The organism is Thermoflexibacter ruber, assembly GCF_900113045.1.
In the GTDB taxonomy this organism is placed as follows: domain Bacteria; phylum Bacteroidota; class Bacteroidia; order Cytophagales; family Thermoflexibacteraceae; genus Thermoflexibacter; species Thermoflexibacter ruber.
Map to the genome: position 1 here is coordinate 1 of NZ_FONY01000039.1, position 52,340 is coordinate 52,340.

Here is a 52,340-nt window from a genome sequence, read left to right on the forward strand (position 1 = left end):
TCGGCTTGCTGTGCCACACTCAACTTGCCTGTATAACCTTGATAATTATCTTGTAAATAGGCTTCCAAACCTACTTGCTCATATCGCTGCCGATAGTTCCTCACTGTTCCTTCACTGATGCCTAAACTGGCACTAATCACCTCCATACTTTGACCCAAATGAAGCATTAAAAGCACAGTTATCTTCTTGTACGCTCTGGCATAGCGTTCATTGTGTTGTAACTCCCTTAGTAAATCATAGTCTGCTTGTGATAACATTTTTACTAATTTGATTACCAAATATTGTACTTTTTTCGTAATTTTCCTAATCCAAATTTCAAAACCTTTTACTTTTTAGTATAAAAACAAATATAATAAAAAAGCAGGTAATATTTATTACCTGCTAAGAAAATTCCTTTTAAATTGTTAAAAATTGCTATTGGTAAATAATTTTTTTAATAAACTGCTCTCCGCCTGCCATTATCTTAAATAAGTAAACTCCTTTATCCCTGTTTTTAAGACTTAGGTTATATACTTCATCTTTGACCATATTGGTTTCTATACTTTCCAGTTTCTGTCCCAGCATATTGTAAATTTCTACATGTACTAAGGTAAGTGTTGGCATGTTTACTTCTAACTTCACATCACCTTCGCTTGGATTGGGGTATAGATATACTTTGACATCGGGCGGAATCATAGATTTTGGCTTAATAACGACTGCCTGTCTGCCCTCTGCTGCGCAACCTATTTCATTCCTGACAGATAAAAATACAGAGTAGGTGCCTGCGTTTTTGTAAATATATTTGAGGGTTTGCTGGTTACTGGAATAGCCGTCGCCTAAGTACCATTGATAGTACAATCCGTCTTTGGTTTCGGGCGTAAAAACAAGCGTGTCGCCTACATAAAGCACATTTTTGTCATTCAGAGAGTTTACTTCAAAGCGAGAAGTTACATTATCTACCTTGACCTCTACTTTGGTGGCTTCGCTTTCGTGCAAAGAGTCTATACAAGTAACAAAATAACTTTTTGTTGCACTTGGTTTGCCTAAGTCCCAGTCTGCTCCCTCATGAGCAAAAATAGAGGAAGGATAGATTTCATAAAACCTAAACTTTGTTCCTCCTGTGGGAGTTAGCTTTACCTGTGTGCCACTACATACTCTTATGTTGGCAATGAGGGGTGGTTTGGCTCTGTTGATGACTTTAATTTTCTTACTTGCAGAAGCCTTACAGCCATATCTGTCTATGATGGTAAGCGTGATGGTATATTCTCCTTGCTTCTTGTACAAATAAGTAGGGTTCTGCGATGTAAGCGGAGCAGAACCGTCCCCCATATTCCATGACCAGCTTATAGCCTCAGTGCTTCTATCTTGCAAAGCCACTATATTGTTGGCTCTGTAAAGCAGGATTTCCTCTGGAGCATAAAAGTCTGCTTTAGGTTTATTAACCGTAATTTGCACTACTTTGTAATCACTTTCTACAATGGAGTCTGTATTAGTAATATACAATGTTTTATTTTCCAATACATTACTTAAACTTAGGCTATTCCCTTGATGAATAGGAGTAGTAAGAGGCAAAGAAGCATAGAAGTTAAATTTTGTGCCATTGCTTGGGGCTATAACGATAGAACCTCCTTCACAAATTACCTGATTATCAACCGTAGGTATTTGCCCTTTTCTGCCTACGCGGAATATTTTAGCAATCGAGTCTGTACAGCCAGAAAAGTCTGTAACTTTTAACATTACTTTGTATATACCCTGTGCTTTGTAGCGATGTACCGGGTTGTTTTCTTTACTTTTAGAGCCATCACCAAAATCCCATTCCCAGTTGGTCAAACCTAAAGAGCCTTTGGATAGATTGGTAAAGGAAATTCGCTCATTGGTAATAGTATCTGCTTTGGGAGAGTAATCAAAATCTGCCGTCAAATCTCCTCTCTTAATACTAACTTCTATGGGAAAACTCTCAAATGCAGAGTCTATATTGCTAATATACAACTTTTTGATATTCAAATCTTTGATAGTAATATCTCGCCCTATATGAATTGCTTGAGCAAGTGGAAGGGAAAGATAAAACTTGAAATTTTGTCCGTTATTAGGTCTAATCTTTACTTGGTCTGTACGACAAGCATAGATTTCTGAAACAGGTAGCGTAGGCATAGGGCTACGTACCAGGCGAACTACTTTGATAATTTTGGAATAGGAAGCCTGACAACCAAGGCTGTCTGTTATAGTCAAAGTAACTTTATATTTGCCTGCTTTTGTAAATCGATGAATAGGATTAGGCAAGGTATCCACAGTAGTATCATCGCCAAAGTCCCATTGCCATTGAACTGCACTGGTGCTTTTATCTTTGAAATAAATGATTGTAGAGTCTGCAATATTGAGAGAATCAATAGCATAAAAATTGGCTTTTGCCTTATGTACTTTAAACTGATAGGCGAGTACTTCGCTTTCTATCAAAGAGTCTGCATTAGTGATATAAAATACCTTTGCCGTATCTGCCAAGCTGACTTTTAATTCCTTAGTAGTTAGATAAGGTTTTTTAAAATTATCTTTGTCATAGAAGTTTAGCTTTTCTGCATTGAGGGCTTTGATATATAAAGAATCTGCCCAGCAAAGTGTCGTAGGGATAACTGGCTTTTTACCTACGCTACTTTGAGGATTCAGTATCATTTCTGCCTTTCTCAGAGCCTGCCTCATTTCCTCTATACTACTGCCTGATAAGAATACAAAAGTAACTTTTTGAGCTTCTCCTTTTTTAAGATTCTTAAGTTTCAATCCGACTACGTGAGCGACATCTGCCCCTGTGATGTTATACCCTGCTTGCAATCTTTTTAAACCATTGCTGAGTGTAATGAATTTCTCGGCTTCGGAAAATCCATCAAATAAGTTTACTTGCCCATCGCTGTATCTTTTTTCTAAGGGATAGTACTGAGGCTCTCCACCTATAGCTTTTATACCCGCATAGGTTCTGCTATTGTCTTGGAATACGTAGCCAAATTCGTCTTGTCTATCCCAGTCTGCTAAGTTGTAGAAACCTCCACCCATGTCCCAGTCAGCGTACAATCCTACATACAAACTATCAATATCCTGATTACTTTGGTTGGTAAGAAGATAATCTACTAAAATATATTTATCGTGTGGACTGTTTGCTTTTCCTTTGATTGTTTGTTCTATTAGTAATCCTATTTTGTTTTTGTCAGAGAAAATAGCAGAAGTCTGCACATTATGAAAGTCTTTTTTTGTAAATCTAATATGTTGAATTGGCTCAAAGTCATTAGCTTTTGTGTTTTCATTGATTCTAATACTGTTGGCGACTTTACTTTCACTGATGCCAACGAGCAGTCCCGCTTCTTTCAAAATCTGCCTTTGCTGAAATTCAATACCTATGCCTTCTGTATTTGTCTGATTGACCATTCCTATCCGACCGTTCGCTGCGGAGGTAAGGCTAAAGTCATTGACGTATATATTCAGATAATAGTCAGAAACTTCTACAAAAAAGTATTGGTAGTCATTGTAATTGACATCCTCAAAACCTACCCTAAACTTGATTTTTTCTCCTCTTGGGATATCAGGGTGCAGGTAAACCAAGAAAGGAGCAGAGGCATTAGTAACAGAGTCTAAGGTATTTAACGCTCCGATGCGACAAGTATTTTTGACGATAGTTACGTAAGGCGAAGAGGTACTGAGTGTAGCCTTCAGCGCAGATGTACTTGGTTTGAGATAATTCACAAAGTTTGCAACCAAACTTACTGTATCGTTTTGGAAAGCATATTCTCCAAACTTATTCACCAATTTGGGATTAAGCAATCTTACCGACTGAGCAATATTGGCTTGTAATGCCTTCCATGCGTTTACTCTACCCTTGCCTAACTTTTCTGCTAAGGCAGGATTTCCCTGCAAGTGGTAAACATCATCAGCCGTAACTCTTATCTGCTCTGCGACTTGCTGGGCTGTCATCTGCGGAAATCTTGCCATAACCAAACCCGCCAGACCTGATACAAAAGGAGCCGCAAAAGACGAGCCTTCGTGCATATTGTATAACTCTGTCATGGTAATCATGGTAGTCCAAATATTTTTACCCGGTGCCATGACATCTACAAAATGATTATAAGAACCGTAAATCCTATCGTTCTCATCAGAGGCGGCTACAGAAAGTACATTTTCATAGGAAGCAGGGAACAGTTCTATTTCTTGTTGTCTATTGCCCGCAGCCGCAACTACAAGGGCATTTTTAACCAAAGTAGCATAGTTAATGGTTTCTTGGAGCAGTTGTGATTTCCAGTCCGTACTCCCCAGAGAAATATTGATAATGCGACAACCGTTATCTACGGCATATTTAATTGCTTTGGCAATGTCTGCACTTGTAGGGTCGGGCAGTTTGGGGAGCATATTTTGTGGCACAACTTTGATAGGCATAATGCGTGTGTTAAAACCGACCCCTGCTAAACCTATTCCATTATTGACCTTGGCAGCAGCCACGCCAGCTACTGCCGAGCCGTGCCAGCCCGCCAAGGCAAAGTTGTTTTGAGCAAAATCATAGCCTAAGGAATCATCTATAAAACCATTACCATCATCATCAACGCCTCTAAGTCCATACCTTTCCTTATGGTTGTACTTCAACTGTCCTTGAAACTCAGGGTGACCAGCCCAAATATAGTCATCTATCACAGCAATCACAATATTAGAATCTCCTTTGCTAATTTCCCATGCTTCAGGGACTTGGGCTTTTTCTAATCCCCATAAGCGACCTTCCACAAAGAATCTATCATTAGGACGAAACGGAGGTGAGAGTGTTTCAAAGTAGGTCAATGGCTCTACATGCTCTACCCAGCTTTGAGCTTTTAAGCGTGCTATAGCTTGAGCAAGGGATTCCTCTTGGCTTACCTCTACCTCATAGTAATTTTTTAATAAGTTGTTCTCAAAGGTATGGCTTTGAAATGGTGAACTTGACTCTTGAAATACACATTTGACTTGCTTCAGATTCATTTGGCTTCTTAGGGTACTTTCTGCGGCTTCTATTCTGCCATTAGTAGTAGCAGACTGCTTTATTTTTACAATGAGCTTATTAGGCACATACCTTTGCGGAAGCAGAGGTGATTGTGCTAAAACGAAGGAAGGGAAAAGGAAGCATAGAATTAGAAAAAATCTATCAAAATAAAATTTTAACTGCATGTCAAGATTTGGTTGTCCTATATAGCTCTGATTAAGTCAAGCAAAGCTAACAAAATTTTTCTAATCAACGCAAAGTTCACTTAGATTAACGTATAAAAACTAAAAAATGTTATTCTAATGTTTAATTAAGTTTCAATAAGTATTCGTTCCCTCGTAGTTCTGACTGACTTTCTAAGCAGCAGTAGAACTGTCAGATGCTATCCGAAAATTCCATTGTGGTTTTGAAAATTGCCCCCACAGTCAAAGAACATTTTTTCTTGAATGTCAATTAGGGAAAGATAAAGATGTAAATAAAAGCAAAAAGAATATTTTAACTTGTTATCCAAAAAACGGAAGTATGATAAATATCAAAATCCAAAAAAATTAACTACCTTCGCACCCACATTTTAGCCTTGCAGTTGTAGGCAAGGCGTTCACTTAAATTTTTTATAAGCCAATGATTAACATTACTTTACCTGACGGCTCTGTCAGGCAGTATGAGCAAGGCGTAACAGGTATGCAAATCGCCTTGAGCATCAGCGAAGGTTTAGCGCGCAATGTCCTTGCCGCTAAGGTCAATGGAGAAGTTTGGGACGCTTCTCGCCCTATCCAACAAGACGCTACCGTTCAGCTACTCACTTGGAACGACACCGATGGTAAAAAAACATTTTGGCACTCCTCCGCTCACCTCATGGCTGAGGCTTTGGAGGCACTTTATCCTAACACCAAATTTGGGATAGGACCTGCCATAGACAATGGTTTTTACTACGATGTGGACTTCAACGGGCAGGCTTTTTCTTCTGATGACTTGCCAAAAGTAGAGGAGAAAATGCAAGAACTTGCTAAGCAAAAAAGTGAGTATATCCGAAAAGAAGTTTCTAAAAAAGAAGCAATTAGCTACTTTACCGAAAAAGGCGACCCCTATAAGTTGGAACTTTTAGAGGGTTTGGAAGATGGCAACATTACTTTTTACACACAAGGCAACTTTGTTGACTTGTGTAGGGGACCCCATATCCCTAATACGGGCTTCATCAAGGCAATCAAACTCCTGAATGTAGCGGGAGCGTATTGGCGAGGTGATGAGAAAAACAAGCAACTTACGCGTATTTATGGGATTACTTTCCCCAAAGCAAAGGAGTTAGAAGAATACTTACATTTCTTAGAGGAAGCCAAAAAGAGAGACCACCGCAAGTTGGGTAAGGAATTAGAACTGTTTACGTTCTCTGAAAAAGTGGGCATGGGTTTGCCTCTTTGGTTGCCCAAAGGGGCAGTATTGAGAGAACGCTTGGAAAATTTCCTAAAAAAGGCGCAAGTAAAAGCAGGCTATCAGCAAGTGGTAACTCCTCATATCGGAGGAAAACAACTTTATATAACTTCAGGACACTATGAAAAGTACGGCAAGGATTCTTTCCAGCCCATCAAAACTCCTGATGTGGACGAGGAGTTTTTACTAAAGCCGATGAACTGTCCCCATCACTGCGAGATTTATAAGTCTAAACCTCGCTCTTACAGAGATTTGCCTATTCGCTATGCAGAATTTGGAACGGTGTATCGCTATGAGCAAAGTGGAGAATTACACGGCTTGACGAGGGTAAGAGGTTTTACACAAGATGATGCACATATTTTCTGCCGCCCTGACCAAGTAAAAGAGGAGTTTAAAAAAGTAATAGATTTGGTCTTGTATGTATTCAATGCACTTAGTTTTGAGGACTATGTAGCCCAGATTTCCCTTCGTCATCAGACAGATAGAAGCAAGTACATAGGAGATGAAGCACTTTGGGAACTTGCTGAGCGGCAAATTACCGAAGCGGCAACAGAGAAAAATTTGAAAACAGTGGTAGAATATGGGGAAGCGGCATTTTATGGTCCCAAGTTGGACTTCATGGTGAAAGATGCTTTGGGTAGAAGATGGCAATTAGGGACTATCCAAGTCGATTATCAGTTACCTAATCGTTTTGAGCTGGAATATACAGGAGCGGACAATCAGAAACATAGACCTGTGATGATTCACCGCGCTCCTTTTGGCTCTATGGAACGCTTTACCGCAGTGCTTTTAGAACACTGTGCTGGGAATTTCCCACTTTGGCTCGCTCCTGAGCAGATAGCTGTATTGCCTATCTCTGAAAAATACCATGACTATGCCCAAGAGGTGTTTTTAACCCTCCAGCAAAAAGATATTCGAGGCTTTTTGGACGAGAGAGATGAAAAAATAGGTAGAAAAATTCGCGATGCAGAAGTGAAAAAAGTACCTTATATGCTCATCGTTGGTGAAAAAGAACAAGCAGAAGAAGCAGTTTCTGTGCGTAAAAAAGGAGAAGGGGACTTGGGTATGATGAAAATTGCTGACTTCTCTGCTCACTTCGAGAGTGAGGTAGAGAAAATGCTTAGTGGAGTAAAGGTAGGAGAGAATTAATTGTATTATACTTTACAAGGTTTTACAAACCTTGTAAAGTATAATTTTTTTGAACGGAAAAGCATTTGTGCGTGGTTTGTTCTTTTTTCGCTAAAACGCTACCAATATTTTTTCAACTTCTTCCTTTGCTTGTTTACGAAGTTCAAAAGAGTAACGGACTTTTTCGCTGATTTCTTGCAAAACTTTTTCTTCGGGCAAATACACCAAAATTCTGCCTAAATCGTAGTCGGAAATGTTCGGAATGGCTGCCCCTGTACGATACATAAAAACCTGTTTCAAAAACATTTCTGTTCGCAAATAATAAAGCAAATAGTACAATAAACAATACTTTTAGCATTTCGTCTAATGCTTGCCGTGCCGAAAGTCCGTCATTAGCATAAATGCTATTGTGGATTTCAGAAAACTTTTTGAGCAAGGAAGTTTCTTTTTGAAGGTCAAGTAAATTTTCCATAACTACACAAATTGAACATTTAAACTTTCTAATTTTTTCTTATTTGCTTCGTTGATTTGTTGTAAGCAAGCAATATACAAAGCCATTTTTGCTCTGCTAAATGCCACAAAACCTAATCTATAATGGTCTTCAAAAGCCTTTTTTTTATTTTTTTGATTATATTGAACAGCCACTCTATTAGTATGATTATTTTCTAACCATTTTTCAAGTTCGTTATTGTCTCTTGCAACTACTAAAACACACGTAGCTTCTAAACCTTTGGACTTGTGTATGGTAGTTGTGTAATCTGTGTGCTGTTGATTTTTTGGAATTATTTTTAAATTCTGTAGTTCGCTAAAAAACTTTTCGGCATCAAAATGCTTTTCTGTGGATATTTGAAAGGCTAAATCTCGTTCAAAATAGGTCTTAAACTCATCAAAGTTTGCAAATTCTTTTTTCCACAATTTTATGGCAAGTGTTCTGAGTTGAATTATATTGATATTGTATTTTTCGCAAATTTGTTTTGAATTAAATCCTACTATTTTGGTTATGATAAGTATTACCTCCGAAAGTAAATGATATGATTTTTTACTTTCATTTGAGATTTTAATTAAACCTGAAACGCTATCAAAAGCCTTGTTTTCAAATGCCAAATAAAACCTTTTGAAATCAGGTTCATCTCTCCAAATTTCTGTTTTATCTTTAAATGTATTTGAGATTTGCAGTAAATCTGTTTGAGAAATAAAAAATACACCATTTTTTTCAACTGTTGAAAAACGGGCTTCTTGTTGTAATTGCGTATTGAAATTATTGATAAAAGTCGTAATTTGAGAACTACAACGGTTATTATCTCTTTTTTCTTCTACTTCATATTTTTGCTTATGCTGCAATATTGGAATTTTAGAGAAATCCTTGAAACCTGCTGAATAGTTAGATATGAACTGTTCTGCATCACCCACTTTATAGATTTTAGTCTTTTTTGATTTTCTGATTTCATCAAAAACTTTAAATTGTTGGTTATCAGTATCTTGAAACTCATCAACAAATAAAAACTGCAATCTACTACCTACTTTCTCTCTAACAATTTGATAATCGCATATCAAGTAAGACGCAATACTTGCTATTTTATCAAATGGTATTTTCCCCTGCCTAACTAATTGGTTAGTAAAGGCATACTCTAAGACTTGTTTCTGTTGAGCATTTTTCCTATTCCAATCTGGATGTCTGCCTGTGAGTATTTCTAATACTTTTTTATCATCTAACTCAAAAAATATTTTATCTGTCGCTATAAAATATTCTTTGATTGTGTTTTCCTTTTTATCTTTTTTATCTTCAGTTACTTTTGGTAATAAACTTCCATAAGGCAAAACCAAAAATTTATTAAAAAAGGCATAAGTTGTACCCACAAAAACATTTGCAGGGATTTTGGTGTATTGGCTTAATCTTTCTCTGATAGAATTGGTAGCCGCATTGGTATAGGTAATTGCCGCTAAAAACCTATGTGGCTCTAATTCGGGCAAGTATTTTAGTATTTCCTTTACCATATTGGTAGTTTTGCCACTACCCGCCCCCGCAATTACTAAGGTTGGTTTTTCTGTTTTCATTTGATAAGGAAGTCTAGACCGTCTTTGATGTAAGTAGGAACATTGATACTATTCAAATCTTCGTTCATCTTATCTAAAAGATTAGAGGCAAATTCAGATTTGTAGTTTTCAATTTCGTTAAAAAATGTATTTACATCTATATCATTTGCCCCTAATGAAGCCCTAAAAGTTGCAACCTTTTTACGACTACTTAATTTTTTCTTTGTCTTTTCAAGCACGTCGAGTAAGGCACTTTTCCCTATGCCTGATTTATTACTTTCTATCAAGTCCTTTTCAAAAGTTTCTTTTGTAGTAATTTGAATATCAATTAAATTACTCATAGTTGCATAAGCACGTTTAAGAGCAACTGCACGATTTTTAGTTTGCTTATCAGTATCACTATCTGTAAATACCACACATTTTACAAAAAAGCCATTTTTAATTACTTTTAAAAAATGCTCAAAAGCAACACCATTAACATTTACCACAATACAATTTTCTTTTTCAAGCGTTTTGCCTGTAACCTTCTCAAAAAATTTGGGCATTAGTAGTTGCTCTGCAATGCCTTCTACTAAGATGATTTTTCTTGAAAAAAACATTGTGGATTTGGTAGCATCTAAATACTTTACCAAGTAGTTAATGCTTTCTTTATCTTTTTCAGTATCCAAACCATTAAGAATGTAATGCGATTTTATATTGTTTTCTTCTTTGAACAAAACCAACGTATTGGTTAAACTTAACTTTGAGGTGATGTGCGATGAGTGAGACGTAAGAATGAGTTGAAGATGTTTTTTATCTTTTCCAATACTTTCAATATTTTCAGCCAAATGGTTTTGCAAATTTGGGTGCAAATGGGCTTCGGGTTCTTCTATGGCAATAAAACGAAATGCCGTAAAATCTCTAATTTTTTGCTCTGCCTTTATTTTCTCATCCTCAATGATTTGTGAAAGCAATAATGAAATATAGAGCAAATTATTCCTGCCCAATCCATTTCTTTCTACACTAATCGGATTTGAGCCGTAGGTAAGGCTTAACTTTTTAAGAATTTCAGAAGTTTCAGGTGAGGTAAAATCAAAATCTATTTTATTTATCGTATTAGCATCTGCCAATGAAACTTTATCAAGTAATGTATTAACATCTTCTCTTATATCTTTCAGATTTTGGTTATCTTCTTTCAGTTCCTTTGTTAAACTACCCAAAATTTCTTTGATTTTATCGTAGTTTGAAAGTTCTTTTCTGTTCAAAATTTTGTAAAGCAACCGACTATCGCTATTAGCAACCAATTCCTTTTTGGCATCACGTAAAGCATCTAAAAATTCCATTTTGAGCATACGCAAAAAGTACATATCACAGCGGTTTGACGTATCATCACCACCGTAAATAGTATATTCGTAAGCATCTATTGGAAAATCAATTGTTTGCCAATCTAATTTCGTTTTCTCTCTTTGCTTTTTTATCCATTCATCTTTCTTGAAACTCACTTGTGGTGAAAATTCATAAACAACTTTTGCCTCTGTTAATTCACGATTTATACACCAATCTGCTACTATTGCGGCTTGTTCATCTGTGAAATCCTTTAAAAATGCCTCAATCTTGACAATAGGTAGTTCTATTTCATTTAAGTTAGAAATAGATGTATTAGCAACTTTCTCTTTTAATGATTTCACAACATCATAGTTGAAATCATCAATTTCCAAGAGACGCTTCTTGAAAATGGTTATTTCTTGGCTAAAAATCAACCCAATCGCATTTAGCAAATTAGTTTTTCCTACATTATTTTCGCCAATGATAAGCGTAAAAGGTTGTAAATCAAGTTCTAAACTTGAAAAATTGCGGTAATTTTGGATTTTGAGTTTGCTGATATACATACTTTTTTGCTCTAAACTTATATGTAAATATACTACACATTTGTGTAAAGTAAAAATCATTCTTATATTTCGTCAAAATCTTCCCTTGTGTCTAATTGGCTTTCGTCAATTTCTCGTGGTGTGGGGTTTGTGTCTCGTATCAGTTTTTCAAGGTCGTTGTACTAAAGTGGTGTAAAAATCGGGGTTCTGTTTTTCGTCTTTTACCAAAACATCAATCGTATAATTTTGGTACAGATGTTCAGGTGAAGTAGGCAAATGGCTAATTTTTTCGCCTTTTTTGCGAATGTAAAAGTCGCCTCTTGCCTCACTGTTTTTGGCGTTGTTGACTCCTGCGGGTTTTTCTTTGATACGCAAGACTTCGTAACCCAAGCTTTCCAAATACTGTTTCAAAAGCAGTTCGCTAACTGCTCCCATAATGTAGCCGTTGGCACTTGGGCTACTTCGTAAGGTTTGCAAAAATACGTTTGTGGTTACGCCAATCTTTTTTTATAAATTCTTGAATTTCGTCTTGCATTCTGATTGTTAAAGTTTTGGCAAATTTAGCGGTTTTCTTTCAAATCACGCACAACGGAACAGTAGGTTACTTGTAGTTTTTGGCTACTTGCCTTGATGTTCCCAAACCTTCTATGCCTAACTCAACTATATCGCCTGCTTTGAGGTAAGTAGGGGGATTCATTCCCAAACCTACCCCCTCGGGGGTGCCTGTAGAAATAATGTCGCCCGGTAACAAGGTCATGAATTGGCTTATATAGCTGACTAAGAAAGGTACATAGAAAATCATATCCGAAGTATTACTATTTTGTACCATTTTACCATTTACTTTGAGCCAAAGAGGCAAGTTGTTGGGATTAGGAATCTCATCTTTGGTAGCAATGAAAGGTCCCAAAGGAGCAAAAGTATCACAGCTTTTTCCTTTTACCCACTGCCCGCCACGCTCTATTTGGAAGGCTCTCTCGCTGTAATCGTTGTGCAGAGCATAACCAAGCACATAATCCATTGCTTCACTTTCGCTTACATAGGAGGCTTTTTTCCCGATGACTACCGCCAACTCAACCTCCCAGTCTGTTTTTTCACTATTCTTAGGAATAATCAAATCATCATTAGCTCCACAAAGAGCCGTAGTAGATTTGAAAAAAATAATCGGCTCAGTAGGAATCTTTGCATTAGTTTCTAAGGCGTGTTTGCGATAGTTTAGCCCGATACAAATGATTTTACTTGGCTTGTACAAGGGTACGCCAAAGCGAGCCTCAACTGGTACAATAGGACATTTTGCAAAGTTAGCTTGTAGCCAATCTTTGAGGCGATTGATGCCATGATTTGTAAAAAACTCTTCGGAGTAATCCTCTCCAAACCCGCTTACATCTATTTTTAATCCGTCGGGCATGAGTACACCCGGTTTTTCCTTACCTACTTCTCCAAAACGAAATAATTTCATAGTCAATGAGTTAGTTTTAATGATAGATTTCTCTTGAAAGCAAAAATAAGTTATTTTTATTCTATAAATAGATAAATATTGACAAATTAAAAATCTTTCAGAGAGTCATACTTTGCCATCTATCATTTACTTCCTTTTTCTACTTTTCCAATCCAAGAAATAATACAAAGTAGGAATAATAAAAGGAACGAAAATAAGCGTAGTAGTTAGCCCACCAATAATAACCGTCGCCAGAGGTCTTTGCACGTCTGAGCCTATACCTGTGGAACGTGCTGCGGGAATTAAACCTATGATAGCTACGAAAAGCATCATTAGAATAGGACGAAGCTCGTGGACAGAGGCTTGCAAGACCAATTTTTTAAAGTCGTAAAAACCAGCCTTTTTCTTGCGTTCATACGCCGAAACGAGTAGTACACCTGCCATAACTGATACTCCAAAAAGAGAAACAAAACCTACCCCTGCCGAAACATTGAAGTTGTAGCCTCGCATCAATAAAGCTATGACACCTCCCAAAGCAGCTAAAGGCACGCAAAGAATAGTGATTAAAGTATCTTGCAAGTTGCGGTAGAGGGTAAAAAGTAAAACCCCCACTAAGACAAAAGTCAAAGGAATCACTAACATCAATCTCTTTCCTGCGCGTTCTAAGTTTTCAAACTGACCTCCATACTCGATGCTGTATCCTTTGGGCAGGTGAATTTGTGCGTCTATTTTTTTCTGACATTCTGCCACAAAGCCGCCCTGGTCGCGCCCTCTGACATTAGTGCGAACAGCTATCAATCTTTTTCCATTTAAGCGAGTGATATTAGTTTGCCCATCTATGAGTTTGATTTCTGCCAGTTGGTAAAGCGGAATCCTTGCCCCAGAGGGAGAGTTGATAAGTAAATTTTTAATGACATCTATGTTATCTCTGTACTCGGGTAAAAAACGAATTTTGATGTCAAAACGCCTTGCCCCTTCATAAACAGTTCCGATGATTTTCCCTCCAATAGCTGCCTCTATCATCAACTGTATATCACTGACATTGATGCCATAGCGAGCTGCACTTTCTCTGTCTATTTCTATACTCAACTGCGTTTGTATGCCTTCTTGCTCTATGCCTGTTTCACTTGCTCCTTGTATTTCTCTAACAATACTTACAATGCTATCTGCGGTTTTTCGCATCAAAGTCAGGTCATCACCTATAATAGAAATTGCTAAATCTGCGGCACTGCCCGTTACTACTTCCGAAACTTGGTCTATGATAGGTTGCCCGAAGGAAAAATAAGCACCGGGGAGAGCAGTTTGTAACTCATAGCGAATTTGGCTAATGAGTTCCTGCTTGGTGGTGTCCGCAGCCCAAAGCGAATAATCTTTGAGGCTTATCATAATTTCAGTACGGTTTGGAGCGAAGGGGTCAGTGCCATCGTCATTGCGTCCTGTTTGGGTAAATACATTTTTGACTTGGGTGTGTTTAGAAATCACCTTGCGAATAATTGGGGCAATTTTGGCATTTTCTTGGATAGAAACCCCCGATGGCAAGAAGCAGCGAGCAAAAATAGAGCCTTCATCTAACTCAGGTAAAAACTCCGTTCCCACTTGTGGCAAAACGGTCAAGTAAATAAAAATTACTCCTCCAAAAGTAGCTATTAGAAATGGCTTACAGTAAGTTAGCAAAAGAGGCAGTAATTTTTCATATCCTTTTTCTAACCAAACAAGCAGGTAGTTTTTAATATTGAGCCTACGTTTTTTCTTCAGATAATTTTTATATGCCAAAGAAATCAGCACAGGAATAATGGTCAAAGCACAAATCAGCCCTCCGATGACACCAAAAGAAAGCGTGTAAGCCATAGGCGAAAATAGCTTACCCTCTACCCTTTGCAAGGTAAAAAGAGGAAGATAAGCCAAGATAATAATGAGTACAGTAAAGAAAATTTCCTGCCCAATTTCTTTAGCAGAAATCTCGCATAAGTCCCTGACTACCAAGTCTTGTGCATCTCTTTTTTCCTCAGCTTCCTTTACTTTTCTTACCAAAGCTGCCGCCATGACACAAGCCCCATCTACGATTATCCCAAAGTCAATCGCCCCCAAAGAAAGCAAGTTGGCAGGAATCCCTACCAACTGCATCATGAGAAAGGCAAAAAGCAAGGAAATGGGAATAGTAATCGCCACAATCAAAGCACTGCGAAGGCTACTGAGAAAAAATATCAGCACCACTACTACAATGATAAGCCCTTCTATCAAGGTATGTGAAACGGTTTTGAGTGTATAACCCACCAATTCTGCACGACTGTAAATAATCCGAAGGCGAATCCCATTAGGCAGTTCATTGGTTTGGAGTTCTTGAATCTTAGCTTGCAATTTCTTGAGCAGTTCCGAAGGATTTTCTCCCCTGATAGCCAATACGATACCTTCTGTTCCTGTATTGGAGTCAATATCTTCCTCTGTTACAGTATATCCAAAAATTCCTGAAGGATTAGGTGGAGCGATTTCTATTTTGGCAACATCTCTCATAAAAATAGGCACGCCGTCCACCGCTTTGACTACAATATTCTCAATGTCTTTTTCATTCCGCAATGTGCCAATGCCTCTAACTGCAAAGCCCTGTCCACCCCTTTGGATAACATTTCCACCTGTATTTTTGTTATTTTTTTCTACGGCATCTATCAAGTCATTTAAGTTCAAATCGTAGTGTTTCAACTGCTCAGGGCTGGTCAGGATATGAAACTCTTTGATAGGTCCGCCAAAAGTAGTAACGTCTGCCACACCTTGCACTTGCAAAAGAGCGGGTTTAATCACCCAATCTTGTAAAGTACGAATCTCCATTGGTGTAAAATCCCCCTTGTTTTCCACAATATAGCGGAAAATTTCTCCCACAGGGGTAGTCAAAGGCGCAAGTTCTGGCTGTACCTCATCGGGAATCTCTGCTGCTTGTAGTTTTTCCAAGACTACCTGCCGAGCATAAAAATCGTCAGTGCCGTCGGTAAAAGTAAGCTGTACTACCGACAAGCCAAAAATAGTCCGAGAACGGCGAGAAAGCACTCGTGGCACACTGTTCAACGCTCTTTCTATGGGAATAGTAACCTGCTGTTCTACCTCCTCGGCGGCTCGCCCCTCATAGGTCGTAATGATAGTTACGTTGGTATCGGAAATATCGGGGTATGCCTCAATTTTTAGCTCTGTGAAAGCATAATAGCCAACCAGCATCAATGCCAAAGCCCCAATAATCACTGTGGCGGGGTTGCGAAAAGAAAATATTAGTATCTTGTTTATCACTTTTTTTAATGACTAATTGCAAAATTTTAATTACTAATTAAGAATGACTAATTTATATTTTAATCATTCCAGATTCCTCATTTCTAAATCAATACCCAAAACTGAACCCTTTGAGCAGTATTACGTTGGAAATAACCACACTATCTCCTTCGCTTACCCCACTTTTTAAAATTGTATATTCACCGATTTGCTTTTCTGTTAGTACCTCGCTACGCTGGAAAACATTGCCTTTTCTTTTAAAAATATAGGTTTTGCCCTCTACAGTAACTAAGGAAGTATTAGGCACGGCTATTTTATCGCTTTCCATGATGCCAAAGCGAGCTTCTGCAAACATTCCGGGTTTGAACTTCTCATCTCTATTTGGGAGCGCAATTCTTACGTTTACCGTTCGAGTATTGGGGTTCAGCACTTCGCCAATAGCTACAATTCTACCTTCAAAAAATTCATTGCTATAAGATTTGAACTCTATTTGGCTGGTATTTCCTACTCTGATGTAGCGCAGGTCTGGCTCTGCGACACTTGCTACTATCCAAGCTGTATTAGGCGGGGCAGATTTGAGTTCGGAGGGTTTGTAGCCAAAAACTCGCAAGCGAGTTTCCCCTTCGAGCATCTCATTTTGTGCTTCAATCATACCTGTTTTCGCTTCTAAGAGTTCCCTACCCGTTGCTGCACCATTTTTATACATATCTTGTACCCTTGTATAAAACTCAGTATCTCTATTAAAGTGTGCAACGCTCTGCAAATAAGCACTATACAGTTGGGTAATTTCAGGATTCTCGAAAAGAATAATTTTGTTCTCCTCGCCTCCTGCCCCTGCATAAATGGTAGCGGCAACTTTGGCGGGTGCTTCTACCTTGCCTTCTAAAGAACGTTTGGAAGCATACCAAGTATCGAAATAAGGAGGTAAAGACGCAAAAATGATTTGCGTGCCATTCTCTTTGATTTGTGGTTTTTCTGCTTTTTGCACTTGGAAAGCTGGTTTGTCCTTACTTTCACAAGCAAAAAGTAAAAAACTCAAAATGAATATTTTATACGATTTCATTGCCATTCTATTATTCTTAATTTAAAATAATTTTCAAACCATTCCATTTATTCCACTAACTGTTGAATCCAGCCACTTACATAAAGCAGATGAATGTATTTTTTCTGCAAATCTTGTAAGGCTTCGTTGTAAAATTGCTGAGTATCAAAGAAGGTGCGTTGGGCTTCTAAGTAGTCAATGATGGTGGTATTTCCTTTCAGGTAAGCATAACGAACAGTATTGACTACCAGCCTTGACTTATCGACAATGTTACTAAATCTGGTTAGATTTTGCTTAGCTGTTTGATATAAATTATAGGCATTGAGGATTTCTATTTGGGCTTGTTGTTGGCTTGTGCTAAGTTGGAGTTCGGCTTGTTGTTTGATTACTTTTGATTTTTGGATTTCACCTTGGTTGCGGTCAAAAAGTGGGATAGGTAAGGTGGCAAAAATGCCTGCATACATAATGCTGTTTTGCGGATTGATGATGATGCCCAGTTCAGGTTGGGGATATTTGAGTGCCTCTTGCAGTTTGATATTACTTTCTGCGGTGATAATAGCTTGCTGATTTACTTGAATATCTGTACGTTGTCTAAAACCTAAGGCTAAGAGGCTATCTAAGGTCTGTGGCAAATTTTGGAAATCGAGGTCGACCTCTGTAACATTTACGCTGTCATTTCTGCCAAGCAAAAAAGCCAAAGACTTGCTTTGGGTGGAAAACAAACGTTCTGTACTAAGAATCTCGAGTTGGTACTGCTCTGAAAGAATCTGAGTACGAGTGAGTTCCGAAGGTAAAATGACTTCGTTCTTCAAGCGATTTTCATTGATTCGCACCAACGTATCCACATTATTTTTTGTTTCTGTTAGTAAGATAAGTTTTTGTTGTAAAATCCATGTATCTAACCACAAATTAGCTACTTCATACACCAAGTTTCTTTTTAAATCTTCATTGCTTTTCGTTATCAAATTTACATTTTCCTTTGCAAAATCTATTTTTCGTTGTCTTTGTTGTTTTACATAAAAAGTTTGCGTGAATTGCCACCAGTCTTGTCTATTCCTCCCACTAATCAAAAAGGAGGAGTTATCAGCAAATTGCCCTTTATCAAAAAGCAATAAAGTCTGATTATTAAGCTGAGGATTATATTTTAGCCCTGCGGTAATTATATCACTTTGGGAAATGGGTATATTATATTGAGCAATTTTCAAATAGGGGTGATTCAGTGCGGCTTGTTTAATCGCTTGGCGAAGGGAAAAAGAGGACTGCGCATAAGATGCTATACTGAATAGTATATACACACCTATAAATTTAATCATGAAAATATATTTCATTGGTTAAGCAATTAACTGTAAAAATAGCTTTGATTAGTGAATGGTACGATGCAAAAGTAAAATTTTATATTTAAAAATAAATTTATACTCTTTTAGAGGTATTTCCTATTTATTTTTCTACAATTTAAAGCCCATTACCAAAATGTCATCGGTCTGCCTGCCTCCATTTTTCCAATAAATTAGTTCTTTCTCGAGCATTTCTTTTTGCTCTTCCATGCTCATGCCGTACATTTCGGTAAGAAAATGTCGGAAGCGTTTGGTGGTATATTTGCTTTTTTTATCTCCTCCAAACTGGTCTTGGAAGCCGTCAGAAAATAAGTATATGGTATCTCCTTTTTGGTAGGAAATGCTATGCTTATCAAAAACTTTATCATTTTTGTATTGCTTACTGCCTACTGGGAAAATATTGCCTTTGATTTGGTCTAACACTCCATTACGGACTCTATACAGAGGAAGTTTTGCTCCTGCAAAATGAATGAGTTGCTTTTCTCTTTCTATGACAGCTACGGCTACGTCCATGCCATCATTGCGCTTTTCTAAGGAAGAGTCTAAGTTTTTAGTAACTTTTTTATCCAGCTCAGCAATGATATAATCTGGGCTGGTAATTTCATTTTCTATGACAATCTGGTTGAGCAAGTCATTGCCCATCATGGTCATAAACGCCCCCGGTACGCCGTGTCCTGTGCAATCTACTACGGCAAGTATGACCCCAGCTGTTTGGGAACTGCCGTTGGCGGAAGGTAACTCAGCAAACCAGTAAAAATCTCCACTGACGATGTCTTTGGGGTGATAAATGATAAAATATTCCTCAAAATTCTTTTTAATTAGTTCGGTATCTGGCAAAATAGCATCTTGGATGCGCTTTGCATAGCGGATACTTTGTGTAATTTTTATGTTAGAGTTTTCTATTTCATGGTAAGCAGAGGCATTGTCTAAGGCGATAGAGGTATAAGATGCCAAAGTACGCATAATTTCCAAGTGCTGATGCGTATAGGCATTTTTTTCAAAACTCTGAACAGTAGTTACGCCCAGTACCTTATCCCCTACGACTAAGGGAATGTAAATCACCGAAGCAGGTTCAACATCAGCCACTGGAGGTGGCTGATAATCAGGTATGTAGTTGATATACTCTTTGGCAAAGTCATTCATAAATACTTCCTTTCTGTTTTTTACTACCCATACAGAAAGGTTAGTTGTATCAGTCATCGGAATCACCTCTGAAGGCAGCCGCTGGTTGCGTTCTATATTGAGTTTGTACTCAATAACCTGTTTTTCAGAGTTGTAAATATCTACTCCAAAGACTGATGCGTCCATCATGTCATTGACATAACGGTACAATTTGCTAAAAATATCTTCAATACTAAGCGTAGAGGTGATTTCTTGCCCTATTTGACTGAGTAAAGCCATGTTCCTATATGCCGCCTCGAGTTCGTGTGCTTTTTCTTGTATTTCTTGGGTTCTTTCTGCTACTTTCTCTTCCAACTGCTCATTAATCTGTTTCTGTAATTGTAATGCTTCTTCTTTTACTTTGGCATTCCTACGCTTAAATTCTTTGAGTTTAGAACCTAAGGCAAAAGAAAGTAAGATGACCTGTGCCGCCGCTCCTATTTGAATACTGTTGTCTGTCCATAGATTGAGCGGGATAAGCCCTAAATGTTTTACAGAATAAACCAATAGTCCTAAGCCGTAGCATGAAAACCCCAATAAAAAGTAGCGAGCAGGGTGGCTACCTCTGTAAACAGCAAGTAGGCTGGCAATAAATAAAGTAACTCCCTCTAACAATCCTATCAAAGAAGTTACCACAGACATAATAAAGGAAGGGAGAATAATGGAAGGTATCATTAAACCTACAGTAACAAGAGCAAAGCTCATTAAAATTTTGTCCAATACAGGAGAATATTCCTTCATTTCTAAAAAATCTCTGCAAAATACTGCTGTCCAAAAGCCCAAAGAAAGAGTAATGACGGGCAGGATATGATTTTGCATCCATACATTCTCGGGCCAGAGGTACTCGAAAGCATGACCATTGAGAATAGTAATGAGAAAAAAGGAACTCAGCATAGCAAAGACGTAATACAGATAGCTGGTGTCCCTGATAGAGAAGAAGATATATATATTTTCTAAAATAATTAGCAAAATGATGCCGTAGATAATCCCAAAGAAAAACTGAATATTGTGATTGTATTCGCTGAATGCGATAGGGGTCCAGAGCGTCATTGGGAGGCGTACACTATTGCCGTCTGAAGAAATACGCAAGTAAAAAACTTTGGAATCCCAAGTAGAAATAGTAATAGGGAATACGAAGTTTCTATTTTTGACTTCGCGAGTGCTAAAAGGAAAATAATCGCCAGATTTTTTGACCAACCACTTGTCCAACTCGTCATAGTAAATTTCTATGCTGTCTAACATAGGATAGTTGATTTCTAAAAAAAAATTTTCTTGGCGCGTAGTTTGATTATCTATCTCCAATTTGACCCAAAATGCTGAATTAGAGAAACCTAAGTTCGTATTGGTATTTTCTAACTGCTTAAACAGGTGGTCGTATTTTCCAGAAGCAATCTCATAAATAGACAGGGTTTTGAGAGAATCCTCTAAGTAAAACAATTCTGTGCTGATAGGATACTCTCCTTTTTCATCACTTACTACAAGCACTTTTTGAGCCACAGCTATATACATAGTAGATAGACTAAGGAAACACGCATATAGTAAAAACTGAAGCCCTTTGTAAGTAAATGAGTTACGCATTATTTATGCTGAAATAGACTGAAAAGAATTTGCTTGCTAACGATTTTATGCCTGCTCGTTTTAAAGGGGGAAGTATTATTTATGCAAAATTAGAAAATTTTTGTTTCATTTTTAAAAGAAGTCAATTCATTCTCAACCTTTGCCAATTTTTGTACCAAATGTTGCTCTTTTTCTTTGAAGGCAGTGATACTTTGCTCAAATAATTTTTTTTGGGCTTCTATTTGTATCTTAGCTCTCTCTTTTTCCATTTGTATTGCTTCTATGACCTTGTTCTCTTGTTGCTTTCTTTCGGTAATATTACGAGTAAAGATAGAGATTCCTGTAATGTGTTTATTTTCGTCTTTGATGGGGTTATAATGAATCTCATAGTATCGAACTTCTTGGGCAAATAAGAGTTTTTCCTCAACCACAAATTTTTCTCCTGCCAAGCACCTATCAAAATAGGCTTTAAAAATAGGTTTCTGCTCAGGCAAATAAGTATCCAAGATATATAGCCCCTGTTCGGCTTCCATACCTGTCCTAATTTTGAGGTTATTGCGATATACCTCATTGAAAAGGATAAGTCTATACTGAGTGTCCAACACAATCACTACATCGTCTATGTTATTAATCAACGCTTCTAAGGTAGCTTCTTTGGATTCTAATTCTTGCATCGCTGCTTTTTGCTTTTGCATTTCTATCTCCAAACTTTCTTTGACTTGCACAAGTTCTTTTTGTGTTTTTTGCATCTCCTCCTCCTTGCTAAGCAGAATCAAACGCTGCGATTGTGAGTCAGCTAAGAGTTTTTTGGTCTGTTCATTAATTTTAGTGGTAACGATGGTGGAAGCAAGCGTTTCCGCTAACTTCTCAATAAAATCAACCTCTTGTTTCTCAAAAGGTTTGAAACTCGCCAATTCTATGACTCCTGTAACTTTGTCATTAATTTTTAGAGGAACGATAAGCAATTCTCTGGGGGTAGCCTCTCCCAGTCCAGAAGTAATCTGCATGTAACCTTCGGGAATTTCGTTGAGATGAAGGGTTTGTTTTTCTATGTATGCCTGTCCGATAAGCCCCTCGGCAAATTTATCTCGCACCCGAATCTTTTTTTCTACAAATCTTTTTTTGTTGTAAGCATAACAACTAACTAATTCTAAATAGGTTTCTTGGGCATTGTCATTATTCAATACAAAGATACCTCCTTGATTAGCACTGAGCACGTTCACCAGATTGGAGATGACCTCATCAAGCATTTCTTTGAAGGAAGTATAATCTCTGCGTATGATTTCCACAAACTTTGCCATGCTTTCCGTTGCCCAAATGCGTTTTTTCTCTTGTATGGTAGCAGCTTGGAGTTGGGCTTGCATCTGCATAAGAGCATTTCCTAAGGTATCATTTGGGCTGGTAGGCCGGAAATCAACATCATATCTACCCTTTCCTACGCTCAGCGCAAACTCGCTTGCCTTTTTGAGATTTTCAGAAAGTTGCAAACCCGCTTGAATAATTGCATTGAGTTCGTCTTTGGTTTGGTGAGGTTTTTGGTCTAACTCGCCTAAGGCAAGTTTATTTAGCAAAGCTACAGGGTAAGCAATAGAATGACGCAAATTGAGGATAAGCGAATAGGATATGCCCAAAATTAAAATTACCGCCAAACTTCCCAAAACAATAATAGTAATGTTTGTTCTTTGGATATTGGATTGGATTAGGTTGACCTCATTTTTCAGCAAGGTTTGTTGGGTTTGTATAAGTGGTTGTATGGCATTAGCAATTTTTTGGCGAATGGGGGTAGCTTCTGTTGCCAGCATTTCCACCATTTTTTGTTGGGTTTTGCGGTCTTGGTTATACTGAGCAAGTTGTTCTATCGCAATGGCACTGACGCTGTCCGTGCTAATGCCCTCGTAGTTAAAAGCACGACGATTTTCTAAAAAATAGTTATCTACTTTATCCTGAACATTTTTAAAATCTATAAGCAATCGGTTAATCTCTGCCACTTGTTGTCTGTCTGCTTTTGAGTTGGATTCATTGCTTAGTTGATTGAGAGTTTCCAAGGCTACTTTGATTTCTTTTTCCCATACTTGGGTACGTTCTGTTCTATCTGTCTCATCGCCAGACATAATGTAGGCTTCTTGGGAGGCAGTAACTTTGTCTAAACCACTTGACAAACTGGAGGCAGCAAGTGCCAGAGGTATTTCCAAATGTTCTACGTCGCGACTGATGCGATAGGTCTGCTGATTCTGCACATAGACGATAATAGAAAGAGTAAAAAATAAGGCTAAAGATAGAAAAACCAATACCAAAGTTCTGCCTTGAATGGTATTGAAACTAAAACGGTTAATAAATTGACGAACATCTACTTGCCGATGTGTATTTTCCTGCATAAGTTTCCAACTTAATAAAAAAATTGAGGAGGGTAAATACAAAATCAAATATACAAATATTTAGCAATAATAAAAAATTAAAGTAAGTATTAAAAAATTAGGCTACCTAAAACCATTTTAGTCTTAGATAGCCTATATTTAACTTTTACATTTTTTACTTCATTTTTTTAGCCTCTGCCAAAAGTTTCTCGTTGAACTCTACGTACTGCATATTGTTAGCCGTTTTTGCCATTTCCATAGATTTCTCAGCACTTGCCATAGCATCTTTGTACTTTTTCATTTTCATTTCTATTTGTGCTCTCAGGTACATTGTCCAGTATTGAGGTTGCATAGACGTAGATTTGACAATCCACTCGTAAGCCTTGTTGATGTCTTTGTTGTTATTGAAATAGTAAGAAGCGGCTTGGAAGAAACCATTGGCATCTTTATTGGGGTTGGTAAAATCAGCGATTTGTTTTTCCACTTTGGCATCTACATCGGTTTCTATTTTTAGTTTAACCACTGTATTTTCCCAAGCAAACTCCAAATTAGCGGAGTTCATGCCCAAATCAGTGAAAGAAATAGTAAAAGTTTCTACCTTGTTTGCAGCAGTCATAGGCTTTACTTTTACTCTCAAAACGTCTTCCTCTTGCTTGTAGTTGCCTTCCCCTGTATTCAAGTTTTTGCTGAATACTACCGTCCATTCATTGGGATTGGGGAAAGACATAATTGCATACTCGCCTTTGGCTAACTTATTTCCCTCGATAGTAACCTCATCAGAGAAGGAGATTCTGGTAGCTTGGTTTGCTCCTGTACGCCAAACTCTGTCGTATTTGACTAAATCTCCAAAAATTACTCTCCCTCTGGCACTTGGGCGAGAGTAATTAACTGAAATATTAGTCAAACCCACTACCTGGGTTACAGAAGCCGCAGGGCTGGGTGCAGGAGGCGTGATTTGGGCTTGTACTAAGCTAAAACAACAGCACAGCACAAATACAGATAATACTACGTGTAACTTTTTCATAATTTTTTATTTTGTGTTAATGATTTATTGGTTTAGAAAAGTAATTCACTGTGAAAGACACACAGCATCAAATTTTGGTGTTAAAATTAGATTTTTTTAATGGAAAGTATAGAAATCTTATCTTGCATTTAACAAAAGTTAGTAAATAGGGGGCATAAACATAAGGAATAGCTGTATCCTCCCCAAACCTGCAATTTCATGGCAACTCTTTGGGGACTAACATTGCAACTCTTGACTAACAGGATTAGGTTTTTGCAGTTATAATAGACATTGATTTTAATGAAGTTAGACTAACTAAATAATTATGGTAATTTTTATATACAGAATTGGTAAAAGAAAGAATCTTAAACAACTTTATAAACTAAATTTGAAAATGTACTTACACTTGTTACTATTTTTATTTTTTATGCTCATGGCTTGTAGTCAAACCAAGCATAGTCCTCAGCTATTAGATAAGCAAAAAAATAGCCCAGCCGCTATTGGCATCGTAGGAGATACCGTAGATGTAAAAACTAATCATAAAGCTGGCTTTTTGTTAGCAGGAGGAGGGGCAGACGTAGATGCAGCCATGAAATGGCTTGCCGAACATTCAGACGGCGGGGATTTGGTAATAATTAGGGCATCAGGAGGTACTGGCTACAATCAATACTTGTACGACTTACATAAAGTTAATTCGGTGGAAACTTTACTTATCAACTCAAGAGCATTAGCGGGAGATAGTTATGTAATTAGGCGATTAAAAGAAGCTGAGGCGGTATTCATCGCAGGAGGCGACCAAGCCAATTATATCAATTTCTGGAAGGAAACTCCCGTGGAAGCAGCTCTTAACTATCTTATCAATGAGAAAAAGGTAGCTATTGGAGGTACAAGTGCAGGCAGTGCTGTACTTGGGGAGGGCATCTATGATGCACTTACAGGTTCTATTATCTCAGCGGAAGCCTTAGCTAATCCTTACCATACCTTTATGAGCTTACAAACAAGTAACTTCTTAAAAATTAACCTTTTTAAAAGCACGATTATAGATACACATTATTCACAACGTGACCGACAAGGTAGGCATTTTACCTTTTTGGCTCGCCTATACCAAGACTATAATTGGAAACAAGCCAAGGGTATTGGTGTAGATGAGCGGACTGCTGTCTGTATAGAGCCAAGTGGAAAATTGCAAGTAGTGGGAGAGAACTATGCCTACTTTCTTATCAATCAAACTGAAAAACCTGAGGTGTGCCAAGTAGGGCAGCCTCTTACTTGGGAGCGGGGGAAAAATGCCGTTCGTACTTATGAAATCAAAGGTAATACAGCACACACTTTTGACTTAAACACATGGGAGGGAGAGGGAGGAGCATGGAAGCGATGGTATGCCGTTGAGGGAAAGTTTGAAATCATCAATTGAAATCAAACCAAGGCATACCAAAGGTGCTAAGTGCTGTTTTTGCTTATTTCTGAGGAGGATTCTTCATTATCTCATAACATAACTGAGGCGAAGTATCCTCAATCCCAGTAAGCAGATAGACCACTTTCCCTGCGTCCGAAGCATCTATTGCATAGTAATTTTCAGCTCCAGAAACAGGTTTGATACTCATGCAAAGCCTATCAAAGAGCCATCGCCAACTCCCTTTTTTGTAGTAGCTATGATTACGCGCTGGAGCGGTAATGAGCCACTCGTATTCTTTCCAATTCTTCATTAGGCAAAGGTTTTGGTTTTTAATGGAAACAATTTTTAACTCGCCACCCTCAGCATTTGAAAAACTCTGTCTAATTTCTGGCATAGTCCACCCCGAATGGCTCTCCCATGGATAGGGTTGGTCTGCATGAGTATCATTCCAATTATTAATGGTAGAGATGACGGTAACATATTTTCTCTTGTCCTTATTTGCTCTGGCAATCGCTTCACCGATTACATGAACGGGACCATCGGCAATAATGAAAAGTGGATTTCCCTCATCGGACTTATCTATTTCTTGTTTTAATGCCTCATAGGCTGATTCAGGGTTATCTACAGCACATATAAATTTGGTTTTTTTAAATCCAAATATTTTTCCTCCTTTCAGTGTACTTTCTTTCATTTGTTCATAGGGCGTTACGCCGTCCACACCCGGATGCTCATAATTGCTCCCCCATATATGGTCGGAGTAAATATAAACCGTCAGTTTATCTTGTAGTCCTTTAGCCGCAATCAAAGCCAAAGACAAAGGAGTGGCTGCCCAGTCGTCGTGGTCGTGTTCGTTTCCATCGGCACTTATCACTATTCGCCCTTTGCCTTGCCATAGTGGAGATTGAGCAAATAAACAAGTTATTTGAATAAGAATAAGCAGGCTAAATAATCCTTGTCTGAGAAAAAAAACTTTCATATTCATTTTAGATTGATGCTTCAAAATTTTAATAAAGGTAAACAGTTTTTTTTAGACAAAAAAATCTGCTACGCTTAAAATATTAGAGAAATTTACTATGTCCTCATTCTTGGAATAAGCAAAAAAGTTTTTTACTTTTGGAATGAAGGCTTGTCTGACTACCGTCAGATAAGTCAGTTGAGTTACTTACTTAAATATAAAATTCCAATAAATCAATATGGACATCACAATTCAGAAAAAAATAGACCAATGGAAGTCAGGAAACTATGACGCCGAAACCAAAGAAGCCATTAGTAAGATGAGTGAAGAAGAACTCATAGACTCTTTTTACAAAGATTTAGAATTTGGTACTGGCGGCTTACGTGGACTTATGGGAGTAGGCTCTAATCGCGTGAACAAATATACGGTAGGGGCGGCTACACAAGGGTTAAGCAACTACCTTAAAAAAGCCTTCCCCAACGAACAGGTAAAAGTAGCTGTGGCTCACGATAGTAGAAATAACAGCCCATTTTTTGCCTCTATAGTAGCAGATGTTTTCTCTGCAAATGGTTTTAAAGTATATTTCTTTGAGTCTTTGCGTCCTACTCCTGAGCTTTCTTTTGCTATTCGCCATTTTGGGTGCCATAGTGGGGTTGTACTTACTGCCTCTCACAATCCCAAAGAATACAATGGATACAAAGCCTACTGGACTGACGGAGGACAGGTTACACCACCACATGACAAAAACATCATCGCAGAAGTAAATGCAATTACTTCCGTAGAGGAAATTAAGTTTGAGCGTATGGCAGAAAATATACAAATCATAGGTAAAGAAGTAGATGAGGTCTATTTAGATATGATTTGTGGGCTTTCTGTTTCCAAAGATGTTATCCAAAGGCAGAAAGATTTAAAAATTGTTTTTTCTCCTATTCATGGAACGGGTATCACGCTCGTCCCCAAATTATTAGAAAAAATGGGTTTTACCAATGTCCATATCGTGCAAAGGCAAGCCACTCCAGATGGAAACTTCCCTACGGTAGTTTATCCTAATCCTGAGGAGGAGGAAGCGATGCGCATTGGATTAGAACAGGCAAAAGAGATAGATGCAGACGTACTCATGGCGACTGACCCCGATGCAGACAGGGTAGGAATCGCAGTAAAAAATCATAAAGGTGAATTTGTGCTTTTGAATGGGAATCAAACAGGTAGCTTGCTCATCGGCTACATGATTCAGGCTTGGAAAGAGGCAGGGAAAATTACAGGAAAGGAAATGGTGGTAAAAACAATAGTAACTTCTGAATTGATAGATAAGATGGCTGAGGCAAACGGGGTGAAATGTTACAATACTTTGACAGGCTTTAAGTACATAGCCGAAGTTATCAAAGAAAAAGAAGGGAAGGAAACTTTTATTGCAGGAGGCGAGGAGAGTTACGGCTACCTAATAGGTGATGCGGTGAGGGATAAAGATGCGGTAGCTTCTTGTGGAATGATTGCCGAGTTGGTGGCTTATGCCAAAGACAAGGGCATGAGTTTGTTTGATATGCTCATAGATAATTATTTGAAATATGGTTTTTACTACGAAAACCTAATTTCTATTACCAAAAAAGGTAAAACAGGGGCAGAAGAAATCAAAGCAATGATGGCTGAGTGGCGCAGAAACCCTCCCACAATCATCAATAGAAGCAAAGTTACTAAAGTGCTTGATTACCAAGAGAGTATCGCCAAGGATTTGATAGCAGGCACGACTACTCCTTTAGCATTTCCCAAATCAGACGTATTGCAGTTTTACACCGAAGACGGTAGCAAGATTTCGGCAAGACCTTCTGGCACAGAGCCTAAGATTAAGTTTTATTTTAGTGTAAATACTACCCTGAAATCAAAAGCAGACTACGATGCTACCGAACAGGTGCTTAAAGAAAGGATTACAGCCATCATAAAAGACTTAGGATTGTAATTTTTTAGATGATAAAGGCTGTTTGAAAAGTCAAGCAGCCTTTATATTTTTTTACTTTTTATGCTTAGGAAGTAAATAAATTGGCAAATTTGTTATTGTAATTTTGCCCAATAATTAACAGTAGTAAAAATTTCCTTCACTATTTTTCTCATTTTATTCCAAAATTTTCTAACTTGCACATTATCAGATAAAAAATTTTAAAAGCCCCCAATGCCTGCAAAACCTATCATATTTCTTGCCTTTGCCAACGATAAGGTCGACAATACTCGCTATCTGAGGAACTTACCCTTAGAGATGGACGGCGTTCGCAGGGCTTTGTACGAAGCTGAGGACGCAGGGCTGTGCGAAGTTTTAGAGCGAGCAAATGCCACAATTGAGAACATCTTAGATGTTTTCCAAGACAATCGCTACAAAGATAGGATAGCTGTTTTTCACTATGGAGGTCATGCAGACGGCTACCAGCTGCTTTTGGAGCAGTTAGATGGTTCACATTCCATTGCACACGGAGGAGGGCTGGTGTCTTTTTTCGCTAAACAAAAAGGGCTAAAACTCATTTTTTTTAATGGCTGTAGTACCCAACAACAATCACAGGAATTGGTCGAGGCAGGCGTTCCCATAGTGATAGGTACTTCGCAAGCTATCAGTGATGACATAGCTACTTCACTTTCCATTCGCTTTTATGGAGGTTTGGCAAATGGGGCAAGCATAGAGCGAGCTTGGTTAGAGGCAATAGACTATGTAAAAATTCAGAAAGGCTCAAATAGTGTGAGAGGCTTATATCGCAAAGGAGAGGTCAAAGCTACCGAAGACCGCTTCCCTTGGGAAATGTACGTAAGGACGGGAGCAGAGCTTATCAAAGAATGGAATCTTCCTGAAGCAGTAGAAAACCCTCTTTTTGGCTTGCCAGAAATCCCCGCTAACTATGACTTACCTGATGAGCCTTTTATGTTTTTAGGGCGTTATGAACGCCGCCATGCGGAAGTGTTCTTTGGTAGGTCTTACTACATTAGGGACTTATACAATCGTATTTCCTCTAAAAACTCTGCCCCCGTGATTTTGCTCTATGGGCAATCTGGCGTAGGCAAGTCTTCCTTACTTGATGCGGGTTTGTTGCCTCGCTTAGAAGGAGAATATCAGGTAGCTTATCTTAGACGTAATAGAGAGTTAGGCTTGTCTGGCACGCTCAAAGAGGCTTTGGAGTTTAAGGAAAAAACAAGCTACCAAAACGGGCATACTACACAAAACCAGATAGATAACCTACTGAATATCAATGGAAGTTTTTTGAAAACCTTAGAGCAAATAGCCCAATTAGAAAGCATAGCCCTCCATTCCGAAGATGCCTTAAAAGTAGAGTTGTTGGCTGTGATTAATCGCTTTAAAAGGAAGAATGAGGAAGTTTTTTCCCACGAAGCCAAACGCTACAAATACGAACAAGCCAAAGCAGTAGCCCAAGACATCAAAGATTTGAGGCAGAAACGCAAAGGCAATGCTATTTTTAATGAAAAAAGATTCCACAAAATAGAAGAAGAAATAGAAATTGGTCATAATGATTCCTTGCTTAGCTATTGGAAAGCCAAAGAAAAAAAAGAAGGGAAACCTGTGGTCATCATCTTAGACCAAGTAGAAGAAGTTTTTACCCAGCCTAACACGGCTTTTCCTAATGAGTTGGAAATATTTTTAGCTGATTTAGATAGCATTTTTAAAAATCCTCAAAATCGCCCACAAGGGAAACTCATTTTAAGCTATCGCAAAGAGTATCACCCTGAAATAGAGGAACTGCTCAAGATTCAAGGTATTCCGAGAGAAAATATTTTCTTAACACATTTAGACAAAAAGGATATTATCGATGTAGTTACAGGACTTACGCGTACAGAAAAACTAAGGAAAAAATACCGATTAGAAATCCAAGAACACCTCCCTGCTATTATCGCAGATGACTTACTGGAGGACAAAGACTCCTCTATCGCCCCTGTCTTGCAAATCTTGCTAACAAAAATGTGGAATATGATAGTCCAAGATGATTATAGGGTTTTTTCGGTGGATAGATACCAAGAACTGAGGAGAGAAGGGGTACTATTAGGTGATTTTTTCTACCAACAAATGGGCAAGCTGAGGTCATGGAATCCTGAAATTGAGCAGACGGGCTTGGCTTTGGACTTGCTTAGCTTCCATACAACTAACTTAGGAACGGCAGACACGCGTAGCTTGGAGGAAATCGAGAATCGCTATGGAAATAGAGCAGAAGTATTTGACTTGCTGTTAGTTTGTAAGGATTTGTACTTGCTTACTAACCGCACCGAAAGTATTACAGGACTTGCTCATGATACCCTCGCCCCACTGATTCAAAATGAGTACAAAAACTCTGACCGCCCAGGGCAAAGAGCTGCTCGTATTTTAGAGAGCAAAGTAGTTGATTTTGTGGACAATAAAAAAATTCTTTTAGACGAAACAGACCTCAATCTGGTAGAAGCAGGGCAAAAGGGCATGAGGGTTTGGACAGAAGACGAAACTCGATTGATAGCATTGAGTAGAAAAAGACGCAATAAAAAAGTTTTCTTGCGTAGGGTATTGGTTTTCAGTATTTTTATAGTAACAGGAGTCATTGCAGTATTGGGAATTTTTGCAATGAACGAGAGAGAAAAAGCCGAGATGAGAAGGGAAGATGCAGAACGCATGAAAGAAATCGCTGATTACCAAAAACAAAAAGCACTCCAAGCCCGAGATTCTTTCCAAGTCCAACGTGTGAGAGCCGAGCAGGCTACAGAATTAGCTCTTTTGGAACAGGAACGAGCCGAGCAGGCAGCGGCTTTAGCTAAAAGGCAGGAGCAGATTGCCAGAGATTCCGCAGAATCAGCACGTAAGCAACGTATAGAGGCAGAAAAGGCAAGTAGAGAATCACAGATTAGTGCTACCCTTGCCAATGATGCCGCTTTTCAGGCAGAAATCAAAAGTAGGCAAGCAGAAAAGCAAAATGCAGAATCTAAGTTAGGAGAATTTAACGCCAAAGCCAAAGAGTTAGCAATTTTATCCACTGCCCAAACAGAAAACATAGATTTTAAAAATAGGCTTGCCTTAGCTGCTTACCAAATGGAGAAAAATGGCTTACAAAATACTATCAAAAGCGTAAATGACATCAGAACACGCTACGAGGATACGGTCTATTTTAAGCCCAATCAGCGGAGAATACCTATTTATAGGCGTAATTATGGCAACTTATTGACCTTTCAAGACCTAATTAACTACCAAGTGAGCGTAAATAAAACTTCCTCAGAAGTATTTTATGCCTTGCGTCAAGCCTTTATCGCCCAACAAAAAGACTATTTATACGAAAATACAGAGTCTTGGGCAATGGCAATCACCAAAGACAATGAATTGATTTTCAATAACCAAGATGAAGGTATCAACAAAGCACTCCTATTCTCCTCCTCTGAAGGTCTGCCCCAGCTGAAAGGAGTAGAAAAACTCAGCACAGGTTCTAAGAGGAGTTCGCCCCGTAGCATTATCATAGCAGAAGAAAAAATTTATTGTAGTACCCAAGACGGACAAATCGTAGCTTGGAACACGTCAAATCCTACTATAAAAGAAGTCTTAGTAAGTCAGTCAGGGAGTATCCTGACAATGGTACATTCAAAAAATGCCAATGCTTTGTTCTATGCAATACAAGGCTCTGTCTATCAATATGATTTAAAAAATCACATCTACAAACCAATCCTCCAACAAGCAAGCAGTATTAGACAATTGGTTATCATAGAAAATCAACATCAATCTTACCTAATCTTTGCAGATGAGCAAGGCAGTATCATCGCTTTGGATTTGAACGACCCAAGCAAGCAAAGCAAGATGATTTATCAGCAAACCAATAGAGGCGGAATTTATGCACTTACTTATATCCCACGCCAAAAATGGTTAGTCGCAGGAGATGTAAACGGCAGGTTGATTGTGTTGTGGGAAATCAGCATAGAAAATCTACAAAAAAATGATTTTAGTGCTAAATTTGCCATAGAAAAAAAGCATAGAGGCATTGTAAGGACAATAGTAACAAGTCCTGATAATCAGTACGTAGCCTCAGGCAGTTGGGACGGCACCGTATTGCTTTGGAAAATGGACGACATCAAAGTAGGGAATCTCATCAATGAGCCTCTACTCTCGATTCAAAACGAGAGCAAGGTACTTAGCTTGCAATTTGATAAAACCAATAATTATCTCATAATTGCAGATGAGAAAAATATCCGAATCTGTCCTACCCAACCCTATATTTTTTATCAAAGAATTTGTGATATTACGAAAAAACAAGAGGAAACTAAAGATTGGAAAGATTTTTACAGCAGAGAGGAAAATAAAATCATCAGAGAGGAGTGCAAGTGTGTAAGATGTGAGTAGAGAGTTTTACTACAAAATATTACCCCTTTGGGAATAATTTAGCTAAAAAATACCAAAGGTGTGCTATATTTATAGCAACAAAAGTAAATCAGCAAGATTATGAAGCCTTTAATAAAATATAGAGGAGGAAAATCAAAAGAAATCCCTTATTTGATTAGACATATCCCACAATACAACGGACGATATATTGAACCGTTTTTTGGTGGTGGTGCGTTGTTCTTTCACTTAGAGCCGAAAAGAGCAATCATAAATGACATTAATTCAAAACTTATCTCATTTTACTTAGGTGTAAAAAACGACTTTGAAAGACTCAGAAAAGAATTAACTGAGATAGAGCGAGTTTACGCTATCAACCGAAAAAAATTTGAAGAACTAAAAAGTAAAACGCCTGATAAAAGAGTTGATGACGAGAACGAACCTCTGTATTATCAAATCAGAGATATGTTCAATGAACTTACTGAAAAAAAATACTCTGATGCTTTGCTTTATTTCTTCATAAATAAGACCGCATATTCAGGAATGATACGCTACAATGCAAAAGGAGAATTTAATGTGCCTTATGGTCGATATGCGAACCTAAACACTTCATTGGTTACAAAATCTCACAGCAAATTACTTGCAAATACAGAAATATATAATCTCGACTATTCCGAGATTTTCCAAATGGCGACCAAAGACGACTTTATGTTTTTAGACCCGCCATATGATTGTGTTTTTTCTGATTATGGCAATGCTGAACACAAAGACGGATTCAATGAAAAAAATCATATTGAGTTAGCTAACCAATATAAAAAACTAAAGTGCAAAGCACTTATGGTTATTGGTAGAACACCGCTAACAGAAAAACTATATGGCGACTACATTGTAGATGAATATGGCAAGTCCTATGCGGTAAATATTAGAAACAGATTTAAGTCCGAAGCGAGCCACATTCTCATTTCTAACTATGGCAATGAAGCATTAAAGAGAGAACCAAAATTAATATTAGAAGAAGAATCTGTTTCCTATGGCTAGAATTGACAGTAAAGTAATTTTTGTAACCACTTCACCACGGACACCTACAAAGATGATTCCTGAAATTGGGCTTTTGAACGCCCATTTCGCAGGACAAAAATGGAATACTGAAACTCAAAGAGCTTTTATGGAGCTATTGAGAGAGGAAAACTTTTTCAATGGCGAAGGTGCAAATGACCCAGCATTTAGTGCAAGAGACAGAATAAATAGAGCACCAAAAGCACTTGGTTTTGTAATTCTATCACCGACAATTCAACTTACACCAGCAGGAGAAGAACTCGTAAATTCAAGAAGAAAAGACGAAATATTTTTAAGACAGCTTCTCAAATTTCAAGTTCCTTCACCATTCCATAAACCAACTGAAAATTCAGCAGAATTTTGGGTTAAACCATACCTTGAACTTTTCAGACTCATTAGACACTTTGGCTCATTGAAATTTGATGAGTTAATGATGTTTGGCTTGCAGTTAGTGGATTACCGAGAGTTTGACACTATTGTTGAGAAAATCAACCAATTCAGAATTGCCAAAGCACAGAATGAGGGAAACTACAAGCGTTTTAGAGCAGAATATTTCGACAGAGAGCTAAGAGAAATTTACAGTGCCGATATAAGTTCAGGAAATACACGAACCAGAGAAACAAATGATGCTTCGATTGCAAAATTTCTAAGCACCAAAGCAAGCAATATGAGAGATTACGCTGATGCTTGTGTTCGTTATTTGAGAGCAACGGGTTTGGTAAACATTTCTCATTTAGGAAAATCAATCTCAATAGTTCCTGAAAAGATTCAGGAAGTTGATTATTTCTTGCAACACACCGACAGAGAACCTTGCTTTATTGATAACGAAGGACTATATGTTGCTTATCTCGGCAATCGCCAAATTCCGACACTGCTAACAGACAATAGAGAACTATTAGAACAAAAAATCAGGGCAGAGTTTCCGCAACTCAATATTCGTGCGACCGCAACATTACAAGAACTCAAAAACATATTTGCAGAGCAATTAGAAAATCGAAAAGAGCAAATAATAACGGAACAAGTTGCAGCAATCAAGGACTACCGACTTTTTGAAGATATTTCAACAACGTTTGACCAAATACTTGATAATTCGCTTTACGACACGCCACTTATTTTGGAGTGGAACACTTGGCGAGCAATGACAATGTTGGACGGTGGAGAAATTAAAGCCAATTTAAAATTTGATGACTTTGGAAATCCAATGTCAACAGCACAGGGCAATATGGCTGACATTATTTGCGATTATGGTGACTTCGGTTTAACAGTAGAAGTAACAATGCAAAGCGGACAAAGACAGTATGAAACAGAGGGAGAACCAGTAACAAGACACCTTGCAAAATATAAGCGTGAAACTGAAAAACCTGCTTACTGCTTGTTCATTGCCCCAAACATAAATGACGCTTGCAAAGCCCATTTTTACGCACTACACAAAATGAACATTCAATATTATGGTGGATTTTCAACAATCGTTCCATTGCCTTTGAGTGTTTTCATAAAAATGGTTCAGGACTCTTATAACGCAAATTATATTCCCGAACCAAGACACGTTCAACGATTTTTCGAGCGTTCAAATGAATTGGCTAACTCGACAGACAATGAAGTAGATTGGTATAACGGCATTATAGAAGAGGCTCTAAATTGGTTGACAGAATGAAGGGCGAACGGCTAACAGCGGTTTGGCGTAATGGCGGGTGCAGTGTTTCGCACAGCAGTTTTGTGGTGGATTAAAGTATAGTTCCCCGATTGAATATTTGTGCTAAAAATCTACCACTACAATAAGCCAATAAACATTAATTATAAATATACAAATTCTTGATAATTATGAATATAGCTGACATGCGCAAAGAATATACCTTAGAAAAATTAGATATTGAGAGTGTTAAACCGAATCCTTTTGAGCAGTTCAAGGACTGGCTACACGAAGCCATGAACTCCCAAATGTTAGAGCCTACCGCTATGCACTTAGCTACGGTAAGTGCAGATGGCAAACCCTCAGGACGCATAGTTTTGCTCAAAGGAGTGGATACAGGCTTTTTATTTTTTACAAATTATCAAAGCAGAAAAGGAAAAGAACTTGCTACGAATCCTTTTGCGTCCCTGACATTTTACTGGGCAGAATTAGAACGTCAGGTACGTATAGAGGGAAAAGTAGAAAAAGTAAGTGAAGAAATTTCTAATGATTATTTTCACAGCCGCCCCAAAGGAAGCCAAATTGGGGCGATTGCTTCTCCACAAAGCCAAGTAATCCAAGACAGAAACCTTTTGGAACGTCAAATCCAAGACTTAGCATCGCAATATCAAGATTCGCTACCTCCCAGACCTGCTTATTGGGGGGGGTATAGACTCGTCCCCGAAGTGCTGGAGTTTTGGCAAGGCAGACCCAGCCGACTCCATGACCGTATCCGCTATACAAAGCAGGGAGAAAATTGGAGGATAGAAAGATTAGCTCCTTAGTGCTATTATAGCCTCGCCTTCACTAAATCTTTTTTTCATTAGACAACATTCAAAACGCTAATCAATCGTTTTTTAAAATCTCAAATTTTTATTTGTTGTTTACAAAAGCTTTGTATATTGCATCTAAATTTATGCAATCGGTTGCATTATTTTTTATCTATTTGAAAATCAATTATAAACTCTATGAAAATGAAATTAAAAACAAATTCTCTTATGCTACTTACCTTCCTTGCTTTTACTTTCTGGGGGTGCGGGCAAGGTAGCCAAGAACAACAACAAGCAACCCAAGAACAAGAAGCTCCCAAAGAGGAAAGCAAAAAGCCAATTTCTAAGCCCTTAGTTTCTCATATCTATACGGCTGACCCCTCTGCTCATGTTTTCAATGATAGAATTTATATCTATCCTTCGCATGATATCGAATCCAACACCGCAGAAGACGACGAAGGGGGGCATTTTGACATGAAAGATTACCGAATACTCTCTATGGATAGCATAGGAGGCGAAGTAACAGAGCATGGAGTAGCTTTGGACATCAAAGATGTGCCTTGGGCAAAAAGGCAGATGTGGGCACCTGATGCCGCTTTCAAAGACGGGACTTATTACCTATATTTCCCTGTGAAAGACAAGCAAGATATATTTAGAATTGGGGTGGCTACCAGTACCAAGCCAGAAGGTCCTTTTAAGGCAGAGAAAGAGCCTATCAAGGGAAGCTACAGCATGGATCCTGCCGTTTTCAAAGATGATGATGGTACTTATTACATGTACTTTGGAGGGATTTGGGGCGGTCAGCTCCAGCGTTGGTCTGGGGATAATACCTATAATCCAGAGGCAAAAAATAGAACTCCAGAGGAATTAGCCGTACTACCAAGAATTGCTAAGTTAGATGCCTCCATGAAAGCCTTTGCGGAAGCACCTAAAGAAATCAAATTGGTAGATGAGAGTGGAAATATCTTTTATGAAAAAGACAATGACAAACGTTTTTTTGAAGCCGCTTGGGTGCATAAATACAAAGGGAAATACTATTTTTCTTACTCTACAGGAGATACTCATAATATCTGTTACGCTATTGGAGATAACCCTTACGGCCCTTTTACCTACAAAGGCATTGTGCTGAAGCCTGTGCAGGGCTGGACAAACCACCACTCTATCGTTGAGTTCAAAGGCAAGTGGTATTTGTTTTACCATGATACTGAACTTTCAGGAAAAACACACTTACGCAATGTGAAAGTTACTGAATTAAAATATAACGAAGACGGTACAATTCAGACGATTGAGCCTTATCAATAAAAGAACGATAGAAATTCTATTTCTTTGAAAGGGATAGAATTTCTGTTGAGAATTTAGAAAAATCAATAATCAAGATGACACCACAAAAAATAGCTATTGTAACAGGAGGAGGCTCAGGCATAGGCTTGGCAATTGCTCAAAAATTTGTCGCTAACCAGATTTTTACTATTATTATCGGGAGAGATAAGGAAAAATTAGAAAAAGCACAAGCAAGTTTAGGTGAACTTTGTGCCGCCATCTCCTTTGATTTGAATGACTTATCCCAAATTCCTGCCTTAGTGGAAAGCATAGCTCAGCAGTATGGGAAAATTGATATTTTGGTAAACAATGCGGGGATTAACATGAAAAAAGAATTGACGGAAGTTAGCGATGAGGATTTTCAAAGAATCCTACATACCAACGTAAGTTCCGTATTTGCTATGTCAAGAGAAGTAGTCAAACAAATGTTGAAACAAAAAAGTGGGGTTATTATCCATATCAGTTCTATGGCAGCCATGTACGGCTTGCCCAAAGTCATTGCCTACACTGCCTCCAAATCCGCTATTGAGGGAATGACTAAGGCAATGGCATCTGAGCTTTCTCCTTTGGGCATTAGGGTAAATGCCATCGCTCCTGGGTTTATCGCTACGGATATGTCTGCCAAAGCTCTCAACAATGACCCCGAACGCAAACAAAAAGTCCTTTCACGTACTCCTATGGGCTACTTAGGCGAAACGGCAGATATTGGGGAAGCGGCTTTGTTTTTGGCTTCTGATGGGGCAAAATATATTACAGGCGTTTCTTTACGAGTAGATGGGGGAAATGCTATTGGATTTTAGAGTATTTTTTAGTAAATTAAGTAAATAGGTGAAAATGAAAACCATAAAAATAGTTATCCTGCTTATTGTACTTTCTTCTTTTTGCAGTAATGCTCAGATTCGCCTACCTCGCTTGATTAGCGATGGCATGGTTTTGCAAAGGGACATCAAAGTAAAACTATGGGGCTGGGCATCTGCCAATGAAGCCATTAGCCTGACTTTCAAAGGGAAAACTTACCAAACCTCAGCCAACGAAGCAGGGAAATGGGTTTTGGAACTTCCTCCCCAAAAAGCGGGAGGTAGTTATGATTTGATTTTTAAGGGAAAAAACGAGGTAAAAGTCAGTGATGTGCTTTTTGGAGATGTGTGGATTTGTAGCGGTCAGTCCAACATGGAATTGCCTATGGAAAGGGTAAGAGATAAGTATGCAGAAGAAATCGCCAAAGTGAACTATCCGCAAATTCGTCAATTTATAGTCCCTGATAAGTACGATTTTAACCAAGCCCAAGAAGATGTAAGCTCAGGGCAGTGGCAAGCGGCAGTTCCCAAGCATATTTTTGCTTTTTCTGCGGTGGCTTATTTTTTTGCCAAAGACATTTATGAAAAATATAAAATTCCTATTGGCTTAATAAACAGTGCATTAGGAGGTTCTCCTGCGGAAGCATGGCTCAGTGAGGAAGCATTAAAAAAATTCCCTCACTACTACGAGGAAGCCCAAAAGTTTAAAAACAATGAACTTATCAAAGAAATAGAAAGCAACGACCAAAAAGTAAGCAATACTTGGTATCGCACACTCAATCAGAATGATGAAGGCTTAAAAAATGCTTGGAAAAAACCAGATTTCAACGATGCTGATTGGCAGGAGATGTCTGTCCCTGGTTATTGGGCGGATAGTGGCTTGGGCAATGTAAACGGCGTAGTTTGGTTTAGAAAGGAAATCAATGTCCCCGCATCTATGGTGGGCAAGCCAGCTAAGTTGCTCATGGGACGTATTGTAGATGCGGATTCTGTTTTTATCAATGGAACTTTTGTAGGCTCGGTTACTTACCAATACCCACCTCGCAGGTACGAGTTTGCCTCTACGATTTTAAAAGAAGGTAAAAACTCCATAGTGGTCAGGGTAGTAAATAACTCAGGCAGAGGTGGTTTTGTGTTGGACAAGCCTTACGAATTAATCGTTGATAACCAAACGCTTGACCTAAAAGGAAAATGGAAATTTAAGCTGGGGGCAAAAATGGAGGCATTGCCCAGCCAAACCTTTATTCGTTGGAAGCCGCTTGGACTTTTCAATGCCATGATTTACCCTTTGCTCAACTATGGCATCAAAGGCGTAATCTGGTATCAAGGGGAAGCTAATACCAAAAATCCTGCGGAATATACCGACCTGATGAGCAGTCTGATTACAGACTGGCGCAAGCAATGGAAGCAAGGCGATTTTCCTTTCCTCTTTGTCCAATTAGTGAACTTTATGGAAACGAAAAAAGAACCTTCGGAAAGCGCATGGGCGGCACTTCGCCAAGCCCAATTGAAAACACTTTCTGTCCCCAACACAGGCATGGCAGTAGGCATAGACATAGGCGAATGGAATGATATTCACCCACTTAACAAGGAAGACGTAGGTAAACGCTTGGCTTTGCAAGCAAGAAAATGGGCATACAAAGACAAAAAAGTAGTTTATTCAGGTCCCATCTTCCAATCTATGCAAGCTAAAGACGGAAAACTTGTACTCAACTTTGCTCACATCGGCAAGGGCTTAATGGCTTTGGGTGGAGAACTGAAACAATTTGCAGTTGCAGGAGCGGATAAGAAATTTGTTTGGGCAAAGGCAGAAATCAAGAGAAATCAAGTCATTGTTTGGAGTGAAAATATACCTAATCCTGTGGTGGTACGCTATGCGTGGGCAGACAATCCCGAGGGAGCAAACCTTTACAATAAAGAAGGTTTACCCGCTTCCCCTTTTGAGGCTTGGGTAGAAAGTGAAGATAGGAAATAAGAAGAATGTATGATAAAACCTTTTCTAAAAGACTGCCAAAGTTGAAAGAGGAAAAGAGTATCTTTGTGAAAAGTCCGATATACGAGCCTAATCAAAGATAAAACATGGCAAAAGTTAAAACTTCTTATTTCTGCCAACATTGTGGTTATCAATCTCCTAAGTGGATGGGTAAATGCCCTTCATGCCAAAATTGGAATACTTTTGTAGAGGAGATTATTCAGAAAGAAGAAAAGCCGACTTGGAAGTCGCACAGCAGTTCTTTGCAAATCGCCGCCAAACCCAAAATCATTACTCAAATAGACTACCAAGAACAAAACAGAATCATTACTTCTGATAATGAATTGAATAGGGCATTGGGAGGGGGCATCGTGCAGGGTTCTCTCATACTCATAGGTGGGGAACCAGGCATAGGAAAGTCGACGCTGATGCTACAAATAGCGATGAGTATGCCCACAGCCAAAGTGCTATATGTATCCGGGGAGGAGAGCGAACAGCAAATCAAGATGCGAGCAGAACGTCTAAATATTCCCTCACAAGACCTAAGCAATAAAGAATCAGGGTGTTATGTACTCACAGAAACCAACACACAAAATATTTTCAAACAGATAGAAATTTTAGAGCCAGATTTGGTCATTGTGGATTCTATTCAAACGCTCACTACGGTAGCTATTGAATCTCCCGCAGGCAGCGTTTCCCAAGTGCGTGAGTGTGCAGGTGAAATGTTGCGATATGCCAAAGAAAGTGGTACACCTGTTTTCCTGATTGGGCATATTACCAAAGAGGGAACATTAGCAGGACCCAAGATATTGGAACACATGGTAGATACGGTTTTACAATTTGAAGGAGATAGACATTTGAGTTACCGCATTTTGAGGACAGTGAAAAATCGCTTTGGTTCTACCTCAGAATTAGGGATTTATGAAATGCGTTCTTCTGGACTAAGAGAAGTTACTAACCCTTCGGAAATTCTACTTTCACAGAGAGAAGGAGAGTTAAGTGGCATTACCATTGGCACGACCTTAGAAGGGAATCGTCCCCTACTTGTAGAGGTACAGTCTTTGGTCAGCACAGCAACTTATGGTACGCCTCAGCGCAGTAGCACAGGTTTTGATGCCAAAAGACTCAATATGCTATTAGCTGTATTGGAAAAAAGAGGGGGCTATCGATTAGGCTCACAAGACGTTTTCCTCAATATTGCAGGAGGATTCAAGGTAGAAGACCCTGCCATAGACTTGGCAGTATGTGTGTCCATTATTTCCTCTTTAGAAGATGTACCTATCAGCGACCAAATTTGTTTTGCGGCAGAGGTAGGACTTGGCGGGGAAATTCGTGCAGTGAATCGCATAGAAAACCGAATTGCCGAAGCACAAAAGTTAGGCTTTCATACTATTTTCATCTCTAAGTTCAATGCTAAGGGTCTTGACTTGCCAAGTTTTCAAATTGCTGTAAAGCCTGTAAGCAAGATTGGAGATATAGTGGAGTCTTTGTTTTTATAAACTATGCTCAACCCCTACAACTTCAAAGATTTTCAGGGGTTGAGCAAAAAAACTACTTTACACTCAAAATATACTGTGCCACTAACTTCAATTGCCTCTCTGACAGGTGCGACTGAGCTGGCATAGCCTCGCCCACACGCTTTTTGCCCGGTGCTTTTATCCACTGTATCATGGCGGCGGGATTGCCTTGATAAATTTGGGACATTTCTTTGATGGTAGGACCGATGAGTTTTTGGTCAAGGGCATGGCAAGCAGAGCAGTTTTCTTGGAAAACTTGCTTGCCCAAACTTACTTCTGCCGCCAACTGTTCTGGTGTAAGTTTCTCAGTTTTTGTATTTATTGCGGTTTTAGGCTTATCTAACGAAGCAGTTTTTGTAGGCGTAGTCATCGCCTTATTTTGAGTAACTTTTGCCTTTGGAGAATACTTAGCAACTATATTCGTTATTTTTTCACCTTCTGGAAACTCATTCAAAGTATAGTAACCAAAGTCATGTAAAAGAGGTACTTTCTCCTCCTTTGCAAGTACACCCATAGCCTTAATTTCATGCACGTAGTGCTGACGTAAACCCTCTACTACTAATCTCGCTCTCATACCATCTTCCGAAACCACCACCCCTTTGATTTTACACTCCTGCTCATTAATCATAGGGCTACCATACTTCCCGTGATGCTTGTAAATGAAACTCTTAATAGCGTATGAATCTATGTATTCTGCTGTAGTTCTATCCGCAGGCTTGGTAAATTCTAACTCAAATCCGTCAGGTTTGGCATATACGGCTTTGATTTCAAAGGGTATTTTTCCACTCCAAACCAGCCTTTGTAGGGCATAAGGAGCTTTCCCTGTACTTGCCCACCCGCGATTAGTTTGCCCTACGAACATGGAGCCATCTGTTCCCCAAGTCATACGTAAGACACCAGAAGCAAAACCTTCTCTAAATGGAAAAACAGCACCTTGATATTTGCCTTTGACTTTCTCTAAAAACACACGCATAATTTTGCTTTGTCCTTGGTCGCCTACAAAAACTTGATTTTCAAATACGCCAAACTTGCCCGCCGTTTTATCAGGGACAATATCAGAAGTAGAGATACCTAAAATGCCATGTGGCAACCAAACTGAAGGAGGTTTAATTTTTCCCTTATTTTTGAGTTCCTCAGCCACCTCAAAAAGTGGTTTACCCGAGTCTGTGATGTCATTTCTTTTCAAACTCACAGGAGAGTTTGGCTCACTTGCCCAGTCCAGCCCTGCAGGATTCCCCCCAACAAAATCCCCTTGCTCTACGTGAGTGATAAAACCAGAACCTATCCAATCTCCTTGATTATCAGAGTAAAAAATATCTCCTTCTGCATTAAAGCCCAAACCTGCGGGCGAGCGAACTCCTGTGGCGTATGGAACGAGTTTGCCTTCGGGAGTAATTTTGACCATCCAGCCCCTCCACTTTACTTTGCTTCTCCCAATCCACCATTCAGGGTCAAAAAAGCCCACGTTGAACGTAACTATCATCTCGCCGTTGGGTAAAAACTTAGGACCAAAGCTATATTCGTGATAGTTCCCTGACAAATCCCAAGAACAAACTGTTTCATATACATCAGCAATATCATCTCCGTTTCTGTCTATCAATTTGGTAAGTTCACTTCTCTGGGCTACATAGAAGGCATTATCACGATAAGCTAAGCCCAAAATCTCGTGCAGTCCTTGTGCAAATAGTTTAAAATATGGATTTTTCCCTTCTTTCATGTATGGATTCTCTATAAGCCAAACTTCACCTCTACGTGTAGCAACTGCTAATCTGCCGTCAGGTAGGCTCTCTACGCCCCCACCTTCTAAGATAATCCCTTCTGGAATGGGCAGAGTAACCATTTTGTAATAGTCATTTTCTGTAGGAAGTTTGGGGGTTTCACTGGATTGGCTTAGTGCAGAGAATGAAAGCAAAAAGAATCCTAAGAAATAAAATACATTTTTCTTTTTCATAATTAGCTTTGATAATCAATTAGTTGTGATTTTTTATTTATAGTTCTGTTAGAGATTTTTCAAACAGCAAGTACTCCTTTGATTTCAGGGACTTCATTTTTGATGGTTTGCTCCACGCCTGCCTTCAAAGTCATCACAGACATCGGACAAGAGCTACAAGCCCCGATGAGTTCTACTTGGGCAATCATTTCATCAGAAATATCCAATAACTTTACATTCCCCCCATCTGCCTCCAAATAGGGTCTGATATGATTCAAGGCATTTTCCACCTTTTGTATGAGTTCTGTTTTCATATATTCAAGCTATAAATATAGTGTTGCAAATATAGGATTTTAGATTATAATTTCTGGATTTCTAACATATTAGTCAAATTGAGCTATTTTCTTGCATTTTTAACAAGGTTTCAATTGCCTTAGGCGCATCATTTTGTTTAAGTTTAATTTTCTCTTGTAATTTCAAAAAACCACCAATCAATGCCTCTGGACGCGGCGGGCAGCCTTGCACATAGACATCAACAGGAATAATTCTGTCCACTCCTTTGACTACATGATAGCCATGCTCCCAATAAGGTCCTCCGCAGTTGGAGCAGCTTCCCATAGAAATCACGTAGCGAGGCTCTGACATTTGCTCATATAAGCGGCGAATGCGGTCAGCCATCTTAAAAGTTACCGTGCCAGCTACTATCATTACATCGGACTGTCGGGGTGAGGCACGTGGGAAAACGCCGATTCTGTCCAAATCATAATTAGAAGTATAAGCCCCCATCATTTCTATGGCACAACACGCCAAGCCAAAACTCATAGGCCAAAGCGAGGACAAACGCGCCCAGGTCAGTAAATCGTCTAACTTTGCTACTATGATTCCTCCTTCTCCTGTTTTTATTCTCTCAGCAAAATTCATCATTTGCAACTCTTTTAGAGGTTAATTCGTCTTTTATAAAAACTAAACTTAGGCTTTTTTATACCTTCCCAAACAATAATTTGTTTTTAAAACTTCAAATTAATGGGTATTTTATTAAATTTGTAACAAAAATTATAGAGAAAGTATTTTTAAAAGTATAAAATTCTTATGAAAAAGTATTCTTTAACCATTTACGGACTTTTGCTACTTGCCTTTTTGTTCAATTCTTGTAAGACAAATATTATAGAAGTGCCTCCGCCAGACTATATAGATATTATGACTAAAGCAGGTACATTCAAGATGTTTAAAAGATTTGATAGTGGCACAGAGGAGGATAGACTATTTAAGTCCCGTAATGCAGACATTGTCATAAAAAAATCGCCTACGCCTAACGAAGTACTTTTTGAGGAAACTTACAAGCAAAATGAAAGGGACGTAACAGTTACCTATCGTGTAACCTTGGTGGACCCTACTGCCTTTTCCAATGCAGTTAAGTTGAGCATTGCACGCCAGACAATAAACAACGACACCTATGAGGGAACGATACACCCCGATTTGGCAAGTAATAACTTGCAAGGTTTTTTCGAGGCTTTCGATGCCAATGACAAAAAAGACCCTAAAACACCAGTCAATAGATTGATATTCGCACTTAGGGTGAACGGGGAACGCTGGCTCTATGGAGCAAGATAAAAACACTTGGAAAAATTCATCTAATCTTCTAAATCTTTTATCAAAAGGGGCTACCTAAAAGTTTGGATAGCCTCTTTTTTTCTGTTTTCAAAAATGCTGTTACCAAAATATTCTAAGAATTTTTACCTTGCAATTATCTTTGTGTAAAACTCCTCATCACCTAATATTAACTGTAACAAATATGAAAACAAAAATACTGCTGATTTTATTAATATATTTTTCTCATATCTCACAAGGTCAAAGTATAATGGACAAAAAACAGTTCATAGAGCAGATTGCTAACAAATACAATTCTTACAAAGAAGTTTCTATCAAAGATAGACGCTTTAAACACAAAGACGTACAAGCTCTTATCGAGAAAGTAAAGAACAACCCTTTATTCCAAGTAAGTCTTTTAGGCAAATCCATAGAGGGACGCGATATTTCACTGATTACCTTAGGTACAGGACAGACAAAAGTCTTGCTTTGGTCACAGATGCACGGGGACGAGTCCACAGCTACTATGGCACTTTTCGATATTTTTAATTTTTTTACCCAAAAAGATGAGTCTGACGAGTTGAAAAAGGATTTACTAAGTAAAGTAACCTTGTACTTTATCCCCATGCTCAACCCTGACGGCGCAGAAGTTTGGAAACGCCGCAATGCTTACGAAATAGACCTAAACCGCGATGCGATTCGCCTCCAATCCCCCGAGGCTATGATTTTAAAAAATATTCGCGATAGCATTAATCCCGAGTTTGGTTTTAACTTGCACGACCAGAGTATTTTCTATACGGTAGGCAACACTCCCAAACCCGCTACGATTTCTTTCCTTGCTCCTGCTTTTAACTATGAAAAAGACATCAACGAGGTCAGAGGCAGAGCAATGAAACTAATTGCAGAATTGACAGAAACGCTCTATCAATTTATGCCCAATCAAATAGCCAAATACAATGACGACTTTGAGCCAAGAGCTTTTGGAGATAATATTCAAAAGTGGGGAACAAGTGTAATTCTCATAGAATCAGGAGGCTACCCCAATGACCCCGAAAAACAGTACATCAGAAAAATGAACTTTATTGCCCTCATGACGGGCATTTTCTCCATCGCCCATCAAAACTGGGAAAAATACCAAATTGCACAATATGAGGCTATCCCTTTTAATGAAAGGTTACTTAAAAGTTTGATATTGAGAAATTTATCTTTGAAAAAAAATAATAAAGACTATAAAGTAGATGTAGCTTATCTTTATAGTGAAATAGGTATAGACAACGATAGGAATTTTTACTATAAAAATGCTATAGATGAAATCGGCGATTTGTCTATTTACTACGGCTATCAAGAAGTAGATTGTGTAGGAATGACAGGCGAGGAAGGCAAAGTTTATCCCAAAAAGTTCAGTAGTTTACAAGAAATCAAAAAATTAAATCTAAGAGATTTGTACAAAGAAGGCTATACTTCGGTCGTTTTAGAAAAAGAAAAAATTAGCGAAGATTTTACTACTCTGGGAATCAATATCTTACTAAATACAGATAAGCGTTATAAGAAAGTAGGAAGCCCGCTTGCCGCTATGGGCAAAAACCCTGATATAGTAATTCGCCAAAACGGGAAAGTTCGCTATGTAGTCATTAATGGATTTGTCCAAGATATGGAAAAGGAAAGTAATACTATTCTAAACTCGCTGATTTACAGATAAGAAAACTCATGCAAAAAATAAGATTCGGTTTTTTTATTTTCCTTTTTAATATTGCCTGCTCCTCTCCAACTTTGCAGGAGCAGAGCAAGCAAAGCGTAGCCATAAATCCTGAAAAAATACAATTTCTCAACCAAATTCAATTATATCAGCACAGTAAAAATCTTAAATACCAATTAGATAGTGCTAATATTTCCCCAGAAGATATTATCAATTTCTGCCGAGTAAGTTTTGATATAGAGCGGAAAACTGCCCTAATCCATGCGATACGCTCAGAAATTCCCAATAACCTCCAAGAAATAAACCAAGAATATTGGGGTGGAATTTTGTACGACTTACGAAGGTTCATGGAAAACATAAGCCTACTTAAGCAAGGTAATGATAAAGTATTTATGGACGTAGGCTCAGGTAATGGCGAAAAACTTTACGCCGCTCTTTGTTTGGGTTTTGAAAAAGCAATAGGCATAGAATATTCCCCTGATTTGGTCAAAATCGCCAAAGAAAGTTTGCAAGATTTTAAGCAAAGTGGACAAATCCATGCTATTTTAGCTGATGCTTTTGAAGTCAGACCAGAAATCTACGCCCAAGCCGATTTTATTTATCTTTACTCACCCATCAAAGACAACGAGCTCATGGCAAAGCTAACCTACCAAATCATGCAAAGCATGAAAAACGGGGCAAAACTGCTCGAAGTTCGCTTTGTTTACCGAGATGAATTAGCAAAAATTAGTAACTTAGACATTCCTGAAATGGCAGGTTTATTTGCTTTGAAAAAAGAAAATAAACAATTTTACTACGCACAATACGACCAATACCAAACAAAATGGGTTATTTTACCCTCAAAATGACACTATGCTTGATTTTTTTGAATTACTGATAGAAATTCATCAAGAGAATACTTCACTATCAGAAAAGTATATCAAACTCAAAAATGTATTAGATGAGGTAAGTAAAGACTTAACCAAAAATATTGGCTTGCACTTCTCCAGCTTCTTTGCGCGCATTGCTTTCCTTACCAACCAACATCAAATCAACAAAAGGATAGCTTGGCACTTGCAGCAAATCCGCCTTCTCAGTCATCAAATTTTGAGAAAAGGCTACCAACCTTCTCAAAATGAATATGATAATGCTTTCAAATCCTTAGCTGAGAGCCTGACAAAGTTCTACCAAGTCGGTATGCCTCCTGAAGTAGCAAGCATATTGCCTTTGACAGATTTTTTTGCTCCTTTGCCCAAAGTCATTGGAAAAAGCATTGAGAAAGTACGAGTAGAAGTAATAAGCATAGATTGGAAAAATGAAATTTTATACTGTCTTGCAGAAAGCAATGAATCAGAGGAGCAAATCTCGGTAAAGTATAATCTCCCAACTATCAATGATGAATTTACCCCTTCCATAAAAAAACTCTGGGAAGGAGCGCAACTCAACCTATTAGACGTACAAATAGATGAGAATGGTGTATATATTCCAAAATACTTTATTTTAGAGCCTGATTATCTCATAGATGTTTCAGGCATTGCCGAGTGTTTTCAAATGAAAGGCACGCAGCCTCTTGCTTTTTTATTGAGAAAATTAGAAGTTCAAGGACTAACACTGTCCCAACACTTAGGGAATATTGCTAACTTTTTTCTCGATGAAGTCCTAAATCAAACAGATGAAAACCCTGCGACTTTTGAGAATAGTTTTCTTAAAACATTTCAATTATATCCTATAGAATACACCTCTTTGAAAGAAATCGAGGAGAATGCTGACTTTAAATCTTTTATGGGCAATGCCAATTTGCACTTTTCTAATATCAAACGGACGGTAGAGCAGGATTTTACTAAGTTTGGGATTAATAATGAAAACTGCTATATAGAGCCTTCTTTTTTTTCAGAAAAATATGGCTTGCAGGGACGATTGGACTTGCTTCATCAACGAAACAATAAGTTTGACATCATAGAATTGAAAAGTGGGAAGTCTGTACCTAACTCGGATATGTGGCTGAATCATCGCATACAAACGCAGCTATATCGCCTCATGCTCCAATCAGTTTTTCAAACAGAGGCTCGTCAAATTAACCCTGCTATTTTTTACTCTGCCGCCAGTGGGAATAACCTTCGCTTTGCCGCCTCTTTCATCTCAGAGGAAAAAGAAATGCTCAATATCAGAAACTTAATTGTAGCTAATGAATTTGCCTTAGCGACCAGCGAATACCAAGCCAGGCAAGTAATAGGTCTGTTGCGAGAAAGTGAGTTCCAAAACTTTAGCCCTTTCGCTTTGGAATCAGTAGTGCATATTCAAAAAATATTAGCAGTTGCTACTCCTTTAGAGAAAAAATATTTTTACGCTTTTGTCAATTTTTTAGCCAAAGAACATCAGTTAGGTAAAGTAGGTGATACCGAATTTAGCCAAGGACTTTCTGCACTTTGGGCAAAGAGTTTTGAAGACAAAGCTAATAGCTTTGAAATTTTATATGATTTACAAATTATTGATAATCAATCGTATTCTGAAAGCCCTTGTTTGATTTTTAAGCGGACTAATCCAAAGAACGATTTTGTAAATTTCCGCGAAGGCGACATAGGCATACTCTATCCACGAGATACTCCTGAAACTACTGCCCTGCAAAATCAAATTTTCAAATGCACGATTGAAAAAATAGAAAAAGATAGCATCAAAGTACGCTTACGCTATAAGCAAAAGAATCAATCTTTCTTTGAAAAATACAACTACTGGGCGATAGAGCATGATTTCTTAGAGCATAGCTTTAATGCTATGTATCGCGGTTTATTTAGCTTTTTAGAATGTCCGCTGAAAGAAAAAAAAGAAGTGATTTTAGGATTAAAAGCCCCAGCAAAGCCTATTATTCCAGAGGAAAAAACACCTCCGCCTCCATATTTCAGCGAACTCAATCCTGAAAGTGCAGGTATCGTGCAAAAAGCCATGCAAGCAAAGGATTATTTCCTTATAGTCGGTCCCCCTGGTACAGGAAAGACCTCTCGCTTGCTGAAGACCTTAGTGAAAGAACTTTATAATCAAACAGATAGCATTATTTTACTCATTGCCTATACCAATCGCGCAGTAGATGAAATTTGCGAGGCAATTAGTGAACATCACTTAGGAAATTTTATTAGAATAGGAAGTGAACTCTCCACTAAGCCCGAGTTTAGAGGGCATTTGTTGGATAAAATTGCATCACAAGTCAAAAACCGAGCAGAACTCAGAGAAAAGATTTTGCAAACAAGGATTTTTGTAGGAACATTGGCTTCTATCTCAGGGAAGAACGAACTGTTCAACTTAAAAAAGTTCCATATCGCTATCATTGACGAAGCCTCTCAGATATTAGAGCCTCAAATTATTGGCATCTTACCCAAAGTGGAAAAATTCATCTTGATTGGCGACCAAAAACAACTTCCCGCCATTGCCCAGCAAGCACCTGAGCTTTCCAAGGTGAAAGATAAAGAGTTGATAGAGATAGGTTTAACAAATCGTAGAAATTCCTATTTTGAAAGATTGTTTAACCTTTGCCAGAAAAATGAATGGACTTGGGCGTATGATATGCTGACGCATCAGGGGCGTATGCACGCTGAAATCATGGCTTTTGCCAATGAATTTTTTTATGAGGGGAAATTAAAACTCATTCCTGCGGATTGGCAAATAGAAAGACTAAGTTTTAACGCAGGGGCTTATGAAAAAGATTCTTTGGCAGGTTTACTTGCTGTCAAGCGTTTGTTATTTTTCCCTACTCCCGTTTCGCATACTGATATAGATGAAAAAGTAAATGAGTTTGAAGCCTTAAAAGTAGTAGAAATCATACAGGCTATTAGGCACTTGTATAGTCAAAATAATAAAGACTTTGTGCCAGAAAAAACTTTGGGGGTCATCACTCCTTACCGCAACCAAATTGCCAAGATTCGCCATGAGTTAGAAAAGGCGGGTATAGCTGATTATGAGCGAATTACGGTAGATACCGTAGAGCGTTATCAAGGCAGCCAAAGAGACATCATCATTATTTCTTTTTGCATAAATAACATCTTACAAATGAGGAACTTAGTTTCTTTGGCTGATGACGACAAAACTGATAGAAAACTCAACGTAGCTATTACCAGAGCAAGGCAACAAATGATTTTTCTTGGCAATGAAAACTTATTGTCTAAAAATCAGATTTACAGGGCTTTGATTGATTTTGCGAAGAAGTAAGCTGCTGCATTACACTTATCTGCTCTCCCCAGTGGAGAGAGGTAGGTGGGGCAGAGGAAATCAGGAACGAATATTTGTTGAAAACTATAGTTGGTGAGACTCGTAATCAAGGTAGTCCTGCTGGTCAGGATTTACAATCTCGCCCAGTATTATTTCAAAGACGGTAGTCTTTATTACGCTACCTTTCCCATTCAAGAACAGGCGAAGCGAGGCGATTGGAACTATCAATTGAAAGGGGTTTATTCCATAGCCATTACCGACTTTCTCATAGATGACGACAAAGCAAACAGAGGCAAGATAGTGCATGACATCAGACTAATAGAAAAGGAAACACACAAGATATTTTATGACAAGTTGCGCTTTATCTATGTAGAAATCAAGAAGTTTGACAAGACCTTAGAGGAGATAGAAACGCATTTTGACAAGTGGTTGTATGTGCTAAAAAACTTAGTAAAAATAGAGGAGATACCAGCTAAGTTGCAAGAAAAAGTGTTTAGAAAGCTGTTTCAAATCGCAGAGATTGCACGTTTTGATGAGAAGCAGTTACAATCTTACCGAGATAGTGAAAAGAACTATTTGGACTTTACTGCCTCTTTGGAAACTTCGTTTAATGAAGGGAAAATTGAAGGAAAAGTGGAAAGAGAAATAGAA

At 38.4% G+C, this 52,340-nt stretch carries 33 protein-coding genes; 16 read left to right on the forward strand and 17 right to left on the reverse strand.

Features of this window, described 5'->3' with window-relative positions:
- Together BM141_RS17910 and BM141_RS17915 are read right to left on the reverse strand one after the other, a co-directional pair.
- Positions 1-257: helix-turn-helix domain-containing protein (locus BM141_RS17910; protein WP_143090922.1), on the reverse strand; the 257-nt coding region annotated here is incomplete at its 3' end.
- Positions 258-414: 157 nt separating this feature from the next.
- Positions 415-5,148: a PKD domain-containing protein gene (locus BM141_RS17915; protein WP_091548846.1), complete on the reverse strand. Its 4,734-nt coding sequence runs from the start codon at positions 5,146-5,148 to the stop codon at positions 415-417.
- A 436-nt stretch (positions 5,149-5,584) separates the two neighbouring features.
- On the opposite strand from BM141_RS17915, the gene thrS reads away from it, so the two are divergent.
- Positions 5,585-7,540 carry a threonine--tRNA ligase gene (gene thrS / locus BM141_RS17920; RefSeq protein ID WP_091548847.1) on the forward strand — a complete coding sequence of 652 codons (1,956 nt, stop codon included), beginning with the start codon at positions 5,585-5,587 and terminating at the stop codon, positions 7,538-7,540.
- A gap of 90 nt (positions 7,541-7,630) precedes the next feature.
- Here the strand turns inward: thrS and BM141_RS17925 are convergent, their stop codons facing one another.
- From BM141_RS17925 to BM141_RS17975, 11 genes are all read right to left on the reverse strand, one after another.
- A complete protein-coding gene (locus BM141_RS17925) occupies positions 7,631-7,819 on the reverse strand; it encodes a restriction endonuclease subunit S domain-containing protein (protein ID WP_221407704.1) in 189 nt (62 codons plus the stop codon).
- Positions 7,820-7,993: 174 nt separating this feature from the next.
- A complete protein-coding gene (locus BM141_RS17930) occupies positions 7,994-9,574 on the reverse strand; it encodes a UvrD-helicase domain-containing protein (protein WP_091548849.1) in 1,581 nt (526 codons plus the stop codon).
- Positions 9,571-11,481 (reverse strand): ATP-dependent nuclease, encoded by a 1,911-nt coding sequence (locus tag BM141_RS17935; protein WP_317039487.1) that lies wholly within the window; start codon positions 11,479-11,481, stop codon positions 9,571-9,573. The genes BM141_RS17930 and BM141_RS17935 overlap by 4 nt, the downstream gene beginning before the upstream one ends.
- 87 nt (positions 11,482-11,568) lie before the next feature.
- Entirely contained in the window at positions 11,569-11,877 is a 309-nt protein-coding gene (locus BM141_RS17940; protein ID WP_091548850.1) for a hypothetical protein, read from the reverse strand.
- Positions 11,878-12,001: 124 nt separating this feature from the next.
- Positions 12,002-12,856: a fumarylacetoacetate hydrolase family protein gene (locus BM141_RS17945; protein ID WP_091548851.1), complete on the reverse strand. Its 855-nt coding sequence runs from the start codon at positions 12,854-12,856 to the stop codon at positions 12,002-12,004.
- Between the two features lie 126 nt (positions 12,857-12,982).
- On the reverse strand, positions 12,983-16,108 hold the full coding sequence (locus BM141_RS17950) for an efflux RND transporter permease subunit (RefSeq protein WP_091548852.1): 3,126 nt from the start codon (positions 16,106-16,108) through the stop codon (positions 12,983-12,985).
- Positions 16,109-16,196: 88 nt separating this feature from the next.
- Positions 16,197-17,150, reverse strand: a complete 954-nt coding sequence (locus BM141_RS17955) for an efflux RND transporter periplasmic adaptor subunit (protein WP_177217440.1) — start codon at positions 17,148-17,150, stop codon at positions 16,197-16,199.
- A 47-nt stretch (positions 17,151-17,197) separates the two neighbouring features.
- A complete protein-coding gene (locus BM141_RS17960) occupies positions 17,198-18,457 on the reverse strand; it encodes a TolC family protein (protein WP_091548854.1) in 1,260 nt (419 codons plus the stop codon).
- A gap of 117 nt (positions 18,458-18,574) precedes the next feature.
- Positions 18,575-21,202, reverse strand: a complete 2,628-nt coding sequence (locus BM141_RS17965) for a 7TM diverse intracellular signaling domain-containing protein (RefSeq protein WP_091548855.1) — start codon at positions 21,200-21,202, stop codon at positions 18,575-18,577.
- An 89-nt stretch (positions 21,203-21,291) separates the two neighbouring features.
- Positions 21,292-23,556 carry a GAF domain-containing protein gene (locus tag BM141_RS17970; protein ID WP_091548856.1) on the reverse strand — a complete coding sequence of 755 codons (2,265 nt, stop codon included), beginning with the start codon at positions 23,554-23,556 and terminating at the stop codon, positions 21,292-21,294.
- A gap of 154 nt (positions 23,557-23,710) precedes the next feature.
- Positions 23,711-24,559, reverse strand: coding sequence for a DUF2911 domain-containing protein (locus BM141_RS17975; RefSeq protein WP_091548857.1), 849 nt, complete (start codon positions 24,557-24,559; stop codon positions 23,711-23,713).
- Positions 24,560-24,932: 373 nt separating this feature from the next.
- Here BM141_RS17975 and BM141_RS17980 point away from each other — a divergent pair, with 373 nt between their 5' ends.
- A complete protein-coding gene (locus tag BM141_RS17980; protein WP_177217441.1) occupies positions 24,933-25,952 on the forward strand; it encodes a cyanophycinase in 1,020 nt (339 codons plus the stop codon).
- Positions 25,953-25,995: 43 nt separating this feature from the next.
- Here BM141_RS17980 and BM141_RS17985 read toward each other — a convergent pair whose 3' ends face one another.
- Positions 25,996-26,910, reverse strand: coding sequence for a hypothetical protein (locus tag BM141_RS17985; RefSeq protein ID WP_143090981.1), 915 nt, complete (start codon positions 26,908-26,910; stop codon positions 25,996-25,998).
- A gap of 217 nt (positions 26,911-27,127) precedes the next feature.
- Here BM141_RS17985 and BM141_RS17990 point away from each other — a divergent pair, with 217 nt between their 5' ends.
- From BM141_RS17990 to radA, 9 genes are all read left to right on the forward strand, one after another.
- Positions 27,128-28,843 carry a phospho-sugar mutase gene (locus BM141_RS17990; protein WP_091548860.1) on the forward strand — a complete coding sequence of 572 codons (1,716 nt, stop codon included), beginning with the start codon at positions 27,128-27,130 and terminating at the stop codon, positions 28,841-28,843.
- Between the two features lie 210 nt (positions 28,844-29,053).
- Positions 29,054-33,223 (forward strand): nSTAND1 domain-containing NTPase, encoded by a 4,170-nt coding sequence (locus tag BM141_RS17995; RefSeq protein ID WP_091548861.1) that lies wholly within the window; start codon positions 29,054-29,056, stop codon positions 33,221-33,223.
- A 99-nt stretch (positions 33,224-33,322) separates the two neighbouring features.
- Positions 33,323-34,237: a DNA adenine methylase gene (locus BM141_RS18000; RefSeq protein WP_091548862.1), complete on the forward strand. Its 915-nt coding sequence runs from the start codon at positions 33,323-33,325 to the stop codon at positions 34,235-34,237.
- Positions 34,230-35,909: an AlwI family type II restriction endonuclease gene (locus BM141_RS18005; protein WP_091548863.1), complete on the forward strand. Its 1,680-nt coding sequence runs from the start codon at positions 34,230-34,232 to the stop codon at positions 35,907-35,909. Before BM141_RS18000 ends, BM141_RS18005 begins: the two co-directional genes overlap by 8 nt.
- A 167-nt stretch (positions 35,910-36,076) precedes the next feature.
- Complete coding sequence (gene pdxH / locus BM141_RS18010; protein WP_221407705.1) at positions 36,077-36,709, forward strand: pyridoxamine 5'-phosphate oxidase; 633 nt, start codon at positions 36,077-36,079, stop codon at positions 36,707-36,709.
- A 189-nt stretch (positions 36,710-36,898) separates the two neighbouring features.
- Positions 36,899-37,996 carry a glycoside hydrolase family 43 protein gene (locus BM141_RS18015; RefSeq protein WP_245764101.1) on the forward strand — a complete coding sequence of 366 codons (1,098 nt, stop codon included), beginning with the start codon at positions 36,899-36,901 and terminating at the stop codon, positions 37,994-37,996.
- 74 nt (positions 37,997-38,070) lie between these two features.
- Entirely contained in the window at positions 38,071-38,814 is a 744-nt protein-coding gene (locus BM141_RS18020; RefSeq protein ID WP_091548864.1) for an SDR family NAD(P)-dependent oxidoreductase, read from the forward strand.
- A gap of 34 nt (positions 38,815-38,848) precedes the next feature.
- On the forward strand, positions 38,849-40,786 hold the full coding sequence (locus BM141_RS18025) for a sialate O-acetylesterase (RefSeq protein WP_091548865.1): 1,938 nt from the start codon (positions 38,849-38,851) through the stop codon (positions 40,784-40,786).
- A 104-nt stretch (positions 40,787-40,890) separates the two neighbouring features.
- Positions 40,891-42,282 carry a DNA repair protein RadA gene (radA, locus tag BM141_RS18030; RefSeq protein ID WP_091548866.1) on the forward strand — a complete coding sequence of 464 codons (1,392 nt, stop codon included), beginning with the start codon at positions 40,891-40,893 and terminating at the stop codon, positions 42,280-42,282.
- Between the two features lie 52 nt (positions 42,283-42,334).
- On the opposite strand, the gene BM141_RS18035 is transcribed toward radA, so the two are convergent.
- The 3 genes from BM141_RS18035 to nuoB form a co-directional block, all read right to left on the reverse strand.
- Entirely contained in the window at positions 42,335-44,251 is a 1,917-nt protein-coding gene (locus BM141_RS18035) for a c-type cytochrome (protein WP_091548867.1), read from the reverse strand.
- Between the two features lie 59 nt (positions 44,252-44,310).
- Complete coding sequence (locus tag BM141_RS18040; protein ID WP_091548868.1) at positions 44,311-44,544, reverse strand: NifU family protein; 234 nt, start codon at positions 44,542-44,544, stop codon at positions 44,311-44,313.
- 73 nt (positions 44,545-44,617) lie between these two features.
- The gene (nuoB, locus tag BM141_RS18045; protein WP_177217442.1) at positions 44,618-45,154 is read right to left on the reverse strand and encodes an NADH-quinone oxidoreductase subunit NuoB; all 537 of its coding nucleotides are present in this window, start codon (positions 45,152-45,154) and stop codon (positions 44,618-44,620) included.
- A 165-nt stretch (positions 45,155-45,319) separates the two neighbouring features.
- On the opposite strand from nuoB, the gene BM141_RS18050 reads away from it, so the two are divergent.
- From BM141_RS18050 to BM141_RS18070, 5 genes are all read left to right on the forward strand, one after another.
- The gene (locus BM141_RS18050; protein WP_091548869.1) at positions 45,320-45,841 is read left to right on the forward strand and encodes a hypothetical protein; all 522 of its coding nucleotides are present in this window, start codon (positions 45,320-45,322) and stop codon (positions 45,839-45,841) included.
- Positions 45,842-46,022: 181 nt separating this feature from the next.
- Positions 46,023-47,516 carry a M14 family zinc carboxypeptidase gene (locus tag BM141_RS18055; protein WP_091548870.1) on the forward strand — a complete coding sequence of 498 codons (1,494 nt, stop codon included), beginning with the start codon at positions 46,023-46,025 and terminating at the stop codon, positions 47,514-47,516.
- An 8-nt stretch (positions 47,517-47,524) separates the two neighbouring features.
- Entirely contained in the window at positions 47,525-48,361 is an 837-nt protein-coding gene (locus BM141_RS18060) for a class I SAM-dependent methyltransferase (protein ID WP_091548871.1), read from the forward strand.
- A 4-nt stretch (positions 48,362-48,365) separates the two neighbouring features.
- Positions 48,366-51,689 (forward strand): AAA domain-containing protein, encoded by a 3,324-nt coding sequence (locus tag BM141_RS18065; protein ID WP_091548872.1) that lies wholly within the window; start codon positions 48,366-48,368, stop codon positions 51,687-51,689.
- Between the two features lie 93 nt (positions 51,690-51,782).
- A partial coding sequence (locus BM141_RS18070) for an Rpn family recombination-promoting nuclease/putative transposase (protein WP_245764102.1) occupies positions 51,783-52,340 on the forward strand: 558 nt, incomplete at its 3' end.

Excerpts from the sequence above, each read along its gene's own strand:
- pdxH (WP_221407705.1), top strand. The coding sequence starts at position 36,077 with ATGAATATAGCTGACATGCGCAAAGAATATACCTTAGAAAAATTAGAT.
- BM141_RS18035 (WP_091548867.1), bottom strand. The coding sequence starts at position 44,251 with ATGAAAAAGAAAAATGTATTTTATTTCTTAGGATTCTTTTTGCTTTCA.
- nuoB (WP_177217442.1), bottom strand. The coding sequence starts at position 45,154 with ATGATGAATTTTGCTGAGAGAATAAAAACAGGAGAAGGAGGAATCATA.
- BM141_RS18060 (WP_091548871.1), top strand. The coding sequence starts at position 47,525 with ATGCAAAAAATAAGATTCGGTTTTTTTATTTTCCTTTTTAATATTGCC.
- BM141_RS18065 (WP_091548872.1), top strand. The coding sequence starts at position 48,366 with ATGCTTGATTTTTTTGAATTACTGATAGAAATTCATCAAGAGAATACT.
- BM141_RS17915 (WP_091548846.1), bottom strand. The coding sequence starts at position 5,148 with ATGCAGTTAAAATTTTATTTTGATAGATTTTTTCTAATTCTATGCTTC.
- BM141_RS17990 (WP_091548860.1), top strand. The coding sequence starts at position 27,128 with ATGGACATCACAATTCAGAAAAAAATAGACCAATGGAAGTCAGGAAAC.
- BM141_RS18015 (WP_245764101.1), top strand. The coding sequence starts at position 36,899 with ATGAAATTAAAAACAAATTCTCTTATGCTACTTACCTTCCTTGCTTTT.
- BM141_RS17960 (WP_091548854.1), bottom strand. The coding sequence starts at position 18,457 with ATGAAATATATTTTCATGATTAAATTTATAGGTGTGTATATACTATTC.
- BM141_RS18050 (WP_091548869.1), top strand. The coding sequence starts at position 45,320 with ATGAAAAAGTATTCTTTAACCATTTACGGACTTTTGCTACTTGCCTTT.
- BM141_RS17985 (WP_143090981.1), bottom strand. The coding sequence starts at position 26,910 with ATGAAAGTTTTTTTTCTCAGACAAGGATTATTTAGCCTGCTTATTCTT.
- BM141_RS17965 (WP_091548855.1), bottom strand. The coding sequence starts at position 21,202 with ATGCGTAACTCATTTACTTACAAAGGGCTTCAGTTTTTACTATATGCG.
- BM141_RS17970 (WP_091548856.1), bottom strand. The coding sequence starts at position 23,556 with ATGCAGGAAAATACACATCGGCAAGTAGATGTTCGTCAATTTATTAAC.
- BM141_RS17995 (WP_091548861.1), top strand. The coding sequence starts at position 29,054 with ATGCCTGCAAAACCTATCATATTTCTTGCCTTTGCCAACGATAAGGTC.
- radA (WP_091548866.1), top strand. The coding sequence starts at position 40,891 with ATGGCAAAAGTTAAAACTTCTTATTTCTGCCAACATTGTGGTTATCAA.
- BM141_RS17955 (WP_177217440.1), bottom strand. The coding sequence starts at position 17,150 with ATGAAATCGTATAAAATATTCATTTTGAGTTTTTTACTTTTTGCTTGT.
- BM141_RS17930 (WP_091548849.1), bottom strand. The coding sequence starts at position 9,574 with ATGAAAACAGAAAAACCAACCTTAGTAATTGCGGGGGCGGGTAGTGGC.
- BM141_RS18005 (WP_091548863.1), top strand. The coding sequence starts at position 34,230 with ATGGCTAGAATTGACAGTAAAGTAATTTTTGTAACCACTTCACCACGG.
- BM141_RS17945 (WP_091548851.1), bottom strand. The coding sequence starts at position 12,856 with ATGAAATTATTTCGTTTTGGAGAAGTAGGTAAGGAAAAACCGGGTGTA.
- BM141_RS18055 (WP_091548870.1), top strand. The coding sequence starts at position 46,023 with ATGAAAACAAAAATACTGCTGATTTTATTAATATATTTTTCTCATATC.
- BM141_RS17975 (WP_091548857.1), bottom strand. The coding sequence starts at position 24,559 with ATGAAAAAGTTACACGTAGTATTATCTGTATTTGTGCTGTGCTGTTGT.
- BM141_RS18020 (WP_091548864.1), top strand. The coding sequence starts at position 38,071 with ATGACACCACAAAAAATAGCTATTGTAACAGGAGGAGGCTCAGGCATA.
- BM141_RS17935 (WP_317039487.1), bottom strand. The coding sequence starts at position 11,481 with ATGATTTTTACTTTACACAAATGTGTAGTATATTTACATATAAGTTTA.
- BM141_RS18040 (WP_091548868.1), bottom strand. The coding sequence starts at position 44,544 with ATGAAAACAGAACTCATACAAAAGGTGGAAAATGCCTTGAATCATATC.
- BM141_RS18025 (WP_091548865.1), top strand. The coding sequence starts at position 38,849 with ATGAAAACCATAAAAATAGTTATCCTGCTTATTGTACTTTCTTCTTTT.
- BM141_RS17980 (WP_177217441.1), top strand. The coding sequence starts at position 24,933 with ATGTACTTACACTTGTTACTATTTTTATTTTTTATGCTCATGGCTTGT.
- BM141_RS18000 (WP_091548862.1), top strand. The coding sequence starts at position 33,323 with ATGAAGCCTTTAATAAAATATAGAGGAGGAAAATCAAAAGAAATCCCT.
- thrS (WP_091548847.1), top strand. The coding sequence starts at position 5,585 with ATGATTAACATTACTTTACCTGACGGCTCTGTCAGGCAGTATGAGCAA.